The 55,462-nt window shown below is 65.2% G+C and carries 56 protein-coding genes and 1 other RNA gene (2 of these 57 running past the window's edge); 21 read left to right on the top strand and 36 right to left on the bottom strand.

Going from position 1 to position 55,462, the window contains the following annotated elements:
- From AC23D4_RS02640 to AC23D4_RS02620, 5 genes are all read right to left on the bottom strand, one after another.
- Positions 1-1,110 carry the 5' portion of a 2-isopropylmalate synthase gene (locus tag AC23D4_RS02640; protein WP_472887264.1) on the bottom strand. 432 nt of this gene lie to the left of the window's left edge, so the window shows 1,110 of its 1,542 coding nt (coding positions 1-1,110); the start codon lies at positions 1,108-1,110; its stop codon lies beyond the left edge, outside the window.
- A 235-nt stretch (positions 1,111-1,345) separates the two neighbouring features.
- Positions 1,346-2,155, bottom strand: a complete 810-nt coding sequence (pssA, locus tag AC23D4_RS02635) for a CDP-diacylglycerol--serine O-phosphatidyltransferase (protein WP_472887265.1) — start codon at positions 2,153-2,155, stop codon at positions 1,346-1,348.
- A 203-nt stretch (positions 2,156-2,358) separates the two neighbouring features.
- The gene (ilvC, locus tag AC23D4_RS02630; RefSeq protein ID WP_472887266.1) at positions 2,359-3,375 is read right to left on the bottom strand and encodes a ketol-acid reductoisomerase; all 1,017 of its coding nucleotides are present in this window, start codon (positions 3,373-3,375) and stop codon (positions 2,359-2,361) included.
- A gap of 135 nt (positions 3,376-3,510) precedes the next feature.
- Positions 3,511-4,002 carry an acetolactate synthase small subunit gene (gene ilvN, locus AC23D4_RS02625; protein WP_068168656.1) on the bottom strand — a complete coding sequence of 164 codons (492 nt, stop codon included), beginning with the start codon at positions 4,000-4,002 and terminating at the stop codon, positions 3,511-3,513.
- 109 nt (positions 4,003-4,111) lie between these two features.
- Positions 4,112-5,887: an acetolactate synthase 3 catalytic subunit gene (locus tag AC23D4_RS02620; protein WP_472887267.1), complete on the bottom strand. Its 1,776-nt coding sequence runs from the start codon at positions 5,885-5,887 to the stop codon at positions 4,112-4,114.
- A 264-nt stretch (positions 5,888-6,151) separates the two neighbouring features.
- Between AC23D4_RS02620 and AC23D4_RS02615 the strand changes: the two genes are divergently transcribed.
- The 3 genes from AC23D4_RS02615 to AC23D4_RS02605 are packed head-to-tail and all read left to right on the top strand — an operon-like array spanning position 6,152 to position 7,749.
- Positions 6,152-6,697 (top strand): RDD family protein, encoded by a 546-nt coding sequence (locus AC23D4_RS02615; protein ID WP_472887268.1) that lies wholly within the window; start codon positions 6,152-6,154, stop codon positions 6,695-6,697.
- A 40-nt stretch (positions 6,698-6,737) separates the two neighbouring features.
- The gene (locus tag AC23D4_RS02610) at positions 6,738-7,136 is read left to right on the top strand and encodes a diacylglycerol kinase (RefSeq protein WP_472887269.1); all 399 of its coding nucleotides are present in this window, start codon (positions 6,738-6,740) and stop codon (positions 7,134-7,136) included.
- A 25-nt stretch (positions 7,137-7,161) separates the two neighbouring features.
- On the top strand, positions 7,162-7,749 hold the full coding sequence (locus AC23D4_RS02605) for an LOG family protein (protein ID WP_472887270.1): 588 nt from the start codon (positions 7,162-7,164) through the stop codon (positions 7,747-7,749).
- 7 nt (positions 7,750-7,756) lie between these two features.
- On the opposite strand, the gene AC23D4_RS02600 is transcribed toward AC23D4_RS02605, so the two are convergent.
- Together AC23D4_RS02600 and AC23D4_RS02595 are read right to left on the bottom strand one after the other, a co-directional pair.
- Positions 7,757-8,095, bottom strand: coding sequence for a P-II family nitrogen regulator (locus tag AC23D4_RS02600; RefSeq protein ID WP_305362559.1), 339 nt, complete (start codon positions 8,093-8,095; stop codon positions 7,757-7,759).
- 89 nt (positions 8,096-8,184) lie between these two features.
- On the bottom strand, positions 8,185-9,882 hold the full coding sequence (locus AC23D4_RS02595) for an NAD+ synthase (RefSeq protein WP_472887271.1): 1,698 nt from the start codon (positions 9,880-9,882) through the stop codon (positions 8,185-8,187).
- A 104-nt stretch (positions 9,883-9,986) separates the two neighbouring features.
- Between AC23D4_RS02595 and AC23D4_RS02590 the strand changes: the two genes are divergently transcribed.
- From AC23D4_RS02590 to AC23D4_RS02565, 6 genes are all read left to right on the top strand, one after another.
- The gene (locus AC23D4_RS02590) at positions 9,987-11,207 is read left to right on the top strand and encodes a GNAT family N-acetyltransferase (protein WP_472887272.1); all 1,221 of its coding nucleotides are present in this window, start codon (positions 9,987-9,989) and stop codon (positions 11,205-11,207) included.
- A gap of 103 nt (positions 11,208-11,310) precedes the next feature.
- Positions 11,311-11,628, top strand: coding sequence for a hypothetical protein (locus tag AC23D4_RS02585; protein ID WP_472887273.1), 318 nt, complete (start codon positions 11,311-11,313; stop codon positions 11,626-11,628).
- The gene (locus AC23D4_RS02580) at positions 11,619-12,059 is read left to right on the top strand and encodes a bactofilin family protein (protein WP_472887274.1); all 441 of its coding nucleotides are present in this window, start codon (positions 11,619-11,621) and stop codon (positions 12,057-12,059) included. The genes AC23D4_RS02585 and AC23D4_RS02580 overlap by 10 nt, the downstream gene beginning before the upstream one ends.
- 76 nt (positions 12,060-12,135) lie before the next feature.
- Complete coding sequence (locus AC23D4_RS02575) at positions 12,136-12,684, top strand: bactofilin family protein (protein WP_472887275.1); 549 nt, start codon at positions 12,136-12,138, stop codon at positions 12,682-12,684.
- Positions 12,685-12,693: 9 nt separating this feature from the next.
- Positions 12,694-13,242, top strand: a complete 549-nt coding sequence (locus tag AC23D4_RS02570; protein WP_472887276.1) for a hypothetical protein — start codon at positions 12,694-12,696, stop codon at positions 13,240-13,242.
- A 4-nt stretch (positions 13,243-13,246) separates the two neighbouring features.
- Positions 13,247-13,651: a bactofilin family protein gene (locus AC23D4_RS02565; RefSeq protein ID WP_472887277.1), complete on the top strand. Its 405-nt coding sequence runs from the start codon at positions 13,247-13,249 to the stop codon at positions 13,649-13,651.
- A gap of 95 nt (positions 13,652-13,746) precedes the next feature.
- Here AC23D4_RS02565 and ppa read toward each other — a convergent pair whose 3' ends face one another.
- Positions 13,747-14,283 (bottom strand): inorganic diphosphatase, encoded by a 537-nt coding sequence (gene ppa, locus AC23D4_RS02560; RefSeq protein ID WP_472887278.1) that lies wholly within the window; start codon positions 14,281-14,283, stop codon positions 13,747-13,749.
- Positions 14,284-14,591: 308 nt separating this feature from the next.
- On the opposite strand from ppa, the gene AC23D4_RS02555 reads away from it, so the two are divergent.
- Positions 14,592-16,655 carry a sodium-translocating pyrophosphatase gene (locus AC23D4_RS02555; protein ID WP_472887279.1) on the top strand — a complete coding sequence of 688 codons (2,064 nt, stop codon included), beginning with the start codon at positions 14,592-14,594 and terminating at the stop codon, positions 16,653-16,655.
- Positions 16,656-16,728: 73 nt separating this feature from the next.
- Here the strand turns inward: AC23D4_RS02555 and AC23D4_RS02550 are convergent, their stop codons facing one another.
- Positions 16,729-17,355 carry a TetR/AcrR family transcriptional regulator gene (locus AC23D4_RS02550; protein ID WP_472887280.1) on the bottom strand — a complete coding sequence of 209 codons (627 nt, stop codon included), beginning with the start codon at positions 17,353-17,355 and terminating at the stop codon, positions 16,729-16,731.
- Between the two features lie 144 nt (positions 17,356-17,499).
- On the opposite strand from AC23D4_RS02550, the gene AC23D4_RS02545 reads away from it, so the two are divergent.
- The 4 genes from AC23D4_RS02545 to moeA all read left to right on the top strand — a co-directional run bounded on the left by AC23D4_RS02545 (position 17,500) and on the right by moeA (position 21,570).
- Entirely contained in the window at positions 17,500-18,321 is an 822-nt protein-coding gene (locus AC23D4_RS02545) for a metal-dependent hydrolase (RefSeq protein ID WP_472887281.1), read from the top strand.
- Between the two features lie 81 nt (positions 18,322-18,402).
- A complete protein-coding gene (moaA, locus tag AC23D4_RS02540) occupies positions 18,403-19,539 on the top strand; it encodes a GTP 3',8-cyclase MoaA (protein ID WP_472887282.1) in 1,137 nt (378 codons plus the stop codon).
- A 176-nt stretch (positions 19,540-19,715) separates the two neighbouring features.
- A complete protein-coding gene (gene mobA / locus AC23D4_RS02535) occupies positions 19,716-20,282 on the top strand; it encodes a molybdenum cofactor guanylyltransferase MobA (protein WP_487623735.1) in 567 nt (188 codons plus the stop codon).
- Positions 20,283-20,292: 10 nt separating this feature from the next.
- Positions 20,293-21,570, top strand: coding sequence for a molybdopterin molybdotransferase MoeA (moeA, locus tag AC23D4_RS02530; RefSeq protein ID WP_472887284.1), 1,278 nt, complete (start codon positions 20,293-20,295; stop codon positions 21,568-21,570).
- A 75-nt stretch (positions 21,571-21,645) separates the two neighbouring features.
- Here the strand turns inward: moeA and AC23D4_RS02525 are convergent, their stop codons facing one another.
- The 5 genes from AC23D4_RS02525 to AC23D4_RS02505 all read right to left on the bottom strand — a co-directional run bounded on the left by AC23D4_RS02525 (position 21,646) and on the right by AC23D4_RS02505 (position 27,975).
- Entirely contained in the window at positions 21,646-22,095 is a 450-nt protein-coding gene (locus AC23D4_RS02525) for a hypothetical protein (protein WP_472887285.1), read from the bottom strand.
- Positions 22,095-25,193 carry an efflux RND transporter permease subunit gene (locus tag AC23D4_RS02520; protein ID WP_472887286.1) on the bottom strand — a complete coding sequence of 1,033 codons (3,099 nt, stop codon included), beginning with the start codon at positions 25,191-25,193 and terminating at the stop codon, positions 22,095-22,097. The genes AC23D4_RS02525 and AC23D4_RS02520 overlap by 1 nt, the downstream gene beginning before the upstream one ends.
- Positions 25,194-25,211: 18 nt before the next feature.
- Positions 25,212-26,414: an efflux RND transporter periplasmic adaptor subunit gene (locus AC23D4_RS02515; RefSeq protein ID WP_472887287.1), complete on the bottom strand. Its 1,203-nt coding sequence runs from the start codon at positions 26,412-26,414 to the stop codon at positions 25,212-25,214.
- A 117-nt stretch (positions 26,415-26,531) separates the two neighbouring features.
- Positions 26,532-26,966 carry a ribonuclease HI gene (gene rnhA, locus AC23D4_RS02510; protein WP_472887288.1) on the bottom strand — a complete coding sequence of 145 codons (435 nt, stop codon included), beginning with the start codon at positions 26,964-26,966 and terminating at the stop codon, positions 26,532-26,534.
- Between the two features lie 124 nt (positions 26,967-27,090).
- Entirely contained in the window at positions 27,091-27,975 is an 885-nt protein-coding gene (locus AC23D4_RS02505) for a class I SAM-dependent methyltransferase (RefSeq protein WP_472887289.1), read from the bottom strand.
- Positions 27,976-28,078: 103 nt separating this feature from the next.
- Here AC23D4_RS02505 and gloB point away from each other — a divergent pair, with 103 nt between their 5' ends.
- On the top strand, positions 28,079-28,852 hold the full coding sequence (gene gloB / locus AC23D4_RS02500) for a hydroxyacylglutathione hydrolase (RefSeq protein ID WP_472887290.1): 774 nt from the start codon (positions 28,079-28,081) through the stop codon (positions 28,850-28,852).
- Positions 28,853-28,974: 122 nt separating this feature from the next.
- Entirely contained in the window at positions 28,975-30,474 is a 1,500-nt protein-coding gene (locus AC23D4_RS02495; RefSeq protein ID WP_472887377.1) for a transglycosylase SLT domain-containing protein, read from the top strand.
- 25 nt (positions 30,475-30,499) lie between these two features.
- Here the strand turns inward: AC23D4_RS02495 and AC23D4_RS02490 are convergent, their stop codons facing one another.
- From AC23D4_RS02490 to dnaX, 5 genes are all read right to left on the bottom strand, one after another.
- Positions 30,500-31,567, bottom strand: a complete 1,068-nt coding sequence (locus AC23D4_RS02490) for an ABC transporter substrate-binding protein (RefSeq protein WP_472887291.1) — start codon at positions 31,565-31,567, stop codon at positions 30,500-30,502.
- 133 nt (positions 31,568-31,700) lie between these two features.
- Positions 31,701-32,105, bottom strand: a complete 405-nt coding sequence (locus tag AC23D4_RS02485; RefSeq protein WP_472887292.1) for an MAPEG family protein — start codon at positions 32,103-32,105, stop codon at positions 31,701-31,703.
- Positions 32,106-32,131: 26 nt separating this feature from the next.
- Entirely contained in the window at positions 32,132-32,737 is a 606-nt protein-coding gene (gene recR, locus AC23D4_RS02480) for a recombination mediator RecR (protein WP_472887293.1), read from the bottom strand.
- Between the two features lie 19 nt (positions 32,738-32,756).
- Entirely contained in the window at positions 32,757-33,089 is a 333-nt protein-coding gene (locus AC23D4_RS02475; protein WP_304836340.1) for a YbaB/EbfC family nucleoid-associated protein, read from the bottom strand.
- A gap of 45 nt (positions 33,090-33,134) precedes the next feature.
- A complete protein-coding gene (gene dnaX / locus AC23D4_RS02470; RefSeq protein WP_472887294.1) occupies positions 33,135-35,093 on the bottom strand; it encodes a DNA polymerase III subunit gamma/tau in 1,959 nt (652 codons plus the stop codon).
- A 65-nt stretch (positions 35,094-35,158) separates the two neighbouring features.
- Between dnaX and ffs the strand changes: the two genes are divergently transcribed.
- An RNA gene (ffs, locus tag AC23D4_RS02465) (signal recognition particle sRNA small type) lies at positions 35,159-35,255 on the top strand.
- A gap of 84 nt (positions 35,256-35,339) precedes the next feature.
- Here ffs and AC23D4_RS02460 read toward each other — a convergent pair.
- From AC23D4_RS02460 to AC23D4_RS02435, 6 genes are all read right to left on the bottom strand, one after another.
- Complete coding sequence (locus AC23D4_RS02460) at positions 35,340-35,852, bottom strand: bacteriohemerythrin (RefSeq protein WP_472887295.1); 513 nt, start codon at positions 35,850-35,852, stop codon at positions 35,340-35,342.
- A gap of 247 nt (positions 35,853-36,099) precedes the next feature.
- Positions 36,100-37,092, bottom strand: coding sequence for a Bug family tripartite tricarboxylate transporter substrate binding protein (locus AC23D4_RS02455; RefSeq protein ID WP_472887296.1), 993 nt, complete (start codon positions 37,090-37,092; stop codon positions 36,100-36,102).
- A gap of 170 nt (positions 37,093-37,262) precedes the next feature.
- A complete protein-coding gene (locus AC23D4_RS02450) occupies positions 37,263-39,644 on the bottom strand; it encodes a YgiQ family radical SAM protein (protein WP_472887297.1) in 2,382 nt (793 codons plus the stop codon).
- A 73-nt stretch (positions 39,645-39,717) separates the two neighbouring features.
- Positions 39,718-39,906 carry a DUF2783 domain-containing protein gene (locus tag AC23D4_RS02445; protein WP_472887298.1) on the bottom strand — a complete coding sequence of 63 codons (189 nt, stop codon included), beginning with the start codon at positions 39,904-39,906 and terminating at the stop codon, positions 39,718-39,720.
- A gap of 2 nt (positions 39,907-39,908) precedes the next feature.
- Positions 39,909-41,612, bottom strand: a complete 1,704-nt coding sequence (locus AC23D4_RS02440) for an FAD-dependent monooxygenase (protein WP_472887299.1) — start codon at positions 41,610-41,612, stop codon at positions 39,909-39,911.
- A gap of 96 nt (positions 41,613-41,708) precedes the next feature.
- The gene (locus AC23D4_RS02435) at positions 41,709-42,542 is read right to left on the bottom strand and encodes a helix-turn-helix transcriptional regulator (RefSeq protein WP_472887300.1); all 834 of its coding nucleotides are present in this window, start codon (positions 42,540-42,542) and stop codon (positions 41,709-41,711) included.
- A 178-nt stretch (positions 42,543-42,720) separates the two neighbouring features.
- On the opposite strand from AC23D4_RS02435, the gene AC23D4_RS02430 reads away from it, so the two are divergent.
- The 4 genes from AC23D4_RS02430 to AC23D4_RS02415 all read left to right on the top strand — a co-directional run bounded on the left by AC23D4_RS02430 (position 42,721) and on the right by AC23D4_RS02415 (position 46,435).
- On the top strand, positions 42,721-43,299 hold the full coding sequence (locus tag AC23D4_RS02430) for a bactofilin family protein (RefSeq protein ID WP_472887301.1): 579 nt from the start codon (positions 42,721-42,723) through the stop codon (positions 43,297-43,299).
- Between the two features lie 80 nt (positions 43,300-43,379).
- Positions 43,380-45,035 (top strand): ExeA family protein, encoded by a 1,656-nt coding sequence (locus AC23D4_RS02425; protein WP_472887302.1) that lies wholly within the window; start codon positions 43,380-43,382, stop codon positions 45,033-45,035.
- 26 nt (positions 45,036-45,061) lie between these two features.
- Entirely contained in the window at positions 45,062-45,793 is a 732-nt protein-coding gene (locus AC23D4_RS02420; RefSeq protein ID WP_487623687.1) for a general secretion pathway protein GspB, read from the top strand.
- Positions 45,794-45,811: 18 nt separating this feature from the next.
- On the top strand, positions 45,812-46,435 hold the full coding sequence (locus tag AC23D4_RS02415) for an ABC transporter ATP-binding protein (protein WP_472887303.1): 624 nt from the start codon (positions 45,812-45,814) through the stop codon (positions 46,433-46,435).
- A gap of 93 nt (positions 46,436-46,528) precedes the next feature.
- On the opposite strand, the gene AC23D4_RS02410 is transcribed toward AC23D4_RS02415, so the two are convergent.
- From AC23D4_RS02410 to der, 11 genes are all read right to left on the bottom strand, one after another.
- Complete coding sequence (locus AC23D4_RS02410) at positions 46,529-46,717, bottom strand: hypothetical protein (RefSeq protein WP_472887304.1); 189 nt, start codon at positions 46,715-46,717, stop codon at positions 46,529-46,531.
- A 34-nt stretch (positions 46,718-46,751) separates the two neighbouring features.
- A complete protein-coding gene (locus AC23D4_RS02405; protein ID WP_472887305.1) occupies positions 46,752-47,942 on the bottom strand; it encodes a PLP-dependent transferase in 1,191 nt (396 codons plus the stop codon).
- A 5-nt stretch (positions 47,943-47,947) separates the two neighbouring features.
- Positions 47,948-48,472 carry a phosphoribosyltransferase gene (locus AC23D4_RS02400; RefSeq protein WP_305359893.1) on the bottom strand — a complete coding sequence of 175 codons (525 nt, stop codon included), beginning with the start codon at positions 48,470-48,472 and terminating at the stop codon, positions 47,948-47,950.
- 57 nt (positions 48,473-48,529) lie between these two features.
- Entirely contained in the window at positions 48,530-49,918 is a 1,389-nt protein-coding gene (locus tag AC23D4_RS02395; RefSeq protein ID WP_472887306.1) for an adenylosuccinate synthase, read from the bottom strand.
- A 13-nt stretch (positions 49,919-49,931) separates the two neighbouring features.
- The gene (locus AC23D4_RS02390; RefSeq protein ID WP_472887307.1) at positions 49,932-51,098 is read right to left on the bottom strand and encodes an ATP phosphoribosyltransferase regulatory subunit; all 1,167 of its coding nucleotides are present in this window, start codon (positions 51,096-51,098) and stop codon (positions 49,932-49,934) included.
- A 109-nt stretch (positions 51,099-51,207) separates the two neighbouring features.
- On the bottom strand, positions 51,208-51,393 hold the full coding sequence (locus AC23D4_RS02385; protein WP_472887308.1) for a DUF2065 domain-containing protein: 186 nt from the start codon (positions 51,391-51,393) through the stop codon (positions 51,208-51,210).
- 13 nt (positions 51,394-51,406) lie between these two features.
- Positions 51,407-52,294: a protease modulator HflC gene (gene hflC, locus AC23D4_RS02380; RefSeq protein ID WP_472887309.1), complete on the bottom strand. Its 888-nt coding sequence runs from the start codon at positions 52,292-52,294 to the stop codon at positions 51,407-51,409.
- 38 nt (positions 52,295-52,332) lie between these two features.
- On the bottom strand, positions 52,333-53,730 hold the full coding sequence (gene hflK / locus AC23D4_RS02375; protein ID WP_472887310.1) for an FtsH protease activity modulator HflK: 1,398 nt from the start codon (positions 53,728-53,730) through the stop codon (positions 52,333-52,335).
- Positions 53,731-53,776: 46 nt separating this feature from the next.
- Positions 53,777-54,967 (bottom strand): GTPase HflX, encoded by a 1,191-nt coding sequence (gene hflX, locus AC23D4_RS02370; RefSeq protein WP_472887311.1) that lies wholly within the window; start codon positions 54,965-54,967, stop codon positions 53,777-53,779.
- Between the two features lie 49 nt (positions 54,968-55,016).
- Entirely contained in the window at positions 55,017-55,268 is a 252-nt protein-coding gene (gene hfq / locus AC23D4_RS02365; RefSeq protein ID WP_413466255.1) for an RNA chaperone Hfq, read from the bottom strand.
- An 85-nt stretch (positions 55,269-55,353) separates the two neighbouring features.
- A protein-coding gene (gene der, locus AC23D4_RS02360; protein ID WP_472887312.1) for a ribosome biogenesis GTPase Der crosses the window boundary here: on the bottom strand, positions 55,354-55,462 show its 3' end. It continues 1,226 nt past the right edge of the window; 109 of the gene's 1,335 nt are visible here — the last part of the coding sequence; its start codon lies beyond the right edge, outside the window — the gene reads right to left on this strand; it ends in the stop codon at positions 55,354-55,356.

Here is a 55,462-nt window from a genome sequence, read left to right as displayed (position 1 = left end):
GCTCTTGCGGTCGGCCAGTTCCTTGAAGGCGGCGAAAGCGGTGTTGATCTCGCTCTCCGACGCCATCTCGATGCCGAGGTCCTGCAGGCGCTGCTTGAACGCATTGCGCCCGCTCAGCTTGCCCAGCACGATCTTGTTGGCGGCCCAGCCCACGTCCTCGGCGCGCATGATTTCGTAGGTGTCGCGCGCCTTCAGGACGCCGTCCTGGTGGATGCCGCTGGCGTGGGCAAAGGCGTTCGCCCCCACCACCGCCTTGTTGGGCTGCACCACGAAGCCAGTGGTCTGGCTGACCATGCGGCTGGCCGGCACGATCTGCGTGGTGTCCACGCCCACATCAAGGTTGAAGTAGTCGCGGCGGGTGCGCACCGCCATCACGACCTCCTCCAGTGAGCAGTTGCCGGCGCGCTCACCCAGGCCGTTGATGGTGCACTCGACCTGGCGGGCACCACCGATCTTCACGCCTGCCAGCGAATTGGCCACAGCCATGCCCAGATCGTTGTGGCAGTGCACGGACCAGATGGCTTTGTCGGAGTTGGGCACGCGTTCACGCAGACTGCGGATGAACTCGCCATACAGCTCGGGAATCGCGTAACCCACGGTGTCCGGGATGTTGAGCGTGGTGGCGCCTTCCTTGATCACCGCTTCGAGCACACGGCAGAGAAAATCCGGGTCGCTGCGGTAGCCGTCTTCAGGGCTGAACTCGATGTCTGCACACAGGTTGCGGGCAAAACGCACCGACTGGATGGCTTGCTCCAGAACCTGCTCGGGCGTCATGCGCAGCTTCTTCTCCATGTGCAGCGGGCTGGTCGCGATGAAAGTGTGGATGCGGGCGCTGTTGGCATCCTTGAGCGCTTCGGCCGCACGGGCAATGTCGCGGTCGTTGGCGCGGGCCAGAGAACACACCGTGGAATCCTTGATAGTGTTGGCAATGGCCTGCACACAATCGAAGTCACCATTGGAGCTGGCTGCAAAACCGGCTTCGATCACATCCACTCGAAGGCGCTCCAGCTGGCGTGCGATGCGCAGTTTCTCGTCCTTGGTCATGGACGCGCCGGGCGACTGCTCGCCGTCACGCAAGGTGGTGTCAAAAATGATGAGCTTGTCCGTCATGTGATTCTCCGGTGGGTTGCCTCGTGGGCAGCGCTTGAAAAAACCCGCAGTCCAAAACAAAACGGCCCGCTGCGGGTGCAAACGGGCCGTTGTTGGAAATCACTCTCGCGTTACCAGACCTGCCCGTGTCGGACACCCAGTAGTAGCGAAAGCGAAACTTGTTTCATGAATGGCAATGTATCACAAAGGCCGGGCATTCCGCATGGAGGAAAACCATGGGCACCATGTGCTGGTCTTATTCGTGCAGGCCGCGCTCGTCGGGCTCGTCGGTGGAGGTGCTGATGACACTGGTCGGGCGTCCCTTGGCCTTGCGCCAGAAGTACATCGCATAGCCCGACAGTCCATAAACCACAAACAGCCCGAAAAGCACGGTCGGCGGATGGATGTTGATCACCGCAATGCCGAGCGCCACCAGCACGATGGCTGCGAACGGCACGCTCTTCTTGAGGCTCAGGTCCTTGAAACTGTAGAACGGCACATTGGTCACCATCGTCAGACCCGAGTACAGCGTCAGCGCAAACACGGGCCATGCCAGATCGGCCCGTTCGAGCTCCAGCTCGGTCGCCAGCCAGATGAACCCGGCCACCAGAGCGGCCGCTGCGGGAGAGGGCAAGCCCTGGAAATAGCGTTTGTCCACCACGCCGGTGTTGACGTTGAAGCGCGCCAGACGCAGCGCCGCACAGGCGCAATAAACGAAGGCGGCGATCCAGCCCCAGCGCCCGATGTCCTTGAGCACCCAGACATACGCCACCAGCCCTGGCGCGGCACCAAAGGACACCATGTCGGACAACGAGTCCATCTGCTCGCCGAAGGCACTTTGTGTGTGGGTCATGCGCGCCACGCGGCCGTCGAGGCTGTCCAGCACCATGGCCGCAAAAATGCCCACGGTGGCCAGATCGAAGCGCCCGTTCATGGCCATGACGATGGCGTAGAAGCCGCCGAACAGCGCGGCCAGCGTGATCATGTTGGGCAACATATAGATGCCCTTGCGGCGCCTGGGCATGTCGGCGCTGGGGTCGTTCAGAGGATCGGATCCGTCGTGCATGTCGTGTTCTCGGCCGCGGCCGCAATGAAGCGCACAGGGCGCAGGCTGGCAGTGTAAGCCAGTGCATGGGCCCCAGAAACCACAAAGGCCACCGAAGTGGCCTTTGCGATAACCGGCCCGAGGCGGTCCGCCGCCGGGCCACCCCAAGGCGGATCAGACCCCTCGGGGGGCAGCGACCCGCGCAGCGGTGGAATGTGGGGGTATCAGTTGCGGGTTTGGTCGACCAGCTTGTTCTTGGCGATCCAGGGCATCATGGCGCGCAGCTGGGCACCCACCACTTCGATCTGGTGATCGGCGGTGTTGCGGCGGCGGGCGGTCATGCTTGGGTAGTTCAGGCGACCTTCCTGGATGAACATCTTGGCGTAGTCGCCGTTCTGGATGCGCTTCAAAGCATTGCGCATGGCTTTGCGCGACTCTTCGTTGATCACCTCAGGACCGGTCACGTACTCACCGAACTCCGCGTTGTTGGAGATCGAGTAGTTCATGTTGGCAATGCCGCCTTCGTAGATCAGGTCGACGATGAGCTTGAGCTCGTGCAGGCATTCGAAGTAAGCCATCTCTGGGGCGTAGCCGGCCTCGACCAGGGTCTCGTAACCCATCTTGATCAGCTCGACGGCGCCACCGCACAACACGGCCTGCTCGCCGAACAGGTCGGTCTCGGTCTCTTCCTTGAAGTTGGTCTCGATGATGCCGGCCTTGCCGCCACCGTTGGCCATGGCGTAGCTCAGGGCCAGGTCACGGGCCTTGCCGCTCTTGTCCTGGTGGATGGCGATCAGGTGGGGCACGCCGCCGCCCTGGGTGTAGGTGTTGCGCACGGTGTGGCCGGGGGCCTTGGGCGCGACCATCCACACGTCCAGATCGGCACGGGGCACGACCTGGTTGTAGTGCACGTTGAAGCCATGGGCGAACACCAGCGAAGCGCCGGCCTTGATGTTGGGGGCCACGTTGTTGGTGTAGACCTCGCCGATCTGCTCGTCGGGCAGCAGGATCATGACCACGTCAGCGGCCTTGACGGCGTCGTTGACTTCCATCACGGTCAGGCCGGCTTTGCCGACCTTGTCCCACGAGGCACCGCCCTTGCGCAGGCCGACCACGACCTTCACGCCGCTGTCGTTCAGGTTTTGTGCGTGGGCGTGGCCCTGCGAGCCGTAGCCGATGATGGCCACGGTCTTGCCCTTGATCAGGGAAAGGTCACAGTCTTTGTCGTAGAAAACTTTCATCTTTTGCTCCAATGGATTTGAGGTGTGTTGCCGTTCTTCGCGAGCCTGTCGAAGGGCTCTCGGGACCCCCATCCGGTGGACGGGGGCTTCGACAGGCTCAGCCCGAACGGGCAAATGGCTGAGCCCTGAAAAAGGTCAAACGCGCAGGATTCTCTCACCCCGGCCGATACCGCATGAACCGGTGCGAACCGTTTCCAGAATGGCCGCACGGTCAATGGCTTCCAGAAAAGCGTCGTTCTTGCCCTGGTCACCCGTGAGTTCGATGGTGTAGCTCTTCTCCGTCACGTCGATGACGCGGCCACGGAAGATGTCGGCCATGCGCTTCATTTCCTCGCGCTCCTTGCCCACAGCGCGCACCTTCACCAGCATGAGTTCACGCTCGGTGTAAGCGCCTTCGGTCAGGTCCACCACCTTCACGACTTCGATCAGCCGGTTCAGGTGTTTGGTGATCTGCTCGATCACGTCGTCCGACCCGGTGGTCTGGATCGTCATGCGCGAGAGGCTGGGATCTTCCGTGGGGGCCACGGTGAGGGATTCGATGTTGTAACCACGGGCCGAGAACAGGCCCACCACGCGCGAGAGCGCACCGGGTTCGTTTTCGAGCAGGACAGCGATGATGTGTTTCATGAATGAGATTCCTCTTTTCTGAGCCCTCCCCTGCGCACGGTAATGCGCAGGCTTGGCTGCAAATAGATTCGTCGAATGGCTGCCGCCATCAAGCGGCAGGGTGAAAAGCTCAGAGGTCTTCGGCGCCCAGCGTCATCTCGGTGATGCCCTTGCCGGCACGCACCATAGGGAAGACGTTTTCCGTCGGGTCGGTGCGGAAGTCCATGAAGACCGTGCGGTCCTTGAGCTTGCGCGCCTCGCGCAGCGCACCTTCCACGTCCTGCGGGCGCTCGATCAGCATGCCGACGTGGCCGTAAGCCTCGGCGAGCTTGACGAAGTTGGGCAGCGCGTCCATGTAGCTGTGGCTGTAGCGGCCCTCGTAGTCGAGTTCCTGCCACTGGCGCACCATGCCGAGGTAACGGTTGTTCAGCGCCACAATCTTGATCGGCGTGTTGTACTGCAGGCAGGTCGAGAGCTCCTGGATGCACATCTGCACCGAACCTTCACCGGTGACGCAGAACACTTCGCTCTCGGGCTTGGCCAGCTTGATGCCCATGGCGTAGGGAATGCCGACGCCCATGGTGCCCAGACCACCGGAGTTGATCCAGCGGCGCGGCTCGTTGAACTTGTAGTACTGTGCGGCCCACATCTGGTGCTGGCCGACGTCGGACGTGATGTAGGCATCGGCGTCTTTGGTCATGTTCCAGAGCGTTTCCACCACATACTGCGGCTTGATCACGTCCTTGTTGCCGCGGTCGTACTTGAGGCAGTCCGTCGAACGCCAGCCCTCGATGGCTTCCCACCAGCCCGCCAGCGCCTTTTCATCGGCCCGGGTGCTGGTTTCGCGCACCATGTTGATCAGCTCGGTCAGCACGTCCTTCACGTCGCCGACGATCGGAATGTCCACCTTCACGCGCTTGGAGATGCTCGAAGGATCGATGTCGATGTGGATGATCTTGCGTTCGTTCTGCGCAAAGTGCTTGGGGTTGCCGATCACGCGGTCATCAAAGCGCGCGCCGACGGCCAGCAGCACGTCGCAATTCTGCATCGCGTTGTTGGCTTCCACCGTGCCGTGCATGCCCAGCATGCCCAGGAACTTGCGGTCACTGGCGGGATAAGCACCCAGACCCATCAGCGTGTTCGTCACCGGATAACCCAGCAGATCAACCAGCGTGCGCAGTTCCTGCACCGCATTGCCCAGCAGCACGCCACCACCGGTGTAGATGTACGGGCGCTTGGCGGCCAGCAGCAGTTGCAGGGCCTTGCGGATCTGGCCGCCATGGCCCTTGCGCACCGGGTTGTACGAGCGCATCGCCACCGACTCGGGGTAGCCGGCGAAGGCGGTCTTGTTGAAGGACACGTCCTTCGGGATGTCCACCACCACGGGGCCGGGACGGCCGGTGCGCGCGATGTGAAAGGCCTTCTTCATCACCATGGCCAGGTCGCGCACATCCTTCACCAGGAAGTTGTGCTTGACGATGGGGCGCGTGATGCCGACGGTGTCGCACTCCTGGAAGGCATCGAGACCGATCGCGGCCGTGGGCACCTGGCCAGCGATGATCACCATCGGGATGCTGTCCATGTAGGCGGTGGCGATGCCGGTCACGGCATTGGTCAGGCCAGGGCCCGAAGTGACCAGGGACACGCCCACATCGCCCGTGGCGCGTGCATAGCCATCGGCGGCGTGCACAGCGGCCTGCTCGTGCCGCACCAGCACGTGCTGGATGGTGTCCTGCTTGTAGAACGCGTCGTAGATGTGCAGCACCGCACCACCGGGATAGCCCCAGATGTACTTCACGCCTTCGGCCTGGAGGGCCTTGACGAGGATTTCGGCGCCGCGGAGTTCTTGGGTGGCTGCGCCATGGGCGGCGGCAGCGGAGGCCAGTTCGGCCTTGTTGATTTCCATGATGAACCTTTCGAGAATTTCTCTGACGAAATACCTTGGGTGCCCCTCCACCCACTCTTGTGAAGCGGTGTCAGGACTTGAGGCCAATGGACATGAGCGGACACATACCCCGCCGGACCTTGACCCGTTTGCCTTTTTGAATTGCAGCCTGACATTATCGCACTGCAACAAGCCATTGCGCCAGCCGGCGTCGCGTGCCTGGGAACGAAACCGGTCGGCATGGGCCGCAATGCGACAATCCAGAGCCCGTCCTGATCACAAAAAATGACCGAAGCTGCCTCTTTCGCGCCCACCGCAGGTGCCCTCACCGCCCCACCGATCGCGCGCCGCATGGCCTGCTGGCTCTACGAGGGCATGCTGATGTTCGGCGTGGTGTTCATCGCGGGTTATCTGTTTTCCACACTGACGCAGACCCGGCACGCGCTGGACAACCGCCACATGCAACAGGCCTTTCTGTTCGTGGTGTTCGGCATCTACTTCACCTGGTTCTGGGCAAAAGGGCAGACGCTGGCCATGAAGACCTGGAACATCCGCGTGGTGGACCGGCGAGGCCGACCGATCACGCAAGCGCGCGCGCTGGGACGTTATGTGCTGTCCTGGCTGTGGTTCCTGCCACCGCTGGCCGTGGGTGGCGCGTTCAGTCTGCCCGGTGGCGAACTGACGGTGATCGTGATCGGCTGGGTGGCCATCTGGGCCGTGCTCTCGCGTTTCCATCCCCAGCGGCAGTTCCTGCACGACGCACTGGCGGGCACACGCCTGGTTCATTTCAAACCGCCCCAGCCCGTCAAGGTCCAAAAGAAAGTCGCCTGAGGCATCGCGGAAGCCACTGCTCAGCGGATACACCTGAAACATGACCGACACAACACACCGCGAACCCACCAACGCACAGAAGCAGCGCACCGGCCTGGCCCGCATGTGGCACGCCTTCGGCTATTCCATGGCGGGTCTGCGTGCAGGCTGGCACGAAACGGCCTTCCGCCAGGAGGCCCTCGCGGCCATGGCACTGGTGCCGCTGGCGTTCTGGTTGGGTCGCAACTGGGTCGAGGTCGCCCTGCTGGCCGGCTCGGTGGTGCTGGTGATGGTGGTGGAACTGCTCAACACCGGCATCGAAACCGCCATCGACCGCATCGGTCCGGAGTGGCACGACCTGTCCAAACGCGCCAAAGACATGGGCAGTGCCGCCGTGCTGCTGAGCTTGGTGATGTGCGCCAGCGTCTGGAGCGCAGCGCTCTGGACGGTTCTGAACTGATCCCCTTTCCAATAAGCCACAAGCCATGAACGACCCCCATTTCTCCCTCTGCGTGTACTGCGGCTCCCGCCCCGGCAGCCAACCCGAATTCATCGAAGCGGCACGGGCAGTGGGCGAGTGGATCGGCCGCCGTGGCGGACAACTGGTCTACGGCGGGGGCTGCAATGGGCTCATGGGCACCGTCGCGCAGGCCACGCTGGATGCGGGCGGACGCGTCATCGGGGTCATCCCGAAGGCGCTGGTTGACAAGGAATGGGCGAACCGCGCCTGCACCGAGCTGCATGTGGTGGAAACCATGCACGAGCGCAAACGTCTGATGGCCGAACATGCAGATGCCTTCCTGGCCCTGCCGGGCGGCATTGGAACGTTCGAGGAGTTCTTCGAGGTCTGGACCTGGCGCCAGCTCGGTTACCACGACAAGCCCGTGGGACTGCTCAATGTGGCCGGCTACTACGATGGCCTGATGCAGTTCCTGCGCGGCACCGTCGAGCAGCAGTTCATGGGCAGCTGGCAGATGGACCTGATCCGCATGGACACGGACCTGCAACGTCTTCTGCCAGGCCTGGTGCAGGACGCCGGCCTGGCGCCGGCCGCGCAGCTCGAAGCGATCTGAACCGCCGTCAGACGGCCGTTTCGTCCTCTTCGCCGGTTCGGATGCGCACCACACGCTCCACCGAGGTGACGAAAATCTTGCCATCCCCGATCTTGCCGGTGCGCGCTGCGCGGACGATGGCGTCCACACAGCGCTCGACATCATCGGTCTTCACAACCACTTCCAGCTTCACCTTGGGCAGGAAGTCGACCACGTATTCGGCTCCGCGGTACAGCTCGGTGTGGCCCTTCTGGCGTCCAAAGCCCTTCACCTCGGTCACGGTCAAGCCGGTCACGCCCTGTTCGGCCAGCGCCTCGCGCACCTCTTCGAGCTTGAACGGTTTGATGACGGCGGTGATCTGCTTCATGGGGGTCTCCTGGGCGGGTCGGGTATCGATGGCTTTTGATTATGCCCAAGGCCTTCACACCCGCAGGGCGTGAAGGACAAAGCCGCACATCAGGCGCGGTACTTGCTGGTGATCGGGTAACGCCAGTCCTTGCCGAAGCTGCGGTGCGTGACGCGGATGCCCACCGGCGCCTGGCGGCGCTTGTACTCGTTGATGCGGATCAGGCGCACCACCTTGTCAACATCGGCCGCATCGTACCCGTCGGCCACGATGCTGGCCGGACTCTGGTCGTTCTCCATGTAGCGCGCGATGATGGCATCGAGCACCTCGTATTCGGGCAGGCTGTCCTGGTCCTTCTGGTCGGCCCGCAGCTCGGCGCTGGGCGGGCGGGTGATGATGCGCTCGGGGATCGGGTTGGCGCCGGTGCCATAGGGATCGTGCAGGTTGCGCCAGTGCGCCAGGCGAAACACCATGGTCTTGGCCACGTCCTTGATGACCGCGAAGCCGCCCGCCATGTCGCCGTAGAGCGTGCAGTAGCCGGTGGCCATCTCGCTCTTGTTGCCTGTGGTCAGCACGATGCTGCCGAATTTGTTGGACATGGCCATGAGCAGCGTGCCGCGGATGCGCGCCTGCAGGTTTTCTTCGGTCGTGTCCTCGGGGCGGCCCTCGAACAGCGGGGCGAGCGAGGCTTTGAAAGCTTCGAACTCGGGCGCGATGGCGATTTCGTCATGGCGCACACCCAGGCGTTCGGCCATGTCGCGCGCGTCGATCCAGGAAATGTCGGCGGTGTACGGCGAGGGCATCATGACGGTGCGCACGCGGTCCTTGCCCAACGCGTCAACAGCGATGGCCAGCACCAGCGCTGAGTCGATGCCCCCCGAGAGGCCCAGGATGGCACCGGGAAAGCCGTTCTTGCCCAGGTAGTCGCGCACGCCGAGCACCAGCGCGTGCCAGAGATCGGCCTCCAGGCTGTGCGCCCGGTCGGTGCTGGCCTCAATGGACCAGCCGGCCAGTTCGCGGCTGAAGGCGATGTCGAACAAGGTCTCTTCAAAACTGATGGCGCGACCCGCCAGGCTGCCATCGGCCGACAGCACAAAACTCCGGCCCTCGAACACGATCTCGTCCTGCCCGCCCACCAGGTGCGCATACACCAGAGGCACACCGGTGGCCTGCACACGTTCGTGCATGGTGCCTTCGCGCTCGTTGCCTTTGCCGGTGTGGAACGGCGAGGCGTTGATCACCACCAGCAGTTCGGCGCCCGCGGCGCGGGCATCGGCGGCCGGCGCATCAAACCAGGCGTCCTCGCAGATCAGCAGTCCCACGCGCACGCGGTCACCTTCCGCATCCGTCACCTCGAACACGCCAACCTCGTCGCCTGGCACGAAATAGCGGCGTTCATCAAACACCTGGTAGTTGGGCAGTTCGCGTTTGGCGTAGCGGTGCACCACCTGGCCGTCGCACAGCACGCTGGCGGCGTTGTACAGGCTCGCCACCGAAACACTGCGCTCGCGGCGCTCCTCGCCCGCGAGGCCAGGCACCCGCACCGGATGCCCCACCACGATGTGCAGGCCTTTGAGCGCTGCGGTCTCCCCGGCCACGGTTTTCAGGGCATCATCGCAGGCGTCGATGAACGCGGGCCGCAGGAACAGGTCTTCGGCCGCATAACCACACAAAGCCAGTTCGGGCGTGAGCAGCAGGCCGATGCCGCGGGCATGGGCATCGCGCGCGGCATCGATGATTTTTCGGGCATTGCCCGCCATGTCACCCACCACAAAATTCAACTGGGCCACACAGATTTTGAGCGTCATGGAATCGGAAAAACTTGCGGGAAACGGGGTATTGGACAGAAGCCCCCGGCGCCGGGCGGCGAGGACTTCACGGCCCTGCAGACAAGACTCTGCAGGTCGCTGACATGGCGAAATTTGATTATGTCACCCGGGTCCTGAACTCGCCGCTCGACTTGCCGGCGTCCGACTGGGACGCCCTGCTGGCACTGGAGTCAGACCCGAGTCCGTTCATGCGCCACGACTACCTCGCTGCGCTGCAGGCCAGTGGCTGCGCCACCGCAGCGACCGGCTGGCAAGCCCGGTTCGTCACGCTGTGGGTGGGCGACACGCTGCACGCCGCCTGCCCGATGTACCTGAAGCAGCATTCCTATGGCGAATACGTGTTCGACTGGGCCTGGGCCAACGCCTACGAACAGCACGGCCTGTCCTACTACCCCAAGGCGCTGGTGGCGGTGCCGTTCACGCCGGTGCCCGGCGCCCGGCTGCTGGCGCGCGATCCCGCTGCGCGTGCAGCGCTCGTGCAAGCGCTGCTGCAACACGCGCGGGACGAAGACCTGTCTTCACTGCACCTGCTGTTCGCGCAGCCACAGGACGTGGCGGCTTGCGAGGCGGCAGGCATGATGCTGCGCCACACGGTGCAATTCCACTGGGAAAACCGGGTCGCGGCTTCACAGCCCGGCGGCGAAACGGTCTTTCGCGACTTCAACCACTTCCTGGCCAGCCTGCAGCAGGAGAAGCGCAAGAAAATCCGGCAGGAGCGGCGCAAGGTGGCCGAAGCCGGAGTGACGTTCCGCTGGTCCCGAGGTGCCGACATCGGCTCGCAGGACTGGGATTTCTTCTACCGCTGCTACGAGCGCACCTACCTCGAACACGGCAATGCGCCGTATCTGAATCGCGACTTCTTCCACCGCCTGGCCCACTCGGCGCCCGAAAGCTGGCTGCTGTTCGTGGCCGAACGCGAGGGCCGGCCGGTGGCCGCCAGCCTGATCGGCATCGACGCAGCGCACGGCGTGGCCTACGGTCGGTATTGGGGTGCCCTGGAGCGGGTCGATTGCCTGCACTTCGAGGCCTGCTACTACCAGCCCCTGGCCTGGTGCATCGAACACGGTTTCCAGCGCTTCGAGGGCGGCGCCCAGGGCGAACACAAAATGGCGCGCGCCCTGTTGCCGGTTCGCACCACCAGCGCACATTGGCTGGCCCATCCCGCCTTCGCCGATGCCGTGGAGCGGTTCCTGCAGCGCGAGGGCGATGGCATCGGGCAATACCTCGAACACCTGTCCCAACGCAGCCCTCTCAAGGGAACAGCCGCATCACCGGACCCAGCCTTGCTCCACAATAGCAAATGAATGCGGATGAAAGACCGCGAGCCATGCTGTGTTTCACACCGAAGCGCCCCGTGGTCGCCGTCGTTTGCAGCATTTAGTTACACAACTTTTACTCTCACCCCGCATGGACGAAGCCGACGCCTTTTTCACCCAGACCATTGTGGGCGCGCCCTTCACGGTCTTGCTCGGCCGTCGTATTCAGCCGGTGGCTGGTGAGAGTCAGGGTCTTGAAATCAACCCGACCACCGGCGAAAGCCGCCTGACCCGCGTCTGGCAGGATTGGATCGTGCTCAGCCATGCCTGCGATCCGGTGGGTCAATCCCGTTCGCGGCCCGGCCGGCTGTGGCGCCAGCTGGAACGCCACGCCTTGTGGATCGGAGTTCTTGGCCTGCTGTCGTTGGCGGGCTCCCTCGTTTTCTGGGGAGTGACGCCATGGAGCTGAAGACCCCGCAAGACACCCTCACCCTCGATCCGATCGCGATGAACGTGGTCAGCCGCGTGGCGGCGGGGAGCCAGCTCAGCGGCGAACTCCAGTTCGAAGGCGGCCTGCTGGTGCAGGGTGAAATTTCGGGACATATCCGGATCAATGGCCGGCTGATCGTCTGGGCCGGGGGCGTGGTGCGTGGGCGTGTGAAGGTGCTCGGTGATCTCTACCTGTTCGGACAACTGGGTGACACCGGTGCCAGCCCACAAGACACCAGCCTGGAATGCACTGGCATGGCCTATGTGTCCAAGACCGCCGTGTCCACGGGCACGCTGCTGGCCAGACGCCTGCAGCTCTATGAAGGCGCTGACTTGCAGGGGCCGTTCAAGACGCTCAAACTCGGCGACAACCTGCCGGTGCTGCACGATGTGCTCACCGACCCCCGTTGAACCGCCCGAGTCCGCCACCATGCCGCCCCTGAAAGCCCATCGTTATCAGAACCCCGACCGCCATCTGGAACAAGACATGGAAAACAACCACATGAACGACAACCACCAGACACCCGATGCCAGCCAGGGTTACGACGAACCCGGCAACGGCCCCGTGGACAGTGGCCAGACGCTGGAAGTGGACGTCGGCAACGCCATGCCACCGAGCCAGCCCAGCCACCTGCCCTTGCTGCAGCCCATGTCCCTGCCGGGTGTTGCTGGTGAGGCCTTTGAAACAAACCCGGCGCGCAGCATGGTGGCCGAAGGCATGCACTTTGTGGGCAACGCACTGCTGCGCGGCCCCTGCAGCGTGGCCGGTCTGGTGGAAGGCAACCTGACGCAGGCCCCCGACGCCACGGTGGCGGTCGTCGTGACCGAAACCGGTCGCGTCAAGGGCGACATCACCGCACAGAAAATATCGGTCATGGGCCACACCGATGGCATCCTGGACTCCGGTCAGGGTGAAGTGGCCCTGCACGACACCGCCAGCGTGCACGGTCTGGTGCGCTATGGGCGCATCCAGGTCAACGGCGCCGACCTCAATGCCACGCTGGAGCGTGTGGCGATCCAGAAGCCGGGGGCCTGACGGTTTTCCATGCTGTGGCGCCGACCTCCACAAATCCGCCTGATTCCGCAAACCGCGCCCGTACCGGACGCCGAGACCTTGCGCCGCGCGGTGTTGCAGGCGAGCTGGCGGCGCGATCGCTGGGTCGCGCGCCGTCGCGTGTGGCTGCGCTGGCTGGTCTGGGTGACTGTGCGTTACCTGATGCCGGCTCTGCTGGTCTTCGGCCTGGGCGCCTGGCTCTGGCTGGGGGTGCTGCCGGACATGGGGAAGCCGCTGGATCCCCGGACCATCTTCCAGAAACCCGCTGCCAGCCCGCCACCGGCCGCCCCACCTGTGCACGAGTCCGCGCCCCTACCCGCGACGACGCCGCCTCCGTCATCTGCCGGACCAGAAGCCGTCCTGTTCAGCCCGGAGGGCGAAGAACTGCCCGTGCCAGTGGCCCTGCGTTTCGAATCACGCTGGGCAGCCCCGGCCAGCAGCAGCAAGCTCGCCACCACCGTGTCCGCCGAGCCCGACACGCCCAACCCGACCCAACCCCATCTGAAACCCGAAAACTGGTTGCACAGCAAGGAGCCCTGACCCCATGAACAACAATCCCGCTTCCACCCGCCTCGTTCCGGCCGAACGCCTCTCGGCCATCACCAGTCTGATCGCCGAAGGCGCCGTGTTCGACGGCAACTTCCACACCACGCGCGACCAGGGCATCAAGGTCGATGGCCAGCTCAAGGGCAACATCACCTTCGAAACCGGCGGCACGCTGCATGTGGGCGCCACGGGCGTGATCGAAAACACGCGCCTGGAAGCGGACTACGTGTTCATCGAAGGCAAGGTCATTGGCACCGTGATCGCGCGCAAGGCGCTGGAGATCACCGGCTCGGCCACGCTGATCGGCGACGCCAGCTATGACGAACTGATCGACATGCACCCGCGTGCCCGCGTGCGCGGCAAGATCGAATACCGCGGCGACATTGACGCGGCGCAGTCCTGATCGCCCACCACCACGAACCCACAAAAAAGCCTGCCAGATTGCTCTGGCAGGCTTTTTTTCGGAGACACCGCCTCGCGGCGGGGTCTTCAACGGGATCAGGCCTGGGTGGCGTTGTAGGCAGCAATGCCGTCCAGGATTTCCTTGTGAGCGGAAGCCTTGTCTTCCCAGCCCTGCACCTTGACCCACTTGCCCGGTTCCAGGTCCTTGTAGTGCTCGAAGAAGTGCTCGATGGCCTTCAGGCGCATCGGGTTCAGGTCATCCGGCTTTTGCCAGCGGCTGTAGAGCGACAGGATCTTGTCGGTCGGCACGGCCAGCACCTTGCCGTCTTCGCCGGCTTCGTCGGTCATCTTCAGGATACCGATGGCGCGGCAGGGCACCACCACACCGGGGATCAGCGGCACGGGCGTGATCACCAGCACGTCCACCGGGTCGCCGTCGCCCGACAGGGTCTTGGGCACATAACCGTAGTTGGTCGGGTAGTGCATCGCGGTGCTCATGAAACGGTCCACGAAGATCGCGCCGGTTTCCTTGTCCACTTCGTACTTGATCGGGTCGGCGTTCATCGGGATCTCGATGATCACGTTGAACGACTCGGGAACATTCTTGCCAGGGGTGACGTTGTCGAGAGACATGGGGTTTTCTGAGAGTTGATGAATCGGAAGCGGCCACGTGCGCACAGGCATGGCGCACGGAACCTGAACGGATGGGCGCAAACGGTGCGCGCATGGACAGGATTTACCCTGATTTTACTGATCCCAGCCTTACTTCCTGATCCATATCATTTCCCAAATGAAGCAATTCCCGCTAAATTCCAGCCGTTGGCCAATCGCCCTGCCGTGCTGCACCACCTGTAGCACAAGGACACGAGGAAGCAACGCAGCGGGGGCCACCCTCAAAGCGTTGCCCCCTCCAAGTCAAAACGAATGAGCAGGAGTAATCTATGGTTGGACAATCTGCGCTGATCTTTGCGCTGGTGTGTGGGCTCGTGGCCGTGGCATACGGTTTCTGGTCCCGAAGCTGGATTCTTTCTCAGGACGCGGGCAACGCCCGCATGCAGGAAATCGCCGGGGCCATCCAGACCGGCGCTGCCGCCTACCTCGCCCGACAGTACAAGACCATCGCCATCGTGGGCGTGGTGCTGGCCATCCTCATCGGTATCTTCCTCGACACCACGACCGCCATCGGCTTCGTGCTCGGCGCGGTGCTTTCGGGTGCCTGCGGCTTCATCGGCATGAACGTCTCGGTGAAGGCCAACGTGCGCACGGCACAGGCCGCCACCCGGGGCATCGGCCCGGCGCTGGACGTGGCCTTCCGCGGCGGTGCCATCACCGGCATGCTGGTGGTGGGCCTGGGTCTGCTGGGCGTGGCCGGCTTCTTCTGGTTCCTGGTCGGCAACGGCAACCTGACGCCCGACAAGAACCTGGCCAACCTGCTGAATCCGTTGATCGGCTTCGCCTTCGGCTCCTCGCTCATCTCCATCTTTGCCCGTCTGGGCGGCGGCATCTTCACCAAGGGCGCCGACGTGGGCGCCGATCTGGTGGGCAAGGTCGAAGCCGGCATCCCCGAAGACGACCCGCGCAACCCGGCGGTGATCGCCGACAACGTGGGCGACAACGTCGGCGACTGCGCCGGCATGGCGGCCGACCTGTTCGAGACCTATGCGGTGACGCTGATCGCCACCATGGTGCTGGGCGCCCTGATGGTGACGGTGGCTCCGATGCAGGCCGTGCTCTACCCCCTGGTGCTCGGTGGCGTATCGATCATCGCGTCGATCATCGGCTGCTTCTTCGTGAAGGCCAGCCCGGGCATGAAAAACGTGATGCCCGCACTGTACAAGGGCCTGGCGATCGCCGGTGTGCTCTCGCTGATCGCCTTTTACTTCGTGACCGCCTGGGTCATGCCGGACGACGCCATCAGCACCAGCGGCAGCCAGCTGCGCCTGTGGGGCGCCTGCGCGGTCGGCCTGATCCTGACCGCGGCCCTGGTCTGGATCACCGAGTTCTACACCGGCACCCAGTATTCACCGGTCAAACACATCGCCCAGGCCTCCACCACCGGCCACGGTACCAACATCATCGCCGGGCTGGGCGTGTCCATGCGCTCCACCGCCTGGCCGGTGCTCTGTGTCTGTATCGCCATCATCGCGGCCTACACGCTGGCCGGTTTGTACGGCATCGCCATCGCCGCCACGTCCATGCTGAGCATGGCCGGCATCGTGGTCGCACTCGACGCCTACGGCCCCATCACCGACAACGCTGGCGGCATCGCCGAAATGGCCGAGCTGCCCAGCAGCGTGCGCGACGTGACCGACCCGCTGGACGCGGTGGGCAACACCACCAAGGCCGTGACCAAGGGCTACGCCATCGGCTCGGCCGGTCTGGCCGCGCTGGTGCTGTTTGCCGACTACACCCACAAGCTGGAAACCTACGGCCACCAGATCAGCTTCGACCTGAGCAACCCGATGGTGATCGTCGGCCTGTTCATTGGCGGCATGATCCCCTACCTCTTCGGTGCCATGGCCATGGAGGCGGTGGGCCGCGCCGCCGGTGCGGTGGTGGTCGAGGTGCGCCGCCAGTTCAAGGAGATCCCCGGCATCATGGAAGGCACGGCCAAACCCGAGTACGGCCGCGCGGTCGACATGCTGACCACCGCGGCCATCAAGGAAATGGTGATTCCCTCGCTGCTGCCGGTGGTGGCGCCGATTCTGGTGGGCGTGTTCCTCGGTCCCCAGGCCCTGGGCGGTCTGCTCATGGGCACCATCGTGACCGGCCTGTTCGTGGCCATCTCCATGTGCACCGGCGGCGGCGCCTGGGACAACGCCAAGAAGTACATCGAAGACGGCCACCACGGTGGCAAGGGCAGTGAAGCCCACAAGGCGGCCGTGACCGGAGACACCGTGGGCGATCCCTACAAGGACACCGCCGGCCCGGCCGTGAACCCGCTGATCAAGATCATCAACATCGTGGCACTGCTGATCGTGCCGCTGCTGCCGATGGCGGCCTGACCCGCGAGGTTGATCACAGTCTTCAAGGCCCGCTTCGGCGGGCCTTGTTGTTTTCGGGACTTTGCATCTACAGCTATGTTGCGTCAGCCCGGGTGAGCAGGCGCACCACCGCACTCGCACTGGGTGTCAGTTGCTGAAGGCGGTCGACCTCCCCACGCTCGATGGCCAGCATCACCAGTTCATTGATGCCCCCCACCGCGGCGAGAGCCATCGTGGGCGTCAGCACCGGGCTCACCCGTGCCCCGCCAGAACCAGGCCCACCGTTGACCGTTTTCAGCACAAAGTCGGCAAACTGCGTCATCACCTCGCGGCGGACCCGGAGCCCTTCGGGACCCAGGTGGTGGATCTGTACAAACAGCGTCCCGACCAGCCCCGGTCCCGCCGCCAGATGCGAGAAATAGACCTCCAGCGCATGCTCCACCTGGTCCTGCCAGGGGCGATCGGGCTGGACCGCTTCGCGCAGCGTGCGCAGGGCCGATACGCTGGTGAGCCGGTACAGCGCCAGGAAGCAGCTTTCCTTGCCGTCGAAGTGTTCGTAGAACGTGCGCTTGGAGACTCCTGCTTCGCGCACGATGTCGGCAATGGTCGCGGCGGCAAAACCCTTGCTGGCAGACACGTTCGCCATCCCTTCGAGCAAGCGCGACCGGTGTTCGTGCTGCTCGATGGTGGTGTCGCTGGTTTCCATGATGGGCGCTTTCATGCACGGCATCTTAGGCCCACCACTTGTCCAGCGGCTGACAAGGCCCTGCCCTTCTCTCCCCGGATTCCCGCTTGACAGCACGCACCCTGACAGGCAGCATTGAAACCCTTGGTACCCAAAGGTACCGCCACCCCGTGACCACCCATGACCGAGCTGATTGTCCGCCGCCTGCTGATCGATCTGGAACAACCCGTGGCCCGCCACTGGTGTGGCGGCGATGCGTTCCTGACCGCCTGGTTCAACGCCTTGTCCATGAGTTTCCCGGTCGGCGAACAGTTCTTCATTGACTCGGTGCGCAACGGTCTGCAGGCGCTGGCGCCGGAACAACGCGACCGCTACCAAGGCGAAGTCCAGGGATTCATCGGCCAGGAAGCGACCCACCGCCGCATCCACGCGCTCTTCAATACGCAGATCGAACGCCACGGTCTGGTCAACGACTGGGAGCCGCGCGCGCGCGAGCGCCTGCGGCTGGTCGAAGGCACCGACCCGCGCCATGGCCTCGCCATCACCGCGGCCAACGAACACTTCACCGCCCTTTTCGCCGAATGGATGCTGTCGCACCACCACCTGCTGGATGGCTGCGAACCCCGCCTCAAGGCCTTGTGGCTCTGGCACAGCGCCGAGGAAGCCGAACACAAATGCACCGCCTTCGACCTCTACCAGGCGCTGGGTGGCAGCCACGCCTGGCGGGTGAAATGGATGCGGCGCATAACCCTCATTTTCCTCACCGACACGCTGCGCCAGACCGCCAACAACCTGCGGCGCGACGGCACGCTCTGGCGCTGGAGCACCTGGCGCAGCGCGGGGCGCCACATGCTCGGTCGCGAAGGTCTGCTGCGCCGGAGCTTCAGCCCCTGGTGGGCGTATTTCCGGCGCGATTTCCACCCCAGTCAACAAAGCAGCGATCTCTCCGGAAACTGGCTGCGCGACAACGCCGCCCTCTTCACCCGCGTCGGTACCGCCTGAGCCCACGGGCGCCTCGGGTTTAACCCCGCTTCGGCAAGGCTTGAGCACCAGCGCCCGCGCGGCGTCCACCATAATCAGTGCATGTCCGAACGCGTCATTCCCCTGGTCGATCACCGCATGTCCACGCTGTCAGCGGCGGTCCCGTCAAAGGCCATTCCCGCCACGGGCCTGCTGGGCGATACCCTGGGTCGCCCCCTGCGGGATCTGCGCATCAGCGTCACCGACCGCTGCAACTTCCGTTGCAGCTACTGCATGCCCAAGGAAGTCTTCGACAAGGACTACCCCTACCTGCCGCACAGCGCGCTGCTGAGTTTTGAAGAGATCACGCGCGTGGCGCGCCAGTTCGTGGCCCACGGCGTGCAGAAGATCCGCCTCACCGGCGGCGAGCCGCTGCTGCGGAAAAACCTTGAAGTCCTCATCGCTCAGCTCGCTGCGCTGCGCACGGTCGAAGGCCGGCCACTGGACATCACGCTCACCACCAACGGGTCGCTGCTGGAACGCAAGGCGCAGGCCCTCAAAGACGCCGGGCTGCAGCGCGTCACGGTCAGCCTGGACGGTCTGGACGACACCGTTTTCCGTGCCATGAACGACGTCGACTTTCCGGTGGCCGACGTGCTGCGTGGCATCGAAGCCGCGCAGGCCGCGGGCCTGGGCCCGATCAAGGTCAACATGGTGGTCAAGCGCGGCACCAACGAGCATGAGATCCTGCCCATGGCGCGCCATTTCAAAGGCACCGGCATCGTGCTGCGCTTCATCGAATTCATGGACGTCGGCGCCACCAACGGCTGGCGCATGGACGAAGTGATGCCGAGCGCCGAGGTGGTGCAGATGCTCCACCGCGAGTTGCCGCTGGTGCAGCTGGAACCGTCGGCGCCGGGTGAGACCGCCGAGCGCTGGGGCTATGCCGATGCGAACGGCCAGCACGATGTGCAGGCGGGTGAAATCGGCGTGATCAGCAGCGTCACGCAGGCCTTTTGCAGCGACGGCAACCGCGCCCGCCTGTCCACCGAAGGCAAGCTCTACCTGTGCCTGTTCGCCAACCAGGGCCACGATCTCAAGCCGCTGGTGCGGGGTGGTGCGTCTGACGAACAACTCGCCAGCGCCATCGCCGCCATCTGGCAGGGCCGCAGCGACCGCTACTCCGAACTGCGCGCCAGCCTGCCGCCCGATGAGTCGGGAGGCGGCCGGCGTGTGGAGATGAGTTACATCGGCGGGTAGATGAGGCACCCCCTGCGCCGCTTCGCGCCTCCCCCCTCAAGGGGGGCCACGCTGGTGGCCCGGCAAAGCCGGTTCCACGGCGTGTGCTGGAAGAGACACTTCTCTGATCGGACTTTTTTGTGATCCAACCAAACGAAATCACCGCCCTCGTGCTCGCCGGGGGCCGAGGCTCCCGCATGGGCGGCGTCGACAAGGGCCTGCAGAACTTCAACGGCACGCCGCTGGCGCTGCACACCGTGTTGCGGCTGCAGATGCAGGCCGGTGGCCTGGTCGGCGACCTGATGATCAACGCCAACCGCAACCTCTCGGCCTACGAGGCCTTTGGTGCGCCGGTCTGGCCCGACACGCTGTCCGATTACGCCGGGCCGCTGGCGGGTTTCATGACCGGGCTGGAACGCTGTGAAACGCCCTACCTGCTGACGGCCCCCTGCGACACACCGCTGTTCCCGCTCGACCTCGCACAGCGGCTGGCGCAGGCCTTTGAAGACGGCTCGACCGAGATCGCCATGGCCGCTGCTCGCGAAGCCGATGGCCAGGTCCGCACCCAGCCGGTCTTCTGCCTGATGCGGGTGAACCTGCTGGAGAGCCTCGTCGCCTTCACCCAGGCGGGCGGCCGCAAGATCGACCGCTGGACCGACCAGCACCGCACCGTGGTGGTGACCTTTGACCAGCCGGGCGACGATCCGCGCGCCTTCTGCAACGCCAACACCCTCGCTGAACTGCACGCGCTGGAAAACAGCTGAACCCTGATCGATGAAAACGATAGAACAGATCGCAGCCGAGCTGCAGGGCTACGACCCGCAGGCCCTGAGCGCCGAGCGCGTCAACCAGTTCCTGGCCCACCTGGTCGAGCCCGTCACAGAAACCGAAACGGTGGGCGTGTTTGAGGCGCTCGGCCGCGTGCTCGCACAGGACGTGATCTCGCCCATCAGCGTGCCACCGCACGACAACTCGGCCATGGATGGTTTTGGATTTCACAGCTCGCAGCTCCAGCCGGGGCAGCCGCTGTCGCTGCGCGTGGTCGGCACCGCCTTCGCCGGCAAGGCCTGGCAGGGCACGGTGGCGGCGGGTGAATGCCTGAAGATCATGACCGGCGCGATCATGCCGCCCGAACTGGACACCGTGGTGCCGCTGGAGTTTGTGAAGGCGCAGGATGACCGCGTGGAGATCCCCTCCGGCGTGGTGAGCGCCGGTGACAACCGCCGCCTGCTCGGCGAAGACCTCATGGCCGGCCAGCCCGCGCTGCGCCGCGGCCAGACACTCGGCCCCGCTGCGCTCGGCCTGATTGCCAGCCTCGGCCTGCCCGGTGTGGCGGTGTATCGACGGATCAAGGTGGCCTACTTCTCCACCGGCGACGAAATCCTCAGCCAGGGCGAACCGCTGCGCGAAGGCGCGGTGTACGACAGCAACCGCTACACCGTCTTCGGCCTGCTCACGCGCATGGGTGTGGAGGTGATCGACATGGGCGTGATCAAGGACGAACCCGCCGCCCTCGAAGCCGCCTTCCGCCAGGCCGCGCGCGAGGCCGACGCCATCATCACCAGCGGCGGCGTGAGCATGGGCGAAGCCGACCACACCAAGGCCATGATGAAGCAGCTTGGCGACGTGGCCTTCTGGCGCATCGCGATGCGGCCCGGGCGGCCGATGGCCGTCGGCCGGATCACGGAAAACAGCAAGAGTGCCGTCCTCTTCGGCCTGCCTGGCAACCCGGTGGCGGTGATGGTCACCTTCCTCGCCTTTGTGCGTCCCGCCCTGCAGCGCCTGATGGGCAGCACCGCCAGCGAGCCGGTGCTGCTCAAGGCGCACAGCGCCGAGGCCCTGCGCAAGAAACCGGGTCGCACCGAATACCAGCGCGGCATCGTCAGCCGCGGTGCCGACGGATCGTTGCAGGTGCGCACCACCGGCAACCAGGGCTCAGGCGTGCTGCGTTCCATGGTCGAAGCCAACGGCCTCATCGTGCTGCACCACGGCCAGGGCAACGTGGCCGCGGGCGACGAGGTGGATGTGATGATGTTCGACGGCGTGATCTGAGCGCTTGATGCGGCCCGCCCGGCCACGGATCAAGCCTGGGCCAAGCGACCTCTGCGCGCAGGGTGAGCGTCCCGCTTATGGGGTGTCCGGCTCTCGCGCAACCGCCGCGGACTGCTGGGCCAGAAACTCGTCGGCCCAGCGCTGGGCGCGGGGCAGGCAACTCGCCAGCGAGGCCTGCAGCTCGGGCACCTGAAAGTACGCCGGTTCGTGCAGGTAAGGGTGGCGCATGCAGGCGACATCCCGGGCTTCATGACTCAGATCCACCCGTTGCCCGTCGATGAAGTTGTACTGGTGTTCATAGTGCCCCCGGATGGCGCCGCCGAAAACGCGCTGCATGAAGAGCGACCCGTACTTGCAGGCGCCCGAGAGGTCCAGCGGGACCTTGTCCGGCTGCCCGACGGCTTCTTCACACCACTTACCGAACACAAAGACCTTGGCCGCCCGGAAGTTCTCGTCGGTGTAGGGCAGGCGCCCGGCCTGCGGCAAGGTGCAGTCCAAGCCCATCGGTGGCTCCGGATCGGCCATCACTTCGCCACCAGGATGTCTTCGGACTCGGGTTCTCCGTGGCCCGGCACATCCTTCGGCAGCACCCGCGAACCATGCCGCGTGCGCGCCAGCAGCGTGTACATGGTGGGCACCACAAACAGCGTGAGCAGCGTGCCCAGGCTCATGCCGCCCACGATCACCCAGCCGATCTGCTGACGGCTCTCGGCACCGGCCCCGGTGGCCAGCGCCAGCGGCATGGCGCCGAGCACCATGGCGCCAGTGGTCATGAGGATGGGGCGCAGGCGCAGCGCGGCGGATTCCCTGACCGCTTCGAGCTTGTCTTTGCCCTTCTCGCGCAGCTGGTTGGCGAACTCCACGATCAGGATGCCGTGTTTGGTGATCAGGCCCACCAGCGTGATGAGCCCGATCTGACTGAACACGTTGAGCGTGCCGCCACTGAGCTTGAGCGCCAGCAGCGCGCCCAGCATGGACAGCGGCACGCTGAGCATGATGATGAGCGGGTCGACAAAGCTCTCGAACTGCGCCGCCAGCACCAGGTAAATGAACAGCAGCGAAAGCGCGAACACGATGGCCAGCGAGCCCGATGAGCTGCGGAATTCGCGGCTCTGCCCGTTGAGGTCGGTGGTGTAGCCGGGCGGCAGCACCTCGGCCGCGATCCCGTTCATGATCTGGAGCGCCTCGCCCAGCGCCAGCTCGGGTGCGAGGTTGGCCGTGATGGAGGCGCTGCGGCGCTGGCCGAAGTGGTTGAGTTCGCGCGGCACCACGACCTCGCGCAACCGCACCAGCGAAGCCAGCGGAATCATGGCTTCGCCGCGACCGCGCACGAAGAGTTTGTCGATGTCATCTGGCGCGCTGCGCTGGGCGCTGTCGGTCTGCACCACCACGTCGTACTGCTCGCCGCCCTGCTTGTAGCGCGTGACCACGCGCCCGCCCAGCAAGGTTTCCACCGTGCGCGCGATGACGTCGACGCCAACGCCCATGTCGGCGGCGCGCTCGCGGTCCACATCCATGCGGATCTCGGGTTTGTTCAGGCGCAGGTCGGTGTCCACCTGCACGAAGCCGGGGTGTTTGGCCATTTCGTCCTGGAAACGGCGCACGGTTTGTGACAGGTTCTGGTAGCTGTCGCTGGTGACGATGACGTAGTTGATCGGCCGCTCGCGAAAGCCCTGGCCCAGCGAGGGCGGCGTGATGGGAAAGCCGCTGATGCCGGGCAGCGCGCCGATGCGTGGCGCGATCTCGCGCGCGATCTCCTGCGTGCTGCGCTCGCGCTCTTCCCAGGGTTTGGCACGCAGGAACACCGTGCCCTGCGCCACGGTCGGGTTGCCGATGTTGCTGAAGATGCGGTCGAACTCGGGATAGTCCGCGCCGATGCGCTCCACCGCCTCGGCGTAGCGCCGGGTGTAGGCCAGCGTGGCGCCGTCGGGGCCGTTGACGTTGACCAGGATCACACCGCGGTCTTCCAGCGGCGCGAGTTCCTGCTTGGTGGTCTGCAGCAGCCACCAGCTGCCCGCAGCGCTCGCGAGCATCACGCCCACCACCAGCCAGCGCACGCGCAGCGCCCCGGCCAGCAGGCGGCTGTAGCCGCGGGTGATGGCGACGAGCACGCGCTCCATGCCGCGGTCGAACCAGCCCGGGTTGGGGTTGTGACGCAGCAGCTTGCTGCTCATCATGGGCGAGAGCGTGAGCGCCACGAAGCCCGACACCACCACCGCACCCGCCAGCGCGAGCGCGAACTCGGCGAACAGGCGCCCGGTGCGCCCGGGCGTGAAGGCCAGCGGCGCGTACACGGCGGCGAGCGTGAGCGTCATGGCCACCACCGCGAAGCCGATCTCGCGCGCGCCTTTGATGGCCGCTTCAAACGGCTTCATGCCTTCCTCGATGTGCCGGTAGATGTTCTCCAGCACCACGATGGAATCGTCCACCACCAGGCCGATGGCCAGCACCAGCGCCAGCAGCGTGAGCGTGTTGATGGAAAAGCCGAACAGGCCCATGAGGGCAAACGAGCCGATCAGGCTGACCGGGATCGTCACCAGCGGAATGATGGACGCGCGGATGGTGCGCAGGAAGACGAAGATGACCAGCGCCACCAGCACCACGGCTTCGGCGATGGTGGTGTAGACGGCCTTGATCGAGCGGTCGATGAAAACCGAGTTGTCGTTGGCGATCTCGACGTTGATGCCCGGTGGCAGGTCGTTCTTGACCTTGTCCAGCAGCTTGCGCACACCGGCCGAGAGCTCCAGCGGGTTGGCCGTGGCCTGGCGGATCACGCCCAGCGACACCGAGTCGCGCCCGTTCAGCCGCACCGAACTGCGTTCGTCCTGCGGGCCCTGCACCACACGCGCCACGTCACCCAGCCGGATCGACTGGCCGTTGACCGTGCGCAGCGTGACCTCGCGGAACTGCTCGGGCGTCTGCAGGTCGGTGGCGGCGGTGACGTTGAACTCGCGCTGGCTGCTCTCGATGCGGCCGGCCGGCACTTCGAGGTTGGAGCGGCGCAGCGCGTCTTCCACGTCCTGCACCGTCAGGTTGTAGGCGGCCAGGCGGTCGGGGTCGATCCAGACGCGCATCGAATACCGGCGCTCGCCGTAGATGCGCACCTCGGCCGCGCCGGTGGCCGTCTGCAGCACCGGTTTGGCGATGCGGTTGGCCAGGTCGGAGAGTTGCAGTGCGTTGTGGGTGTCGGAGTTCAGCGAGATCCACATCACCGGGAACGCATCGGCTTCGACCTTGGCGATCACCGGCTCGTCGATGCCCTGCGGCAGGCGCTGGCGCACCCGGCTGACCTTGTCGCGCACGTCGGCGGCGGCCGAGTCGGGGTCGCGCGCCAGGTTGAAGCGCACCGTGATCTGGCTGCGTTCCTGCCGGCTGATGGAGGTGATCACGTCCACGCCTTCGATGCCGGCGATGGAATCTTCCAGCGGTTTGCTGACCTGCGACTCCACCACCTCGCTGGAAGCGCCGGTGAAGGTGGTGCTCACCGTGACGGTGGGCTCGTCGATCTTGGGGTACTCGCGCACCGTGAGGCCGCTGAAGGCCACCAGCCCGACGAGCAGGATCAACATCGACAGCACGCTGGCAAAAACGGGCCGGCGGATCGCGACTTCAGGCAGTTGCATGGTGCGCCTCCTGCGGGATCAGCCGCCACTCGCCGGCGGGGTGCCAGCGGGTGCGCCCTGGGGTCCGGGGACCGGGGCGCCTGGGGGACGGCTCATCTCCACCACACGCACGGCCGTGCCGTCTTTCTGCAGCCGCTGCTGGCCGGCCACCACCACCGTGTCGCCCTCGGCCAGGCCCTGCGTGATCTGCACCTGTGCGCCCCGGCGCACCCCGAGCTGCACCTCGGTGCGGCGCGACACCAGCTTGGCGCCGTCGCCCTCGCCTTCTTTCAGCAAGCGGAAAACAAACTGTTTGCCAGCCTTCGGCACGATGGCTTCTTCGGGCACCACCAGCGCAGCGGCGTTGGTGGAGAACACGGTGGTCACGCGGGCGAACATGCCGGGGCGCAACTCGCCGCCGGGCGCGGGCGGCAGCACGGCGCGCACGGCGATCGAACGGCCGTTGGCGTCCAGCAGCGGATCAACCGCCTGCACCTTCGCGCTGAAGCGTTTGCCGGGCAATGCGTCCAGTTCCACTTCGACCGGCTGGCCGGCGGCGATGCGGGCCTGGAAGCGCTCGGGCAGACGGAAGTCCACCGTGAGCTGCGAGGTGTCTTCCAGGTTCACGAGGTCCGCGCCGTCCTTGACGTAGTCGCCCAGATTGACCACGCGCAGCCCCACGGTGCCGTCAAACGGCGCGGTGAGGCGCATGCGCGAGAGGCGCGCCTGCGCCAGCGCCACCTGCGCTTCGGCCACCTGCAGCGCCGCGCGGCTTTCGTCCAGCACGCGCTGGGCCACAAATGCCTGCGCCACCAGTTCTTCGTTGCGCTTGAGGTTGGCGCGCGCGATGGAGAGCTGGGCCTGCGCCTGGCTGAGTTCTGCCCTCTGCAACACGTCGTCCAGCTGCACCAGCAACTGGCCACGCCTGACCCGGGCGCCGTCGGCAAAGGCGATCTGAGAGATGCGGCCGCTGACCTCGGGCCGCAGCGTGACGCTCTGGCGCGAGCGCAGGGTGCCCACAGCCTGAGCGTCGTCCCGCAAGGAGAGTGATTTGACCTGCGCCACCTCGACACCGGGCGTGCCGGCAGCCGGTCGTCCTGCGGAAGCAGTGGCGCTGCCCCCCGGGGTGCCACCCTCAGCGGTCACCTGGTTGGGAGAACGGTTCTGGAGCCACCAGGCACCCGCCGAGGCCAGCCCGAGGCCGGCCGCGGCGATCACCACATAAAGGGTCTTTTTTGCCATGTTTCGATCAGGTGCAGGGGGATAGCGCCAAGTGTCACAACATTTTGCAATGTATCAGTGCATAGACACCCACGAGCGCATAAGTTCAATCGCCCGGCCAGCCGGCGGCTTGGCGGCTCAGCCCGGCACGCCCCGGTTGGCCAATGCATCGGCCTTTTCATTACCGGGGTCGCCCGCATGACCTTTGACCCAGTGCCATTCGATCTGGTGCACCCCGCCGTGCACGAGGGCATCGAGCTTCTGCCAGAGGTCGGCATTCTTGACCGGCTGTTTGGCCGCCGTCTTCCAGCCCTTGGTCTTCCAGCCATGGATCCACTCGGTGATGCCTTTGCGGACGTATTCGCTGTCCAGGTAGAGCGACACCTTGCAAGGGCGCTTGAGCGCGGTCAGTGCTTCGATCACGGCCGTGAGTTCCATCCGGTTGTTGGTGGTTTCGCGTTCGCCACCCCAGAGCTCTTTTTCGTGGCCGCCGGCCTTGAGGTAAACGCCCCAGCCGCCCGGGCCCGGGTTGCCCTTGCAGGCGCCATCGGTGTAGATCACCACGTGATTCAAATCAGCTTCTCCAGAAAAACAAAACAGCGCCACCCCAGGGGCACCGCCGGGCTGGCTTTGCCAGACGGCCAGTGCCGCCCCCCTGGAGGGGGGTGACGCGAAGCGGCGCGGGGGGTGCTTCAAGTCAATGGCGGTTGGCCACCGACACGGGCGCCGCAGCCACAGCCCGCCGCGGCTTCCACGCCGGGCCCAGCAGGCGCACACCCTGCACACGCTTGACCGCCACCTGAAAATAGACCGCGCCGAAGATCGGCCACCAGCGGGGGCCGGCCCGGTCCATCCAGGCGCTGTGGTTGAGCCACTTTTCGGTCCGCACCGCGGGCCGGTAACAGCCAAAGCGCTCCGACTCTACTTCAAAACTCAGCAGCCGCAGCCAGTCGCGCAACCGGCGCGGGCCGATGAATTCACCGGCCTCGGGCAGGTACAGGCTTGACAAACCCAGCCCATGCAAACCCAGCCGCCCCGCCAGGCGGGCGCGCCCCTGGCGCAGGCCCCAGAGACTGGCCGGATTGAAGCCCGAAATCACCACCCGGCCCTCAGGCACGAGCACCCGCTCCACCTCGCGCAACACGTGGTGGGGGTCGGCGCTGAGCTCCAGCGTGTGCGGCAGCACCACGAGGTCCAGGCTCGCCGGCGGAAACGGCAGCGCAGCCGCGTTGGTCACCAGCGCCACCCGCGGCGACTCGCCCGGGGCCGGCCAGGTCGAGACCCGGTCGCCACGGTCCCCGGATGGGGACTGCGGAGCATCCAGGTCCACCGTGCGTCCGCCCTCCCCGGTGAACAGCCGCTCGTCCAGCGGAGCAACGAGCATCTCTTCGGGCAAGGCCAGCCAGCGGTGCGGCATGCGGTTCGCGTCGAGGGTACGCAGCTCGGGCAGTCCCAGCTGCAGCGCGTTGTAACCAAACAGATCGCTCACGGCCAGGTCAAACTGCCGCTGCTCCCAGTCCAGCAAGTAGCGCCCGGGAGCGGTCTGAAACCAGTCGGTCAAACTTATAATGGGCGGATACATGGTGTGAGATGAAAAGACGGAGCCGGCGCAAGTCCGGCACCCCCAAACCCGGCTTTTCCGCGTACTCTACACGCCAACCCCGCATTCACACCGGGCTCCGCGCATGACACTTTTTCCCCTACCCGCGTTCAGCGACAACTACATCTGGGTGTTGCACGACGGGCAGCGGGCGCTGGTTGTCGATCCCGGCGAGTCCGTCGGGGTGCTGGCCTGGCTGGCCGAGCACCGGCTCACCCTCGAAACCATCCTGATCACCCACCACCACGCCGACCACACCGGCGGCGTGGCTGCGCTGCGCGAGGCCACCGGTGCACGCGTCATCGGCCCCGCAAGCGAACCCATGCCCGAGCCCCTGCTGCGCGTCGGTGCCACCGATACCGTGAGTGCGCTGGACCTTGACTGGACGGTGATCGAGGTGCCGGGCCACACCGCGGGACACATCGCCTACTTCTGCCCCGACGTGGATGGCAAGCCCCTGCTCTTCTGCGGCGACACCCTGTTTTCAGCCGGCTGTGGCCGGCTGTTCGAGGGCACACCGGCGCAGATGCTGGACTCGCTGACCCGCCTGGCCCAGCTGCCCGGCGCCACCCGGGTCTGCTGCACGCACGAATACACCCTGTCCAACCTGCGTTTTGCCCTGGCCGTCGAGCCCGGCAATGCCGAACTCGCGCAGCACGCTGCCCATTGCTCCCAACTGCGCGCCGGGAACCTTCCCACGCTGCCCAGCTCCATCACGCTGGAAAAGCAGATCAACCCCTTCCTGCGCACCCATGTGCCCGCGGTCGCCGATGCGGCCGGCGCACATGCACCTGGCGCAGTCTCCGATGCCGTGAGCGTGCTGGCCACGCTCAGGGAATGGAAAAACAACTTCAAATGACACTCGCCTCAGCCCAGACCGTTCTGCCTCCGCCCCGTGATCCCCTCTGTAACCATCAGCCAGTGACGCCGTCGCGCGTCCGTCCGGGTGGTCTGTTCTGGGCCTTGGGCCTGACCCTGCTGATGGCCGGTTGTGCCGGTGTGTCAGCGCCGCGCCAGACCACCACCGCCTCCCCGGGTGAGACCCGGTCCACGGCACCCGGCGTGCCCCAGGCAGCCCACCCACCGCTGAGCGCCATCGTCTCCGAACAGGCCAGCTTGCCACCGGTCGTGACGCTTTCTGCGCCGGAAGACATCTGGGAACGCATCCGCCGCGGCTTTGCCATGGCGGATCTGCAGAACGATCTGGTCCGCGACCGCGAGCAGTGGTATGCCAGCCGTCCCGACTACATGCAGCGCATGACCGAGCGGTCGAACCGCTACCTGTTCCACATCGTCGAAGAAGTCGAACGCCGCAACCTGCCGATGGAGCTGGCACTGCTGCCCTTCATCGAGAGCGCGTTCAACCCACAGGCCGTGTCCAGCGCTCGCGCGGCCGGCATGTGGCAGTTCATGCCCGCCACCGGTCAGTCGTTCGACCTGAAGCAAAACGCATTCCGCGATGACCGCCGAGACGTACTGGCCTCTACCCGCGCCGCACTCGACTACCTGGAGCAATTGCACCGCCGCTTTGGCGACTGGCACCTCGCGCTGGCCGCCTACAACTGGGGCCAGGGCAACGTCAACCGCGCCATCACGCGCAACCAGCGCGAAGGCCGGCCCACCGGCTACACCGACATCGACATGCCGCTGGAAACACGCATGTACGTGCCCAAGCTGCAAGCCGTCAAGAACATCCTGGCCCGGCCCGAGGCCTTCAATGCGCAGTTGCCACGGATCGGCAACCACCCCTTCTTCGACACCCTGACCCTGTCGCGCGACATCGATGTGGCGCTCATCGCCAGCCTGGCGGATGTGAGCGAGAAGGATTTCCGGGCCCTGAACCCCTCGATCACGCAACCCATCGTGATGGCCGCCGGCACGCCTTACATCCTGCTGCCCTGGGACAACGCCAACATCTTCGAACGCCGGTTGGCCGACCACAAGGGCCCGCTCGCGAGCTGGACGGCCTGGGTCGTGCCCAGCACCATGACGGCCGCACAAGCCGCCAGCCGCGTGGGCATGAGCGAGTCCGAGCTGCGCGCCGTCAACAACATCCCGCCGCGCATGCAGGTGCGCGCCGGTTCGAGTTTGCTGGTGGCGCGCAGCGACCAGCACAACCGCGACGTGAGCGAATTCGTCGCCGACAACGCCAGCCTCAGCCTGCAACCGGAAATTATCGTGCGCCGTGGCACCGTGATCGTCCGCAGGGGAGACACCCTCGGCAGCCTGGCGGCCCGCCATGGCGTGAGTGCGTCGAACCTTGCGAGCTGGAACAGGCTGCGGGTCAGTTCCAAACTCAGGGTCGGCCAGCGCCTGTCACTGGTCCAGACCCAGCGCTCCAGCGCGGTCGCAGCGAAAAGCGGCAAGAAAATCACCAGGAAAAGCACGAAGGCCAAGGGTCAGAGCGTCAAACGCAGCACCCAAAAAGCCGCCATCAAACCCACGCGCACGGCGAGCAAGAAGAAAGCGCGCAAGAACTGAGAATGTTGTCCGCCTTGCCGCGGGTTCAGGCGCGAAACCGTGCTTTCGCCTTCTGCGCAAATTCGTTGGTGAAGGTGCGGCCCAGGTTCACCCGCTGCAACAGCTGCGCATCGTCAAAATGCGCGAGCATGCGAACCGTGGTCTGGGGTCCGGTTTCGGGCATCAGACCATCGGGTGTCCACGACTCACGGGCCCGACTGAAAGCCGCCAGGTACAGCGCCCGGTCTCCGAGAAAATAGGCTTCGGGCACGATCTTGATCAGGTCGGACGGCCCCGCGGTCTGCAGCCACTTCAGGGCATGCACCATCGCATCGGTGATGGCCTGACAATGCCTCGGGTTGTTCGCCACAAAGTCGGCCGAGGCGCTCAGGCAACCCGCGGGCAGCGGACCACCAAACACATCGGCATTGCCCCGCATGGTGCGCGTGTCGGCCACCACCTTGAGTTCCCCCGCCTGCTCCAGCAGGGTGATCAATGGATCTGTGTAGCAAATGGCATCCACCTGCCCCGAGCGAAAAGCCGCCACCGCGGCCGGTGCACTGGGGAACGCCTGGTACCCGACGTCTTGCGGACCCAGCCCCGCCCTGGTCAACAGCAAGCGCGCAATGCGGTGGCTGGCCGAACCCAGAGCCGTCACCGCGACACGGCGACCGCGCAAGTCGCGCAACTGACGGTAGTGCCCCATGGTCTGCTGCGAAACGCCGAGCACGATTTGCGGCGTGCGCCCCTGCAACACGATGGACCGTATCGACTGCCCCCGCATCTGCAGACTGATGGTGTTGCTGTAGGGCCCCGACACCAGGTGTGTGGCGCCGCTGAGCATGGCCAGCAGGGCTTGACCCGGCTCCGTGAATTCGCGCAGCTGGACGTCCAGTCCCTCGGCAGCGAAATAGCCCAGCCGATCGGCGATCGTGAGCGGCAGGTAGCAGAACGAAGAGCGGTTCTCCACCGCCATCACCACGCGGCCCAGCGTGTTGCGTGGAACGGCGGGCGCGGCGCTGGTGGGCGGGCGCGACTGCGCAAACACCACAGGCAGGCCTGCCGTCAGCAACGCCGACGCACACACACGACCCCACCCACGGCGACTCCACATGACACATCCTCACTGACGACCTGTTTTCAGTTTCTCAGCGTACGCGCCCAATGAAAAACCCGCATCAGGACGAATCCCGAGCGGGTTTCCACCGAGAGGAAAAGCAAGCAAAAGTAACGGCTGACCGCCTGTGTCAGACAAACAGGATCGCGATGTTGACCACCAGAGCCAGGGCCCATGCGATGCTGCGCGCCGTGGCCAGATCGGCCACATACAACAGGATGTAGACCAGTCGCAGCACGATGTAGAAGAAGGCCAGCAGATCCAGCCGGGTCTGGTAGGTGCCGAGCTGGTGGGCAATGATCACCGCACCCATGAAAAACGGCAGCGCCTCGAAGCTGTTGGCCTGAGCCGCATTGGCGCGCGCACGCCAGTCGACCTGTTTTGCCAGCCAGGCACGCGGATTGTGGTTGTCATAGCCACCTTCGCGTCGCGGCTTGGCGAACGTGCCCCACTTGGCCAGACCCGCACACACAATGGGCAGCAGCGCCGCCACGATCACGGCCCAGTAGGCCACGGTGAGTCCCACGAATTTCATGCAAAGCTTTCGTTGAATGCGGCCGGTCAGCGCCGGTCCACCAGGGCGTGGGCGATCGTGCCCAGATCCACGTATTCCAGCTCGCTGCCGACCGGCACACCGCGCGCCAGCCGGGTGACGTTCACGCCACGTGCTTTCAGCGCCTGGGCGATCACATGCGCTGTGGTTTCACCCTCGGCCGTGAAGTTGGTCGCCAGGATCACTTCGCGCACCTCGCGCGCGCCGTCCACCAGCGTGTCGATGCGGTCGAAGAGTTTTTGCAGACCGATGTCGCGCGGACCCACGCCATCGAGCGGGCTGAGCTTGCCCATGAGCACGAAGTACAGGCCCTTGTAGGCCCCTGTGCGTTCCAGCGCCGACTGGTCGGCAGGGTTCTCCACCACACACAACTGGCTGCGATCACGCCGCCCATCGCGGCAGGTCGGGCAGATCTCGTCTTCGGTGAAGGTATGGCACAGCGCACAGTGCCGCACTGAGGCACAGGCGTGCTGCAGCGCCTGGGCCAGCTGCTGAGCGCCCTCGCGGTCGTGCTGCAGCAGGTGAAACGCCATGCGCTGGGCCGACTTGACCCCCACCCCCGGCAGGTGCCGCAGCGCCTGCACCAGCAGTTCAAGGGAGTGGGTTTCGGCCACGCGATGAGACTGTCAAGTGTCAGAAGGGGAGTTTCATCCCGCCAGGCAAGCCCGGCATGCCGGCCGTGAGCTTGCCCATCTTCTCGTTGCTGGTCTCTTCGGCCTTGCGCACCGCAGCGTTGAAAGCGGCTGCCACCAGGTCTTCGAGCATGTCCTTGTCATCGGCCAGCAGGCTGGGGTCGATGGTGACGCGCTTGACGTCGTGCTTGCAGGTCATGAGCACCTTGACCAGACCGGCACCGGACTCGCCTGTGACTTCGATGAAAGCGAGCTCGTCCTGGGCCTTTTTCAGGTTGTCCTGCATGGCCTGGGCCTGCTTCATGAGGCCGGCGAGTTGTCCTTTGTTGAACATGGTCTTCCTTGTGTTTTCAATGAATGGTGAATGAAATGAATCGTCTCAATCCGTGATGGCTTTGAGCGTACCGGGCACGATTTTGCCGCCAAAGTCGCGCATCATGTTTTGCACGAACGGGTCGTCCCTGATGATCTGTTCGGCTTCGCGCTGCCGGCGCGCGGCTTCGGCGGCCAGCCGCAGCGAGGCGGAGTCCTGCACCGGGCCGATCTCCAGCGCCAATTGGATGTGATGGCCGAGGGTTTGCAACGCCGTCGTCAGACGTTCCCGCGTGTTGCCCTGGTTCAGCGATTCGCGCTCCACGCGCAACAGCCACCGCCCCTGGTCGCGCGCCATCAGCTGAGACTGCAGGCCCAGCTCGCGCACCAGCGCCGTGATGGTCTCGGCGCGCACCAGCTGCATCACGGCGTCGAACCAGAAATCGCCTTCGGCGCTGACCACGGGCTCCACCACCGGCACCATTTCACCCGGCTCCTTCAACTGGTCAAGCCGCTGCGACGGCCCGGGGTCGCGCACTGGAACGGCCACCACCCGACGCGAGGTCTGTACGCCCTCTTCGACGGGCGGTTCTTCAGGTTCGTCCACCCAGGGCGGGTCGTCGTCTTCGAGAGCAGGCCCGTCAGCGGCCCCCTGTGGCGTTGAAACCGGCGCCATCACCGGCACTGGTCTTTGCGTCGTGGCGGGCGCCACCGATGGCAACGGCACAGGCCTCGCCTCCGCTGCCGCAGGCGCCGGCACAACGGGTCGATGGATGACTGCAACGGCCGGCGCAACCACCGCTGGCGCAGACACTGAAACAGATGGCGGCGCCACGGCGGGCGGCCGAACCGGGGGCGAAGGCGGCTCAGCCCCGGATTTCAGTGTTTTTTTTTCCGCCGCGGCGCCGGTCGCCGTCTGCGAAGGTTTGAACGCCAGCAGCCGCAGCAGCACCATGGTGAGCGCGGCGTATTCGTCGGGCGCCAGGCCCAGCTCGGCACGGCCGTGCAGGCACAGGCTGTAGAGCAACTGGGTTTCGTCGGCCGGCAGCGCGTGCGCCAGGCGCACGATCTCGGGCGTGTCGGGGTCGTCCGATTCCTGCAAGGCCAGCCGTTCGGGCACCGCCTGCAGCACTGCCATGCGCTGCAGCAGGCCGGTCATTTCTTCGAGTGTTGAAGCGGCGTTCAGGCCATTCAGGCGCAGGCTGTCGATGGTGTCGACCACGGTCGCGCCATCACCGCGCGCCAGCCCGTCGATCAGACGCAACACATAGGAACGGTCCACCGCACCCAGCATCTGGCGCACGGTGGATTCCTTCAGCTGACCACCACCGAAGGCAATGGCCTGGTCGGTCAGCGAGAGCGCGTCGCGCATCGAACCCCGCGCGGCGCGCGAGATCAGGCGCAGCGCCTGCGTCTCGGCCGGCACGTTTTCGGCCTTCAGCACCTGTTCCAGATGCTGCAGCACGGTCTCGGGCGCCATCGGCCGCAGGTTGAACTGCAGGCAGCGCGAGAGCACGGTGACCGGCACCTTCTGCGGGTCGGTCGTGGCCAGCACGAACTTCAGATACTCGGGCGGTTCTTCGAGCGTCTTGAGCATCGCGTTGAACGCATGCCCGGTGAGCATGTGCACCTCGTCGATCATGAAGACCTTGAAACGCCCCTGCACCGGCTTGTAGACCGCCTGCTCCAGCAGCGCCTGCACCTCGTCCACGCCGCGGTTCGACGCCGCGTCCAGCTCGGTGTAGTCGACAAAGCGGCCCGAGTCGATGTCGGTGCATGCCTGGCAGACCCCGCAGGGCTCGGCGGTGATGCCGCCCTGCCCGTCGGCCCCCAGGCAGTTGAGCGACTTGGCCAGGATGCGCGAGACCGTGGTCTTGCCCACGCCGCGCGTGCCGGTGAACAGGTAGGCGTGGTGCAGGCGCTGTGTGGTCAGCGCGTTTGACAGGGCCTGAACCACGTGCTCCTGCCCCACCATTTCTGTGAAATTGCGCGGGCGGTACTTGCGGGCCAGAACGACGTAGGACATGGCAGCGATTCTAAGCGGCGCCCTTGGTCGGCAAAGGGTGGCCATCATCGCCTACAATCGATCCTGACGGGCCTTCCCGCATGGTGAAGCGGCCAACCGGGTCAGGTGGGGAACCAAGCAGCCCTAACTGTGGAGCCAGTGCCGGGGTCAAGGTCCGTCACCTTATTCAGCGCATCACGCGCAGCAACGCAAAAGGCCGCATCAGCGGCCTTTTTTTCTTGCACAAACGGGTCTGAAATTGCCGGGCTATTCGCTGCCGCCGAACAGGCGTGCGAAGAAGCCGCGCTTCTTCTTCAGATGCAGTTCACGGATCAGCTCTTCCTTGATCTGATCCTTGACGCTGCCCTCGGACTGACCCCGGTTCTTCATGTAGACCTTGACCGCGTCGGCATAGCTCTTGTCGTCGTTGCGGATGTGGTTGAACAGCCAGCGAGAGAGCATGGCGTGCAACTCGTCAGCCACATCCTCTCCGGCTTCGAAGCGCAGGCGGTAATCGCCCACCTTGCGGGTGAAGAGTTCATGCACTTTCTTGTGCGGGCCGCTGTACATGTAGCCGGCATCAACCATCAGTGCCTCTTCAAACGCGAAATGCGACAGCGTGTAATCCACCGCTTCGTCGATCACGGCACCGACCCCGGCGCGGTCATGGCTGGTGCGGGCATCGTAAAGCTGGTTGATGTATTCCACGATGCGCTTGTGCTGCCCATCAATCTCGCGAATGCCAGTTTCCAGGTCAGGGGTCCAGTTCAGGTATGCCACGGGCTGCTTTCTCTCATTTGGGGACAGGGATTACCCTGTGGATGAAACAAATTGTGAAGCAAATACCAGCAATACGCCGCATCATCTGCAGGTTTCATGACTTATCTCAAGCGTGCCAGCCGCGCATCACCGTCTGAGGCGCCGCCAACGTGCCATAGCAACAACGCCACAAAGCCTTCCTCCACAGCCAGAAGGCCCTTTCAACGTGCGCGCTAACCCGATGCCTGCCTGCGTTCAGGCGCAGGCGTCAAAACGCATCGATCTTCAGCCCCTGCCGCTGCACCACCTGCTTCCAGCCCTCAAAGTCGCGCTGCAGGAACTGCGTCAGCTGGGCGGGCGTGCCGGTCGCGGGCGCCAGCGCATCCTTGTCCAGCCGTTCCCTCACATCAGGCAGTTCCATCACTTTCTCCAGCGCGGCATTGAGTGACCTGATCACAGCCTCCGGTGTTCCTTTCGGTGCCACGAGTGCGAAGTAGTTGAGCACATTGAAATCGGCCATGCCGGCCTCCTGCATGCCGGGCACCTGCGGCAGCGCGGGGCTGCGGTCGGGGCTGGTGACGGCCAGGGCCTTGAGTCGGCCGTCACGGATGTAGGGTGCCAGCGCGGGAATGGTGCCGGTGAGCAGTTGCACCTGGCCGGAAAGCGCATCCAACGTGGCCGGTGCGATACCGCGGTACGGGATGTGGGTGATGAAGGTGCCGGTGCGCGCCTTGAGCGATTCGAGCACCAGGTGGTTGATGCCGCCCACGCCGGCCGAGCCGTAGTTGAGCCGCCCCGGCTGGCTGCGCGCGAGGGCCACGAGTTCGGGCAAGGTGTTGGCAGGCAGGTCCTTGTTGGCCGCCCAGACCAGCGGGCCGTGCGCGATCATGCCGACGGGGGTGAAGCTGGTGATCGGGCCGTAACCGGCGGTGGGCAATGCGGCGGGCACGGTGGTGAAGGGTGCGGCCGCGAGCAGCAGGGTGTGGCCGTCGGGTGCGGCCCTGGCCACCTCTTGCGCACCCAGCGCACCCGAGGCACCTGTCCGGTTGTCCACGACCACGCTGACCTTGAGCAGCTCGGCCAGCTTGCCCGCCACCAGACGACCCATGGCGTCGGTGCCGGCGCCGGGCGCAAAGGGCACGATGATCTTGATGCCGCGTTCGGGGAAGCTGCTGGCCCAGGTGGCACCAGCGCTCAGGCCAGCGAGGCCCGCGCCCAGCTGCAGGCAAAAGTGACGACGATCCGGGGAGGGGAAGGTCATGTGAATCTCCAGACAGTACAGAACAATCGGGCCACTGTATGCCGGTGACATGACGAAGCGGTGACCACCCTGCAACAACCGCGCGACAGCACAGCGCTGGGCCTGAACAACGCAGCGCCATCGCGGCCACGCCCGCGGCAGACCTTAACGGGAACGCGCCAAAGGCGCTGTCAGCGCCCGCCGCGGGGTTTCATCGCCTTGGCGCCCACGCCGGCCCGCGGCGGCAGTCCGGTGTGCTGGGTCAAGATCGCACCGCGCTGGGGCTGCGCCGATTTCATCCCCGGTTTCACCACCGCGGCCATCTTCTCGCTGGCCTTGCCCACGGCGGTGCTGTTCTTGCGGCGCGCGCTCTGGTAGCTGCCGTCCGTCATGGGCTGGAAGGTCGGGATCAGGTGGTGTTTGCCGTTGCCGATCAGGTCGGCGCGGCCCATGGTTTTCAGCGCTTCGCGCAGCAGCGGCCAGTTGTTGGGGTCGTGGTAGCGCAGGAAGGCCTTGTGCAGGCGGCGGCGTTTGTCGCCGCGCACGATGTCCACCTTCTCGGCCCGGTCGTCCCGGTGCACGCCCTTGAGCGGGTTCAGGCTGGTGTGGTACATCGCCGTGGCCGTGGCCATGGGGCTGGGGTAGAAGGTCTGCACCTGGTCGGCGCGGAAACCGTTCTTCTTCAGCCAGATCGCGAGGTTCATCATGTCCTCGTCGCTGGTGCCGGGGTGGGCCGCGATGAAATACGGGATGAGGAACTGCTTCTTGCCCGCCTCTTCGCTGTACTTCTCGAACATCGTCTTGAAGCGGTCGTAGCTGCCGATGCCGGGCTTCATCATCTTGGAGAGCGGCCCGCCTTCGGTGTGCTCGGGAGCGATCTTCAGGTAGCCGCCCACATGGTGCTGCACCAGTTCTTTCACGTATTCCGGGCTCTTCACGGCCAGGTCGTAGCGCAGGCCGGAGCCGATCAGGATTTTCTTGATGCCCTTGAGGGCCCGCGCGCGGCGGTAGATCCTGATCAGCGGGTCGTGGTTGGTGGTGAGGTTCTGGCAGATGCCGGGGTAGACGCAGCTGGGCTTGCGGCAGGCGGCCTCAATCTGCGGGCTCTTGCAGCCCAATCGGTACATGTTGGCCGTGGGGCCGCCGAGGTCGGAGATGACGCCGGTGAAGCCGTCGACCTTGTCGCGGATGTCTTCGACCTCCTTGATGATCGAGTCTTCCGAACGGCTCTGGATGATGCGGCCTTCGTGCTCGGTGATGGAGCAGAAGGTGCAGCCACCGAAGCAGCCGCGCATGATGTTGATCGAGAAGCGGATCATTTCCCAGGCAGGGATCTTGGTCGCGCCGTCGTGTTTGCCGTGTTCGTCGGCGTAGGCCGGGTGCGGGCTGCGGGCGTAGGGCAGGTCGAATGCGTAATCCATTTCCGCCGTGGTCAGCGGGATGGGTGGCGGGTTGATCCACACGTCGCGCGCCGTGGCGCCCTCGCCGTGCGCCTGCACCAGCGCACGGGCGTTGCCGGGGTTGGTTTCCAGGTGCAGCACGCGGTTGGCGTGGGCGTAGAGCACGGCGTCGCTTTTCACCTGCTCGTAGCTGGGCAGGCGGATCACACTGCGGTCGCGCGACAACTTGGCCACGCCGCCGGCGCCTTGGGGGCGGTGGATGGTGATGGGTTTGTAGGCTGAAGAACCCTCACCCCGGCCCTCTCCCGCAGGCGTGAGAGGGGGTTGGGAGCCATCTTCCTTGGAGCAGCTCTGACCCTGAGCCTGCGCCTGTTCGCTGGTGGTCTGATAAGGATTGATGTGGTCTTCGACGTGGCCGGGCTGGTCCACCTCGCTGGAATCGATCTCGATCCAGCCCTCCGCCGTGGGGTCGTGCGGGCGGCGGATGAAGGCGGTACCGCGCACGTCGGTGATGTGTTCAACCGGTTCGCGTGCGGCGATGCGGTGCGCCACCTCCACCAGCGCGTGCTCGGCGTTGCCGTAGAGCAGCAGGTCGCATTTGCTGTCCACCACGATGCTGCGGCGCACCTTGTCGCTCCAGTAGTCGTAGTGGGCGATGCGGCGCAGGCTGCCTTCGATGCCGCCGAGCACGATGGGTACGTCCTTGAAGGCCTCGCGGCAGCGCTGGCTGTAGACGATGGCGGCGCGGTCGGGCCGCTTGCCACCCACATCACCAGGTGTGTAGGCGTCGTCGCTGCGGATTTTTCGATCAGCCGTGTAGCGGTTGATCATGGAATCCATATTCCCCGCGGTCACGCCCCAGAACAGGTTGGGCTTGCCCAGCGCCTTGAAAGGCTCGGCGCTCTGCCAGTCGGGCTGGGCGATGATGCCGACGCGAAAGCCCTGCGCCTCCAGCACACGGCCGATCACCGCCATGCCGAAGCTGGGGTGGTCGATGTAGGCGTCGCCGGTCACCAACACGATGTCGCACGAGTCCCAGCCCAGCTGCTCCATCTCGGCGCGGCTCATGGGCAGGAACGGCGCCACGCCGAACCGCTTGGCCCAGTAGGGGCGGTAGCTGGTCAGCGGCTTGGCGGCGCGCGCGAAAAAGGAGACGTCGACGGGGGCGTTCATGGGGGGCAATCGGGGGATAACCCGCAAGTGTACGGTTTACCCCCTGCCCCGCCACTTCATAGGGCTGCTTGGGTCAAAGGTCTTTCAGTGCCGCGTTGATGTGCGCCTGGAACAGCGCCGGATCGGCCAGCGCGTTGGCGTTCAGCAGCGCGAGCTTGACGAGGAACAGCTCCGTCTTCTCCGGTCCTGCCCCGTCAATGGCGGTGGCCAGTGCGTCGTAGACCTGCTCCAGGCCGGGGATGGTCAAGGTGTTCTGGCTCATGTTCAGGCTTCCATTTTCAGACCAGCGGCGTTGAGCAGGGCGGCGCGCAGGCGCGTTGCATCCAGGCTCATCCAGCGGGCGCACACGTGTTGGTCGGGTCGCAGCAGGTAGGCCGCGCCGCTGGCGGGCACGCCGTAGCGCTCGCGCAGGAGGCCGTCGGTATCGGCCAGGGTTTCATCGGCGCCAGCGACCGGCCGGGCGCTGCCCACGGCGATCATGCGCAGCGGCAGGCCCCGCGCCCGCAACCCGTTCACCTCCGCTAGCAGCGCTTCGGGCACGGCGGCACCTTCGGTGAAGTACAGCAACGAAAAGCGGTGGTCCAGGTGGTCCAGCAGGTGGTCGTCGGCACCGAGGCGCACGTTCTGTGGTGGCGCACCGTGACCCGGCCCGGCTTTGAACAGCGCGTTGTCGTCGCCCGCGCTGTTGGCCGGCGAATGGCGGTACTCGTGCGGCCGCGAGGTGCGCCAGTGGTAAAGCGGCCCCACGAAGGGCTCGCTGAGCGAGAGCGAGAGCACCGCGTCGCGCAGCAGGCGGAAGCCGCGCGTGGGCGGGGTCATGAAGCGCGTGCTCTTGCCCGCCTCGTCGATGATCTCGCGCGCCGCGCCCACGCGTTCGCTGCTGTAGCCGGCCAGCAGCGGCGCGGCGGCCAGGCCCTGGACCACGAACGCCAGCCGCCAGGCCAGCGCCTGCGCATCCTGGAACCCCGTGTTGGCGCCGCGCACACCGAAGATCGGCAGCAGGTGCGCCGCGTCGCCGGTGAACAGCACGCGGCCGTGCACGTAATCCGGCAGCGTGAGCGCGCGCGCCGAATACACCGAGCACCAGTCCATCTCCCAGGGCACGCCGGCGTGGCCGATCATGGCCAGCTGCGCGTCGATGCGGGCCTTGAGCGACTCGGGTTTCAAGGCGGCTTCGGGGTCCTCGCCGGGTGGCAGCTGGTAGTCCACGCGCCAGATGCCGTGCGGCTCGCGGTGCATGAGGATGGTGTTGCCGGGGTTCCATTCGGGGTCGAAAAACGCGAGGCGTTCGGTGGGTAGCGGCAGGTCAATGCGGATGTCGGCGATGACAAAGCGGCCTTCGTAGGAGGCACCTTCAAGCTTGAGGTCCAGCATCGTCCGGATACCGGAACGCGCGCCGTCGGCGGCCACCAGCCAGTCGGCCTGCAGGGTGTACGGACCCTCGGGCGTGTCCACTTCCAGCGTGGCGCCCTGCCCGTCCTGCGTCACGGCGTTCACGCGGTTGCCCCAGCGCAGCTCGATCAGCGGGTTGGCCCGCACGGCATCGATCAGGTATTCCTCCAGGTACTGCTGCTGCAGGTTGATCATGGGGAAGAAGCGGTCGTCCGGATCGTGCGGCGCTTCCATGCGGAACACGCGCTGGCCGCGGTAGACCGAGTTGCCGAATCGCCAGGGCAGACCGTTCTGAGTTACCCGGTCCGCCACGCCCACCTGCTGCAGGATCTCCATGGAGCGGCGGGTGAACACGATGGCGCGGCTGCCTTCGGACACCTGGCGCTCGGATTCGAGCAGCACACACTTCACGCCGTGGCGCGCCAGCTCCAGCGCGGCCACCAGTCCGATGGGGCCGGCCCCGGCGATCACCACGGCGTGGTGCTGTGGCTGCGGGTGCTGTGATGGCAACCAGGCGTCGAACACCTGGTAGTCGTAGTAGATGGAGCGCCGGGGTTCGGCGTGCGGCTGGTGCATGGCTTGTCTCCTGTTGGTGGGCGCAGTGTAGGCAATGCCCATGATGCAGATGTCCCCATATGGGAACAAACCAAACCCACCTCGGGAAGACCCGGATCAGGCGCCGCCGTCGAGCAGCAAGGCCAGCAGTTCGCGCTGCCCGGCCACGCCGAGCTTGCGGTAGAGGCGCTTCTGGTAGGTCTGTGCGCTGGCCAGCGTCAGGCCCAGGCGTTCGGCCAGGGCCTCGGTGCCCAGACCTTCGATGAGCGCGCGCAGCACGTCGTGGTCGCGCTGGGTCAGCGCCGGAAAGCGCCGTGCCAGCCGCGCCAGCACCAGGTCGGGCAGCTCCTGGCTCAGGGCCTGGCCGGTGTGGTGCAGGCGCACGGCGTGGACGATCAGGGGCGCAAAGGCCTCCACCACGGCGATGGCCACATCGTCGAACGGCCCGTGCTCGGTGCCGCGGTAGAGGTTCACCGAGAGCCAGCGTCGGCCCTCGTAGAGCGCCATCACGGCCAGCCGCTCGGCCACCTGCGGCAGTTCGTAGCAGATGCGCCGGTATTCGGGGTGCGCGATGTCTTCTCTGCGCTGGCGGTGCAGCACGATGCGGGGCTCGGCCATGCCAGCCTTCTGCGCCGCCACGAACTCCTGGCGCATCACCGCCACGCTGCCATCGAGCCGGTAGAAGCGCGAGACGTAGGCTTCGGAAATGTCGGGCAGCGCCTGCGTGCGCGAGCGGTCGCCCACGGCCACGGTGCGCGGCCGCCGCTGGCCTTCGAAGGCAAAGATGGTGCACTGCGCCAGCGCCACCTGCGCACCCACCAGGCGCAACAGGTCCTCTGCGACAGCGTGCCGGTCCGCCAGGCCCAGGCGCGTCAGCAGCGCCACCACCTGCGACAGGGGCACGGCGATGGATGAGGCAGGACGGGTGCCCAGCACCCAGTGATCGGACATGGTGGGGCACTGTAGCGCAGGGCCCGTTCGTCGCATCTGGAGGGCTGCGCCGTTACAAGAAAAAATGAAAAACAGGCAACCGCATGTACCGTTCTTCCCGTTACCACTCTTACGGGACAAACGGGAATGTAAGCCGCGTCGCCTTTAGCATGGGCGCTTCACTTTTGAAGGAGCTGACATGGCATTGCACTTTGGCAAACGCGAGACCGAACAACCCAAGACCCTGAACTCCGGCATGGCCACGCAACGCTACGGCGTTGGCAGCAACAGCTCATCTCCCGTGACGCCGCAAGCGACCACCGCGTCCGAGCCCATACCCACCCCCACACCATCAACCCCTCCGGCGCGCACCAGCGTTGCGATTCCCGAAGGCGGCAGCAAGCTGACCGTGGGACCGAACATCAAGCTCAAGGGCGTCGAGATCACCGACTGCGACACGCTGGTGGTCGAAGGTCTGGTGGAAGCCACCATGGATTCGCGCGTGATCCAGATCGCCGAACAAGGCGCCTTCAAAGGCTCGGCTGAAATCGACATCGCTGAAATCCACGGTGTGTTCGACGGCAACCTCACCGTGCGCCAGAAGCTCGTGATCTACGCCACCGGCCGCGTCACCGGCAAGATCCGCTACGGCAAGGTCGTGATCGAAGAAGGTGGCCAGCTCTCCGGCGACATCGAGTGCTCGGTGAACGCCGCACCCGGCAAGAGTTCCAGTTCCACGAGTTCCACCAGCATGCCTGCCATGGCGCTCGCGGCCTGATCGAACGCATCTGACGCGCGCCCGGCAAACAGATGCCGGGCGCGATTGTTCCAGCCTCCGGCCCCCGCTATGCTGCGGGTATGTACGCCGAATTCTTTGGCCTGAAGCAGGACCCTTTTTCCATCGCGCCCGACCCGCGTTACCTCTTCATGAGCGAACGCCACCGGGATGCGCTCGCCCATCTGTTGTACGGCGTTCAGGGCGGTGGAGGTTTTGTGCTGCTCACCGGCGAGATCGGCACCGGCAAAACCACCATCTGCCGCTGCTTTCTGGAGCAGACCCCCGAGAACTGTCGGGTCGCCTACATCTTTAACCCCAAGCTCACGGTCGTGGAGCTGCTGCGCACCGTCTGTGACGAGTTCGGGGTGGTGGTGAACCACCAGGGTCCGGGCGAGGCCACCGCCAAAGACCACATCGACCCGCTCAACACTTTTCTGCTGGCCTCCCACGCCGCAGGACAGCACGCCGTGCTCATCATCGATGAAGCGCAGAACCTGTCGGCCGACGTGCTGGAACAGCTGCGCCTGCTGACCAACCTGGAGACCAACACCCGCAAGCTGCTGCAGATCATCCTGATCGGACAGCCCGAGCTGCGCCGCCTGCTGGCCCGACCTGAACTGGAACAACTCGCGCAGCGTGTCATTGCACGCTTTCACCTTGACGCACTCGACGAAGCTGAGACACAGCAATACATCCAGCACCGCATGGATGTGGCGGGATTGCACGGGCCCCTGCCCTTCACGCGCGACGCCTTGCGCCGGGTTCACACGCTCACTGCTGGCGTGCCGCGGCGCATCAACCTGCTGTGCGACCGCGCCCTGCTCGGTGCCTACGCCAGCGGCCAGCACCGCGTGGAACGCGCCGTGGTGGACAAGGCCGCCACCGAGGTGTTTGAACCCTCGGCGCCCACCCGTTCACGCCGTCCGCTCGCCAGCCTCGTGCTGGTGGCAACGGGCGCGGTGAGCGGCGCGCTGCTGGTGTTCGCGGCCATGCACGTTGACAAGAACCCGGCCAAGCTCGCCGCCGAAGCGGGTGCACCGCCGCCGGCGGCTGCGCCACGGCAGCCAGCAATGGCCGATCCTGCGCCGACCGACGAGCCCACCGCGCCCGCCACTGTGCGCGATGTCGAACCACCACCCCTCGTTGAGGTGCCCGCGTTCAGCGACCTCCTGCGCTCCGAAACCCTGGCCTGGCGCGCTCTCGGCCGGATATGGGACCAGCCACTGGAAGAAGGCGACCCCTGCAGCACCGCACTGAAACAGGGGTTGCAGTGTTATCGCACCGGACGCATGACGCTGCACGGCCTGCGACAGCTGGACCGCCCCGGCCTCCTGACCCTGCGCCTGCCCGGCCAACCCGTCGCCTGGGCCATGCTCGTCGCCATGGGCACGGACAGCGCGGTGCTGCAGGCCGGGGAACACCGCTGGCAACTCCCGCTGACCGGGCTTGCCGACATCTGGCGCGGTGACTACGCCACCCTGTGGCGACTGCCGCCAGGGCAATCGACCCGGCTGGTCGACGGCCGTCAAGGACTGGCGGCCGAGTGGCTCAACACCCAGCTCGGCACTTTGCAGCGTGACGGCAAGCTGGCGCCGGGCACGACCACTCTGGACGCCCGCGTGCAGACGTTTCAGCGCGCCAACGGGATCGACGCGAACGGCCAGGCGGGCCCTGTCACGTTCATGCAGGTCAATCGCGCCCGCGGTGTGGACGAACCCCGCCTGCAGCCCCTCTGAAAGACGGCCAGGAGGCCCCGCCCACCATGTCCTACATCCTCGACGCACTCAAACGGGCCGATGCCGATCGCGAGCGCGGCCACGTGCCCGGTCTTCACAGCCAAGGGAAAAACCACCCGGCAACCACACCGGGCGCAACATGGCACCGTCAAACCGTGTGGGCCATTGCCGTTCTGGTCTTGCTCGCGGCGACGGTGCTGACGTGGTGGTTTCTTCGCACGCCAGATACACCCATGGCACCCGACATGCGCACCGCTGCAGCATCCGTGGAGCCACCTCGGGTCGACGCAGCGCCACCCACCACGCCCAGCTTGCCCATCCTGGCGCCAGAGCCGCCCGTCGAAGCCCCGACCCCGGCACCCGCCCAACCACGGTCAACTCCCCCGCGCCCGCAGCCAAGTCAGGCGAAGGCCGAGATCGTTGAAGAGGCTATGGCGGCTGACGCCGCAGACACGGCTGACGCCGCCACGGAAAATGAAAATACCGTCGACTCGGTGGTCACACCGCCACCGCAGACAACCCTGCCCCCGCGACCAGCGGCACCGCGCCCTTTGGCCACAACCGATGCCAGCGGAAAGCCGACGGTCAGGGTCAGCGGATCTTCCTACTCGAAAAACCCCGCCCATCGCATGCTGATTGCCAACGGCAAGGTGGTGCACGAGGGACAGGAAATCGAGCCCGGCCTGAGACTGGAGACCGTCGGGCCACGCAGCGCCGTGCTCAACCACCGTGGCACGCTCTACAACATCACGTACTGAGACCTTGCAGAACACCCCATGAAGAAAGCCTCGCCCGTTCTGCAAGCCCAAGGGCTGTGCTTCCGCTGGCCGGAGCGATTCCTCTTCGAAGACTTGAGCTTCGACGTTCCCCCGGGTGTGAGCCTGATCAGCGGCGAAGAACACAGCGGCAAGACCAGCCTGCTTCAGTTGCTTGCGGGAGATACCCATCCCCAGTCCGGCACCCTGGTGATTCGGGGCGACAGCCTGCACGAAGATCCCGAGCGTTACCGCCAGCAGGTCTTTCGCACCGATCCACGCAGCGAGTCCATCGATCAGATCAGCGCAGCAACCTGGTTCCAGAGCCTGCCTGGCCGATACCCGAACTTCGACCCAGAGGCCCTGGTCGATCTGATCCAGGGCTTTGCTCTGGACCCACACATCGAAAAACCGATGTACATGCTGTCCGCCGGCAGCAAGCGCAAAGTCCTGCTCACCGCGGCATTCGCATCGGGAACGCCACTCACCCTGATCGACCAGCCCTTTGCCGCGCTGGACACCCCTTCCATGCGTTTCCTGAGCGCGCTGCTGCAGGAAGCCGCCGAACACCCCGGCCGTGCCTGGGTGCTGGCCGACTACGAGGCGCCGGTCGATGTGGTGCTGGCCAGTGTCATCGGACTCTGAGGCCAAAAACAACCATGTCAGGCTTCTTTGGACCGCGCTGCTTCCTGCAGGCGGTGGTGACCGTGATGGGTGGTTGAACGCGACGGCAGGTGATCAGCCCCGGCCCTCGCCGCCCGGGGCGGCGTTCTGGCCAGAATCAGGGGTCTGCTCGGTCGGCGCTTCGGGCACATCGCTGCCGTCGTGCGGCTTGCCCGAAGCCTTGGCACGCAACTTCTCTTCCTTCTTTTTCTTTTTGGCGAGCTCGCGCTGGCGCTTTTCGTATCCGTAATTGGGAGTGGCCAAAACAGTCTTTCTTTGGAGGGGTTGGAAGGATTGGTCAGGCGTTGAGTGTAGCCAGCGCTTGCGCCAGATCGGCGCGCAGGTCATCAACAGCTTCAAGACCGACGGCAAAGCGCACGAAGCCCCCCTTGTGGGGCCAGGCCTGGGTGCGGATCGAAGACACGTTGTACGGCGCGCAGAGGCTGATGGGACCCGCCCAACTCCAGCCCAGCTTGAACAGCTTCAACCGATCGCAGAAGGCGTCCACCTGTGCCAGGCTGAAACACGGATCAAACACCACGCTGAAGAGACACGCTGCGGCCTTCGCGTCACGGCGCCAGTTGGTGTGACCTGGAGAACCGGGCAAGGCCGGGTGCAGCACCTGCACCACACCGGGCTGCGCCTGCATCCAGGTGGCGAGTGCGCGCGTGGCGGCGTCCTGTGCCTGGTAGCGCAGGGCCATGGTGTTGAGGCCCCGCAGCACGAGTTCGGTGTCGTTGCCGCTGACCCCGAGTCCCAGGCGCATGTGCGTCATCAGCAGTTGCTGGTGCAGCGACTCGTCGCGTGTGACGACCGAGCCCATGAGCACGTCGGCGCCACCACTCGGGTACTTGGTGAGCGCCTGCATGGACATGTCGGCGCCCAGATCGAAGGCATTGAACGCGACCCCGGCGCCCCAGGTGTTGTCGAGCGCGGTCAGCACAGGGCGCTCGCCGGCGCGGGCAGCGTTGGCCTGTTTCACCACCGCCACGAGCGCAGGCAGATCGGGGAACTCCAGCGTGACGGACCCCGGCGCTTCGAGCCACACCAGGCGCGTGGCGGGGCTGATCTTGGCGGCCAGGTCGGACGGATTCTGCGCATCGTAGTAGCGGTGCGTGACGCCCCAGGCCGCCAGCTCGACGCTGGCAAAAGCCTTGTTCGGCCCGTAGGCGTTGTCGGGAATCAGCAGTTCGTCTCCCTGCCGCAAAAAGGCCATGTCCACCAGTGACACGGCCGACAGGCCACTGGGCGCCAGCACGCAAAAGCGCCCGCCTTCGATGGTGGCAATGCGTTCTTCGAGAATGAAGGTGGTGGGCGTGCCGTGCAGGCCGTAGGTGTAGCCGCTCTTGTCTTTCCACTCCTGCGTGCGCAGCGCCTGCACATGGGGGAAGATGACGGTGGACGCCTTGTGAACGCCGGGCGCAACGGCATCAAACCCTTCAGGCGGGCGGTACGGATGGTGAATCAGTTGGGTGGAGAGATCGCTCATTCAGCTCAGAGCTTCCATTTTTCCAGCAGCTGCTCGGGGCGCATGCTGTCATAGCCTTCGAACGGCTGGTGGATCCAGGGGTTGGTCGGCAGGAATTCCACCGAGTAGTCGGGTGTGAAGGTCGAGAGCTGCTTGGTCCAGATCACCGCGCTGCGCAGCTCGGTGATGGGCGCGTAGTTGTTCTTCAGCATCTCGATCACGGCCTTGAGCGTGTGGCCGGAGTCGGCCAGATCGTCCACCAGCAGGACCTTGCCGGCGATCTCGCCCTTGGGGGTCGTGATGTAGCGCGCGATGTCCAGATTGCCCTGCTGGGTGCCCGCGTTGGCGCGGTACGAGCTGGTGGACATGATGGCCAGCGGCACATCAAAGATGCGCGACAGCACATCACCCGGACGCATGCCCCCACGCGCCAGGCACAGGATGGTGTCGAACCGCCAGCCCGACTGGTACACCTTGAGCGCCAGCTTTTCGATGAGGTTGTGGTACTCATCGTAGGAAACGTAGAGGTGTTTGCCGTCTTCGGTCAGCATGGGGACTCCGGGTTGGATGGTCTGTCTTCATTCTGCACGATTCCGTGCAGGGTCCCATCAGGCATGGTACGGATGGTGGAGCAGGATGGTGTGGTCGCGGTCCGGACTGGTCGAGACCACGTGGATCGGCACCCCTGTGGTCTCCTGGATGCGGGTCAGGTAGAGGCGCGCGTTCTCCGGCAGATCGTCGTAGCGCGTGACGCCCACCGATGAATCGGTCCAGCCCGGCAACGTTTCGTAGATCGGCGTGCAGCGCGCGATCTCGTCGGCCCCCATGGGCAGGATGTCGATGGTTTCGCCATCGAGTTCATAACCGGTGCAGAGCTTGAGCTCGGCCAGGCCATCGAGCACGTCGAGCTTGGTGATGCACAGACCTGTCAGACCGTTGACCTGGGCCGAGCGCTTGAGCAAAGCCGCATCGAACCAGCCACAACGACGGCTGCGCCCGGTGGTCACACCTTTTTCTGCACCGACGGTGGCCATGTGCCAGCCCGGCGTGCCCTCTTTCTCCCACTCCAGCTCGGTCGGGAACGGGCCGCCACCGACACGGGTGCAATAGGCCTTGGTGATGCCCAGCACGTAATGCAACAGGCTCGGACCCACGCCCGCACCCGCAGCGGCGTTGCCCGCCACACAGTTGCTGGAGGTCACAAACGGATAGGTGCCGTGATCGATGTCGAGCAACGTGCCCTGCGCGCCTTCGAACAGCAGGTTCACCCCTTGCTGATGGGCTTCGTTCAGCTCGCGCGAAACGTCGGCAATCATGGGCTTGAGCTGTTCGGCCTGGACCATGGCCTCGTTGTACACCGCGTCGAACTGGATCGCACCATCCTGCATGTAGGCAGCGATCTTTTCGTCCCAGACCATCTCGGCCGAGTGCAGATAGGTCTTGAGCATGTGGTTGTGCAGGTCCAGCAACTCACGCAACTTGGTGGCGAAACGCTCGGGGTATTTCAGATCCATCACACGCAGGGCGCGGCGGGCGATCTTGTCTTCATAGGCCGGACCGATGCCGCGACCGGTGGTGCCGATCTTTTCGGTACCGGCCTTCACCTTGGCGGCTTCGCGCGCGATGTCGATGGCGGCATGGAACGGCAGGATCAGCGGACAGCCTTCGCTCACGCGCAGTCGCGAACGCACTTCCACGCCGGCCTTCTCCAGACCGGCGATTTCTTCAAACAGCTTGCCCACCGACAGCACCACCCCGTTGCCGATGTAACACTTGACGCCAGCGCGCATGATGCCGCTGGGAATCAGGTGCAGCGCGGTTTTCACGCCGTTGATCACCAGCGTGTGGCCCGCATTGTGGCCACCCTGGAAACGCACCACGCCCTGTGCGGTTTCGGTCAGCCAATCCACCAGCTTGCCCTTGCCTTCGTCACCCCACTGGGTGCCCACCACGACCACGTTGCGCCCGGGTACCACGGCGCTGCTGTTTTTGATCATCTGCTGTTTCCGGTTAAATGTTCTTCAGTGTCCACACCCCGCCCTGCGCTGGCACCTGCACCAGCTCGCGGTCGCAATGAAACTCGTCGACTTCGTGCTCATGGCCCGGCAAGGCACACACCACGGTGTGGCCCTGGGCCCGCAGGCTGGCGATGGCTTCGCGCAATTCCACGTCCATGCCCCAGGGCGCGCGGATCGCGGCCACCAGAGGGCGCGGCGCGATGGCCGATACCAGCTCCTTGATGTCCAGGCTGAAGCCGACCGCGGGGCGGTTGCGTCCGAACACGGCGCCCACCTCGTCGTAACGACCACCGCGCGCAAACTCCACCGACTCACCGTCCGTGCCCTGCGCAAACAGGGCAAAGCGCATGCCGGTGTAATAGGCATAGCCGCGCAGATCGGCGAGATCGATCGACACTTCCAGGCCCCGGGCCTGCTCCGCCAGCCAGGCCAGGCTGTCCAGCGCGGCGTGCAGCTCGGGTGACGCCTGCAAGGTGCGGCGGGCTTCGTCCAGCACGGCCACACCGCCGAACAGGCGCGGCAGAGCGCACAGATCACGGCTCACCGACGCCGGCAAGTCACGAGACAGCAACTGCAACTCGGCCACATCCTTGATCGCCAGCGCCGCATGAATTTGCGCCGTGCGGGCTGCACTGAGTGGCACCGGGGCGAGCACGGCGTCGATGATCCGAACGTCGGCCATGTCGAGCAGCAACTGTTCCACACCGGCACCGCACAGGCAGGCGCGCGCCAGCTCAATGACCTCGAGGTCGGCCTCCAGGCCGGCGTGGCCATAAATTTCCGCACCGAACTGCAAAGGTTCGCGACTGGCCAGGGGGCGGTCGATGCGCGTGTGCACCACCGGTCCGCAGTAGCTCAGCCGCGCAACACCCTGGCGATTGAGCAGGTGGGCATCGATGCGGGCGACCTGGGGCGTGCTGTCGGCGCGCAGGCCGAGCGTGCGACCCGAGAGCTGGTCCACCAGCTTGAAGGTCTGCAGATCGAGCGCCTCGCCGGTGCCGGTGAGCAAGGATTCAAGGTGCTCCAGCAGCGGCGGCATGACCAGTTCATAGCCGTAGCTACGGGCTGTGTCCAGCAAACCCCGGCGGAGTTCTTCGATGTGACGGGCCTCGGAAGGCAGGACATCGGCAATGTGATCCGGGAGGACCCAGGCAGACATGGGCATAGGGGAACGCTGTTAAAAACGAGATTTTACCGGCCCGGCAGACCGCTCGGCGGCACCCTGGCCAGTCAATTGAATCGGTCTGCGTGGCAGACGGCTCAGCCACTCAGCCGACCCACCACCAGAGCAGCACACCCGTGCACAGACTGCACAGCCCGAAAAACCGGATCTGGCCGTCGTGCAACTTGAGCATCTCAGAAAAAACCCGGCGCCAGGCGCCGGGTGCGATGAAGGGAAGCAGCCCCTCGAAGATCAGGACCAGCGCCAGAGCTGCCCAGAACAGATCAGCCATGCGCAGCCCCGAATCACTTGGCGACGTTGCTGCTGCGCAGGGCCTTGAAGAAGTCCGAAGAAGGGTCGACGACCATGACATCGGACTTGCCCGCAAAACTGGCTTTGTAGGCGTCCAGGCTGCGGTAGAACTGGGCGAAGGCAGGATCGCGGCCAAAGGCATCGGAGAATGCCGCAGCGGCCTTCGCATCGCCCTCACCCTTGATGAGCTGCGCATCACGATAGGCCTCGGACACGATCACCTCGCGCTGGCGGTCGGCATCGGCGCGGATCTTTTCCCCCTCGGCAAAGCCGGTGGAACGCAATTCGTTAGCCACGCGCTTGCGCTCGGCTTCCATGCGCTGGTACACCGACGCCGTGATGCTCTCGGCGTAGTCCACGCGGGTGATGCGCACATCCACCACGTCCATGCCCCAGGGCTTCTCGGCACCGCGCACCGCTTCAAGCACCTCGCGTTTCACGTCGGCCATGAGGTCTTCGCGACGGGTCGAGAGCAGTTCGTTCACGGTGCGTTTGTTCACCTCCTGCTGGAACGAGTTGCGTACCACGCGATTGAGCTGCAAGGCACCCGCGCGCTCATTGACACCCACGTTGCGGATGTATTCCTGCGGCTCGCTGATGCGCCAGCGCACATACCAGTCAATGACCACGCGCTGTTTCTCGGCCGTCAGCGAGGGCTCGGTGTCGGTGCTCTCCAGGGTGAGCAGGCGCTTGTCGATGTACGACACGTTCTGGAACGGCGGCGGCAGCTTGAAGTTCAGCCCCGGCTCGGTGACGACCTGCTTGATCTGCCCCAGCTGGAACACCACGCCAAACTGGCGCTGATCCACCACGAACAGCATGGAACTGGCAATTGCCAGCGCCACAAGAAGGGATGTGAGTATGAAACCCAGTTTGTTCATTTGCGTTGCTTTCTCATCGCGTGTACTTGGGCCAGCGCTCAGCGGCTCTCCCGCTCACGGGAGCGGGCGGCATTGTCGAGACTGCGGGACGCGGGCGTGGCTGGCGAGGTGGTCGCCGGTGCCGCGCTGGTGGAAGGTGCCGCGGGGCTCGGCCCGGTCATCTGCATGAGCTTGTCCAGCGGCAGGTACAGCAGGTTCGAGCCCGACTTGGAGTCCACCACCACCTTGGTCACATTCGAGTACACCTCTTGCATGGCATCGGTATACATGCGCTCACGGGTCACCTGGGGCGCTTTCTGGTACTCGGTCAGAACCGAGCGGAAACGCTGCGAGTCACCTTCGGCCTGCGCCACGATGCGAGCCCTGTAACCTTCTGCCTCTTCGGTCAGGCGGGAAGCCGCACCCCGTGCGCGGGGCACGACGTCATTCGCATAGGCCTGCGCTTCGTTCTTGGCCCGTTCACGTTCCTGGCCAGCCTTCAGCACATCATCGAAAGACGCCTGCACCTGCTCGGGCGGCCGCACGCCGCCCTGCTGCAGGTTGATACCCACCACTTCGATACCGACCTTGTAACGATCCAGGATGGTCTGCATCAGGGCACGCACCCGCGGTGCGATCTGATCCCGCTCTTCGGCCAGCGCGGCGTCCATCTTCATCTTGCCCACCACTTCGCGCACAGCCGTTTCCGCCACCTTGATCACCGAAGCATCGGGATCCAGACTTTCAAACAGGAACGCACGGGCATCGTTCAAACGGTATTGCACCGCGAACTTGATCTCGACAATGTTTTCGTCCTGGGTCAGCATCGCCGACTCGCGCAGACCCGTGGCCGGCATCAGGTTGTCACGACCCACATCGACCGAGCGGATCTGGGTCACAAAAACCGTCTCGTGACGCTGCACCGGGTATGGCAGGCGCCACTGGAAACCGGCACCGACCGTGCTGTGGTACTTGCCAAACTGCGTGATGACGGCCTGCTGGCCTTCCTGCACGATGAAGAAACCCGTGCCCAGCCAGATCAGCGCCACCACGCCAACAATCAGGCCAGCACCAATGCCTGTGGTCTTGGGACTTGGATTGAAGCTGGGCAATCCGCCACCGGAACCATTGCCACCACCCTGCCCGCCGCCGCGACCACCCTTGCCGCCCAGCATGCCGCCGAGCTTGCGGTTGAAGTCACGCCAGAGTTCATCCAGATCGGGCGGTCCCTGATTGGGGCCCTGGCCACGCGGTGGCTTCTGCTCACCCTTGGGCCGCTCGTCGGTATCCCGGCCGGAGTCCGGCTCGCCGGACTGCGGCTTGTCGCCATCGCGGGCGTCGTCGCCACGGCCCCAGCGGGGATCGTTGAGATTGAACACGCCCAGCAGGCCACGCCAGCCTTTGCGGCGCCCGCCGGATTCAGCACCGCGGCTCGATGATTGCAGATTCACATCCATGTGTTGCCAACTTCTATTCGAATCAAAACCATGACATTGTGCCCAATCAGGGCAGCACATTCCCGATCAAGGACATCTCCCCCGGGGTATTGCCGCCATCCGGGCCCTCGGACGGCGTCACCTGCTTCGCCAGCAAGGCCCGCAACGCCGGAAGACCGTCGCCAGTGAGGGCACTCACAAAAATACGAGGCATCAACACGCCATCAAGTTCCATCACATCTTCCAGCACGCGGGGCACTGCAGCCGGGTCCATGGCATCGAGCTTGTTGAACACCAGGATCTGCGGCACACGGTCGGCACCGATGTCCTTGAGAACACCCTGCACCGAAGCAATCTGCTCCAGATACGAGGGGTTGGACGCATCGACCACATGCAGCAGCAGATCGGCGTCGGCGGCCTCCTGCAGGGTGGCCGCAAACGCGTCGACCAGCCCGTGGGGCAGATCCCGGATGAATCCCACGGTGTCGGACAAGGACACTGAACGCCCTGCTTCGCCCAGATACAACTGCCGGGTGGTGGTGTCGAGCGTGGCGAACAGCTGGTCGGCCGCGTACGCGCGGGCTTTGACCAGGGCATTGAAGATCGACGACTTGCCGGCGTTGGTGTAGCCCACGAGCGAAATCGCGAACGCATCCCGGCGTTCGCGCTGGCGGCGTTGCGTGGCCCGCTGTTTCTTGACCTTCTCCAGCCGCTCTTTGGTGCGCTTGATGCTGTCACCGATCATGCGGCGGTCGAGCTCGATCTGGGTTTCACCCGGACCTCCGCGCATGCCGATGCCGCCGCTTTGCCGCTCCAGGTGTGACCAGCGGCGCACCAGCCGGGTCGACAGGTATTGCAGGCGAGCGAGCTCCACCTGCAGCTTGCCTTCATGGCTGCGGGCGCGCTGGGCGAATATCTGCAGGATGAGCAGCGTTCGGTCATTGACCGGCAGGCCGAGCGTGCGCTCCAGGTTGCGCTGTTGCGCCGGACTCAGCGCCTGGTCAAAAAGAATTTCGCTGGCACCCGTGGACTGGGCGAGCATCTTGATCTCTTCAGCTTTACCAGACCCGACAAACAGGGCCGGGTCGGGTGCGCGGCGCTTGCAGCTGACCCGATCGGCCACGGTGAAGCCCGCGGTCTGAGCCAACAGACCGAGTTCTTCGAGTTCGGCGTCAAAATGCGGCAGCCCGAAATCCACCCCGACCAGAATGACCGAAGGGGTGGACGGGTTTTGGGAAGCGGACGGGTTCAATGCCATTCAACAGCCGCCTGTGCCGTGACCAACACGGCAGGATTCAGGGGCTGGATCAAGAGGCTGGCGCTTCGTCCGGGCCGGCTGCGGAAAATTGCACCGGGCGGCCCGGCACGATGGTGGAGATCGCATGCTTGTAAACCATTTGTGTCACGGTGTTGCGCAGCAACACGACGTACTGGTCAAACGATTCGATCTGGCCTTGCAGTTTGATGCCATTGACCAGGTAAATCGACACGGGAACGTGTTCCCGGCGAAGCTGGTTCAGGAAGGGATCTTGCAAGAGCTGGCCTTTGTTATTGCTCACGATATGCTCCGTGTTCAAAAAAAGTTGATAGGAGGCGCACCATACCACACCGCTGTGCTTGAACAGGCGATGGCGGGAAAGACGCTCACTCCTTGAATGGATTCTCCGACGTCTTGTACTCGATGCGCAGCGGCGTGCCCACGAGGTCAAACGCCTTGCGGAAGCGGCCTTCAAGGAAGCGGGTGTAAGCGTCA

It is taken from the genome of Hydrogenophaga sp. L76 (assembly GCF_057654755.1).
The sequence above is the reverse complement of the archived record's forward strand: the minus strand, read 5'-3'. Positions and strand labels throughout refer to the sequence as shown.

Excerpts from the sequence above, each read along its gene's own strand:
- hflC (WP_472887309.1), bottom strand. The coding sequence starts at position 52,294 with ATGAACAAACTGGGTTTCATACTCACATCCCTTCTTGTGGCGCTGGCA.
- AC23D4_RS02440 (WP_472887299.1), bottom strand. The coding sequence starts at position 41,612 with ATGCACCAGCCGCACGCCGAACCCCGGCGCTCCATCTACTACGACTAC.
- AC23D4_RS02610 (WP_472887269.1), top strand. The coding sequence starts at position 6,738 with ATGACCGACACAACACACCGCGAACCCACCAACGCACAGAAGCAGCGC.
- gloB (WP_472887290.1), top strand. The coding sequence starts at position 28,079 with ATGACACTTTTTCCCCTACCCGCGTTCAGCGACAACTACATCTGGGTG.
- mobA (WP_487623735.1), top strand. The coding sequence starts at position 19,716 with ATGGGCGGCGTCGACAAGGGCCTGCAGAACTTCAACGGCACGCCGCTG.
- AC23D4_RS02395 (WP_472887306.1), bottom strand. The coding sequence starts at position 49,918 with ATGATCAAAAACAGCAGCGCCGTGGTACCCGGGCGCAACGTGGTCGTG.
- AC23D4_RS02450 (WP_472887297.1), bottom strand. The coding sequence starts at position 39,644 with ATGAACGCCCCCGTCGACGTCTCCTTTTTCGCGCGCGCCGCCAAGCCG.
- AC23D4_RS02565 (WP_472887277.1), top strand. The coding sequence starts at position 13,247 with ATGAACAACAATCCCGCTTCCACCCGCCTCGTTCCGGCCGAACGCCTC.
- dnaX (WP_472887294.1), bottom strand. The coding sequence starts at position 35,093 with ATGTCCTACGTCGTTCTGGCCCGCAAGTACCGCCCGCGCAATTTCACA.
- ppa (WP_472887278.1), bottom strand. The coding sequence starts at position 14,283 with ATGTCTCTCGACAACGTCACCCCTGGCAAGAATGTTCCCGAGTCGTTC.
- AC23D4_RS02620 (WP_472887267.1), bottom strand. The coding sequence starts at position 5,887 with ATGGAAATCAACAAGGCCGAACTGGCCTCCGCTGCCGCCGCCCATGGC.
- AC23D4_RS02550 (WP_472887280.1), bottom strand. The coding sequence starts at position 17,355 with ATGAAAGCGCCCATCATGGAAACCAGCGACACCACCATCGAGCAGCAC.
- AC23D4_RS02515 (WP_472887287.1), bottom strand. The coding sequence starts at position 26,414 with ATGGCAAAAAAGACCCTTTATGTGGTGATCGCCGCGGCCGGCCTCGGG.
- AC23D4_RS02555 (WP_472887279.1), top strand. The coding sequence starts at position 14,592 with ATGGTTGGACAATCTGCGCTGATCTTTGCGCTGGTGTGTGGGCTCGTG.
- AC23D4_RS02485 (WP_472887292.1), bottom strand. The coding sequence starts at position 32,105 with ATGAAATTCGTGGGACTCACCGTGGCCTACTGGGCCGTGATCGTGGCG.
- AC23D4_RS02430 (WP_472887301.1), top strand. The coding sequence starts at position 42,721 with ATGGCATTGCACTTTGGCAAACGCGAGACCGAACAACCCAAGACCCTG.
- ilvN (WP_068168656.1), bottom strand. The coding sequence starts at position 4,002 with ATGAAACACATCATCGCTGTCCTGCTCGAAAACGAACCCGGTGCGCTC.
- moeA (WP_472887284.1), top strand. The coding sequence starts at position 20,293 with ATGAAAACGATAGAACAGATCGCAGCCGAGCTGCAGGGCTACGACCCG.
- AC23D4_RS02420 (WP_487623687.1), top strand. The coding sequence starts at position 45,062 with ATGTCCTACATCCTCGACGCACTCAAACGGGCCGATGCCGATCGCGAG.
- AC23D4_RS02545 (WP_472887281.1), top strand. The coding sequence starts at position 17,500 with ATGACCGAGCTGATTGTCCGCCGCCTGCTGATCGATCTGGAACAACCC.
- AC23D4_RS02605 (WP_472887270.1), top strand. The coding sequence starts at position 7,162 with ATGAACGACCCCCATTTCTCCCTCTGCGTGTACTGCGGCTCCCGCCCC.
- AC23D4_RS02455 (WP_472887296.1), bottom strand. The coding sequence starts at position 37,092 with ATGACCTTCCCCTCCCCGGATCGTCGTCACTTTTGCCTGCAGCTGGGC.
- AC23D4_RS02585 (WP_472887273.1), top strand. The coding sequence starts at position 11,311 with ATGGACGAAGCCGACGCCTTTTTCACCCAGACCATTGTGGGCGCGCCC.
- AC23D4_RS02425 (WP_472887302.1), top strand. The coding sequence starts at position 43,380 with ATGTACGCCGAATTCTTTGGCCTGAAGCAGGACCCTTTTTCCATCGCG.
- AC23D4_RS02415 (WP_472887303.1), top strand. The coding sequence starts at position 45,812 with ATGAAGAAAGCCTCGCCCGTTCTGCAAGCCCAAGGGCTGTGCTTCCGC.
- AC23D4_RS02615 (WP_472887268.1), top strand. The coding sequence starts at position 6,152 with ATGACCGAAGCTGCCTCTTTCGCGCCCACCGCAGGTGCCCTCACCGCC.
- AC23D4_RS02570 (WP_472887276.1), top strand. The coding sequence starts at position 12,694 with ATGCTGTGGCGCCGACCTCCACAAATCCGCCTGATTCCGCAAACCGCG.
- AC23D4_RS02495 (WP_472887377.1), top strand. The coding sequence starts at position 28,975 with ATGGCCGGTTGTGCCGGTGTGTCAGCGCCGCGCCAGACCACCACCGCC.
- AC23D4_RS02525 (WP_472887285.1), bottom strand. The coding sequence starts at position 22,095 with ATGGCCGATCCGGAGCCACCGATGGGCTTGGACTGCACCTTGCCGCAG.
- AC23D4_RS02405 (WP_472887305.1), bottom strand. The coding sequence starts at position 47,942 with ATGAGCGATCTCTCCACCCAACTGATTCACCATCCGTACCGCCCGCCT.
- hflK (WP_472887310.1), bottom strand. The coding sequence starts at position 53,730 with ATGGATGTGAATCTGCAATCATCGAGCCGCGGTGCTGAATCCGGCGGG.
- ilvC (WP_472887266.1), bottom strand. The coding sequence starts at position 3,375 with ATGAAAGTTTTCTACGACAAAGACTGTGACCTTTCCCTGATCAAGGGC.
- AC23D4_RS02575 (WP_472887275.1), top strand. The coding sequence starts at position 12,136 with ATGGAAAACAACCACATGAACGACAACCACCAGACACCCGATGCCAGC.
- AC23D4_RS02400 (WP_305359893.1), bottom strand. The coding sequence starts at position 48,472 with ATGCTGACCGAAGACGGCAAACACCTCTACGTTTCCTACGATGAGTAC.
- AC23D4_RS02595 (WP_472887271.1), bottom strand. The coding sequence starts at position 9,882 with ATGACGCTCAAAATCTGTGTGGCCCAGTTGAATTTTGTGGTGGGTGAC.
- hflX (WP_472887311.1), bottom strand. The coding sequence starts at position 54,967 with ATGGCATTGAACCCGTCCGCTTCCCAAAACCCGTCCACCCCTTCGGTC.
- AC23D4_RS02435 (WP_472887300.1), bottom strand. The coding sequence starts at position 42,542 with ATGTCCGATCACTGGGTGCTGGGCACCCGTCCTGCCTCATCCATCGCC.
- AC23D4_RS02475 (WP_304836340.1), bottom strand. The coding sequence starts at position 33,089 with ATGTTCAACAAAGGACAACTCGCCGGCCTCATGAAGCAGGCCCAGGCC.
- AC23D4_RS02600 (WP_305362559.1), bottom strand. The coding sequence starts at position 8,095 with ATGAAGCAGATCACCGCCGTCATCAAACCGTTCAAGCTCGAAGAGGTG.
- AC23D4_RS02590 (WP_472887272.1), top strand. The coding sequence starts at position 9,987 with ATGGCGAAATTTGATTATGTCACCCGGGTCCTGAACTCGCCGCTCGAC.
- AC23D4_RS02390 (WP_472887307.1), bottom strand. The coding sequence starts at position 51,098 with ATGTCTGCCTGGGTCCTCCCGGATCACATTGCCGATGTCCTGCCTTCC.
- AC23D4_RS02490 (WP_472887291.1), bottom strand. The coding sequence starts at position 31,567 with ATGTGGAGTCGCCGTGGGTGGGGTCGTGTGTGTGCGTCGGCGTTGCTG.
- AC23D4_RS02385 (WP_472887308.1), bottom strand. The coding sequence starts at position 51,393 with ATGGCTGATCTGTTCTGGGCAGCTCTGGCGCTGGTCCTGATCTTCGAG.
- AC23D4_RS02445 (WP_472887298.1), bottom strand. The coding sequence starts at position 39,906 with ATGAGCCAGAACACCTTGACCATCCCCGGCCTGGAGCAGGTCTACGAC.
- AC23D4_RS02505 (WP_472887289.1), bottom strand. The coding sequence starts at position 27,975 with ATGTATCCGCCCATTATAAGTTTGACCGACTGGTTTCAGACCGCTCCC.
- pssA (WP_472887265.1), bottom strand. The coding sequence starts at position 2,155 with ATGCACGACGGATCCGATCCTCTGAACGACCCCAGCGCCGACATGCCC.
- moaA (WP_472887282.1), top strand. The coding sequence starts at position 18,403 with ATGTCCGAACGCGTCATTCCCCTGGTCGATCACCGCATGTCCACGCTG.
- AC23D4_RS02580 (WP_472887274.1), top strand. The coding sequence starts at position 11,619 with ATGGAGCTGAAGACCCCGCAAGACACCCTCACCCTCGATCCGATCGCG.
- AC23D4_RS02520 (WP_472887286.1), bottom strand. The coding sequence starts at position 25,193 with ATGCAACTGCCTGAAGTCGCGATCCGCCGGCCCGTTTTTGCCAGCGTG.